This window comes from Actinomycetota bacterium, from assembly GCA_030684515.1.
Lineage (GTDB): Bacteria > Actinomycetota > Actinomycetes > S36-B12 > S36-B12 > UBA11398.
This window is the reverse complement of the sequence record JAUXVJ010000011.1, coordinates 1-57,251: the sequence shown is the minus strand read 5'-3', so window position 1 is coordinate 57,251 and position 57,251 is coordinate 1. Positions and strand designations below refer to the sequence as shown.

The window sequence follows — 57,251 nt, the reverse complement described above, 5'->3', positions numbered from 1 at the left end:
GAGTCATCTGCGCTTCCCATGTCGCGATATCCCGCACAGACTTCAAGCAACGAAAGACAACGCTTGAAGGAGATCGACATGAAGGTTCAACGATTCATCGCAACCACAGCCGGCCTCGCGCTTGTTGCTTCCGCACCACTGCTCGCATCTGCTGCCTCCGCGACCAACAACGGAGACAACCATGGAAAAGACAAGGGCAATGGTTCGCATAAATCACAGCGTGTGACCGTCAAGGTCGCCGTCACCCAGACTCAAGCCACCGCAATCATCGCCGCACGCAAGGCCTATTTCACCAGCATCGCGTCTGCGAATGCTGCCTTGCAGAGCGTTCTCATTCAGGTGCAGACGGATATCTCGAATGCGACGGCGCCTCAGCGATTGGCTCTTGTCATTGCAAAGGATGCCTACCAGTTCACAGTTGACGCAGGCTTGGACGCAACAGCTGCTCGCGCTGCGCTTGATCAGGCACAAGCTGCCTACAGCGCCGCGGTGTCAGCGGCCAAGAGCGCAGCCCAGGCAAAGGTGGACTCTTCCAAGAGCGCCTTCAAGACCGCAGTTGAGAACGCCAAGAACACCTATAAGGCAGCCGTGACCGCAGCCTTCCCAGCTGGCACAGCGATTCCCAATGACCTGTTGAACATCTCGAGCAAGAGCTTCGAGATGTTGCATGGCAAACAGAACTGGAACTCACTTGTGAAGATCCCGGGATCCCGCAGCTAGGCAGTTGACCCAGAGAGGTTCGAGTCCCGCGGACTCGGACCTCTCTGCTGTTCCAGAGCTACGAGCCTTCGGCGTTGGGGTCGCGCCAACTGCGTTCAAAGGGCAGACGCCAGGCCTTCGGAGCGATGAGCTGGTGAATGGCATTAGGGCCCCACGACCCAGGCGCGTAGGAACGCACTGGCGGCGGTGACTCCATGAGCGGCTGGGAAATCTCCCACAGTCGTTCAATGCCATCAGCAGTGGTGAAGAGGGTGCGGTCACCGCGCATGGCATCAAGGATCAGCCGCTCGTAGGCCTCGAAGAGATCACCTTGGAAGCCCGTGTCGTGCATTGCAAACTGCATGCTGAGTTTGTCCAGCCGCATTCCAGGACCGGGTCGCTTGCCGTAGAACGACAGCGACATACGAGCCGAGTCCGCCAAGTCAAAGGTCAGGTGATCTGGTCCGTGTGAACCGACACCGGACCCGGCCGGAAACATGCTTCGGGGTGGCTCGTGGAAAGCGATTGACACAATGCGCTGACCCTCAGCCATCCGCTTGCCGGTACGAAGGTAGAACGGCACTCCTGCCCAGCGCCAGTTGTCAATGCTGCAGCGCAGAGCCATGAATGTCTCGGTATCTGATTCTTCTGCGATGCCTGGCAGATCGCGATATCCCAAGTACTGACCACGTACAACATCAGTGGGCTCCAAGGGCAGCATGCTGCGGAAGACCTTGTTCTTTTCCTCTGTGATCGCTGCTGGTGTGAGCTGAGTCGGAGGTTCCATCGCGATGAAGGCCAGCACTTGGAACAAGTGCGTCACGATCATGTCGCGAAAGGCACCTGTCTGCTCATAGAACTCCGCGCGCTGATCAATGCCTAAGGCCTCAGGAACATCGATCTGAATGTGATCGATGAAATTGCGATTCCAAATTGGCTCAAACAATCCATTTGCAAATCGGAAGGCCAAAATATTCAGCGCTGGTTCCTTGCCGAGAAAATGATCTATGCGGAAGATCTGCTCCTCGTCCAGGATCTCGTGCAGTCGTGTGTTCAGTGCAACTGAACTCTGCAAGTCAATGCCAAACGGCTTTTCCATGATGACGCGTGAGTGCTCGATCAGATTGGCCTCGTCCAACAGCGCAACCGCTGACAGCGCCGCCTTGGGTGGTACCGAGAGGTAGTGGAGTCGATGTGCGATTCCATCGAGCTGCTTGTCTGCGATATCGACTGCTTGAGCCAACGCAGCTGGGCCTTGAACAGTCGAGACGTATTGCAAGTCGTTGAGAAATGCCGACAACTCGGCATCTGAGAACTTGCGTGAATAGAACTCCCGCAAGGACTGACCGGCAACCTCGCGGAATTCTTCGACGCTCATCTCATCTAGCGACACACCAATGATCCGAATGCCTGGTACCAGGCCAGAGACGGCTAGATGAAACAGACCTGGAATCAGTTTTCTCTTGGCGAGGTCACCGGTCGCACCAAACAGCACGACGACCTGAGGCTCCTTGGGCCCGGCACCCGGGTGAATTTTCGCCACGTCCCGAATCTGTCAGTGGCATATTTCGCATCCGTTACGAAATGCCTACCAATCTGATGAACATCCGACTTCCGCAATACCTTCGACAAGTGTTGGAGCCAGAACAGCATTGTGCTGACAGTTGATCTCAGACGAGCGTGAAGCCGCCATCTGCCACCAGAATCTGACCAGTCGTGAAAGCAGCATCTGCCGAGGCGAGCATGTACACAGTGTTGGCCATCTCGCGGGCACTTGGGATGCGGCCGTAGGGAGTCTTACGCGCGATGGCCTGCAGAAAAGCTTCGGGTGCTTGCAGGAGATTGGGAGTTCCGATGTAGGCGGCTGCCACCGCATTCACTGTGATCTCCCTTGGCGCCAATTCTGTTGCCAAATAGCGCACCGAGACTTCAAGCGCGCCCTTGGCAACGGCCATCGGAAAGTAGCCAAGGCCTTGGGTCGGGTGAAACAGACGAGTGGTGGCCACACTGCTCGTGGCAATGATGCGACCAGTCCCAGAAGGCAGTAAAGGAGCGGCCAACTGCGCAATTGACATCAGCGCGAGGGGGCCAACTTCCATCGCACGAAGCCACTGCGCGCGATCTGCCGACAGCGGATCGGCGTTGGTGAGATGAAAGGCGTTATGCACGACGACGTCGAGTCCCTCAGTGAGTTTGGCGAGATCGGCAAACAGCGACTGGATTCCCTCGTCGGTTCCCATGTCGGCTTGGATGACGTGCGCAATCGAACCCCGAGTGCGCGCATTGTCGGCGACGGCATCAGCAGCCGCACGATCGTGCGCAAAATTGATGAACACTTCACAGCCTTCATCGACAAAGCGGTCCACGATCGCCTCACCCCAGCCCTTGGAACCCCCGGTGACCAAGATCTTGCGCGGTGCTGACGTAGCCATGACTAACCTCCACCATTCGTTTTGGGCAGGCTAACCGAGTTCGATGGCTTATGAAGCAGGAATGTACGTCACCTGCGTTGCCCCGCTCGAATCCATCAATGTGAGCCGATTTGCGTCGCGCTTGTAGCTGGTCACTTTTGCGAGTGCCGCAAAATACTGCTGCTCTGTGGTCATGATTGACTCCGGTTCGCAGGCCATCATGGTTGAGGCGGCCGGGCCGATCTTCAATGCGTTCTTGCCCGAAGCAGTGAAGGTCGCGGTGTAGGTATTGCATCCGCCGCTGCCTGAGATTCTGCCTTCGGTGTCGAATTTGGCCGTCACCCTCGATGTGTTGGCATCGCTGACAACCGCGGCCTTGCCGTTGTTGATGCCGGTGGCCACCCATGACGATCCAGCCAGTCCGGTCATACCGGCCTCGTAGGTGAGGACCGTGGAACTCTCCATCTTGAGCTGCAGCCTGGCGCCGATGGTGAAGTTGTCCACCAACGCCAGATTCGCCAGCACAGCACTTTCTTGAGTCGCTGCAGCGCCGTTGCACGCCATCATCGTCATTGGTCCAACTTCAATGGTCAGCGATGAACCTGAGCGCTTGTACGTCCCGTTGAAGCTATTGCAGCCGGTGGATCCCGAGAGCTTGCCGTCTGCGGTGAATTCAAGAGTGCCTGCAGAGGGAGCTGTGGTCGCCTTTGTCATCGCACCCGTGGACGATGCAAATGCGGTGAGCTGCCAAGTCGCGCCCACGAGCGAGGGACTCTTTGGCGCTGGTGCGGCAACTGCGCTGCTCGTTGAGGGGGCAGCGCTCGCCGAGTATGGAGTGGCGATCGGTTCAGATGGGGAGCTGTCTGAGTTCGACGCATCCGAACTGCACCCGGAGGCAAGGAGCCCCACCATGGTCAATGGAACTGCAATCAACAGATACCGGCGCCTGCGCATCAACATCGGGTCAGCGTACGTCAGTGGGGGCGCAAATCAAGGGCTTGGCTGCACGCAAAGATGGGACTGAAACCAAGTTGTTACCGATGCCAAAGCGGCGCGCAATCCGGGATCGCTATCGAGTGCATTGTGATCGGCTCCCGCAACGACGATCCACTCCTTTGTCGCCGGTATCGACTCAAAGATCGGCTCGATGGTCTCAATTGGCGCAGTGTCATCCAACTCACCGCTGATGAACAGGCAGGGGCAGTTCACGATGCCGGTGGCCAGTGGCAACAAGCGCAAGCTCGCCATGCAGTCAACGCTGGCGAGATAGAAGGAGTCCTTGCCCAAGCCGTGAGTTCCCTGCAAGGCACTAGTGCCGCCCTGCGACTGCTTCAACTTTGCGTAGCCAGCCGCGAATGCCGGGCTGAACGGGAAGATCTGCTCGATTGGGACAATCGCGGGTGCCTCGCCTCGATCGATGCGCCCGCGTTCATCGAGGACTTGTCGCTTCAGGGCAACCCAATCCCATGCAGGCCGAGCCGCGCGCAGCATGTCCGTGCCTGATCCGGGACTCGAGATGGCAGCCAGCGCGCCAAGGTCTGGAACTGAGGCAGCAAGCTGCAACGCGACAGGGCCGCCGTAACTATGGCCATAGACGCCGATTCTGTTGGAATCGACTTCAGCTTGCGCCTGGAGCGCTGCCAGGGCAATTCGAGCATCATTGGCACGATCCAACGGGTTGATCCACCCGCGATCACCTTCGCTCTCACCAAAACCGCTGTAGTCGAATCGCAAAGTGGCGATGCCGGCATCAGCCAAGGCTTCAGCTACCTCAGGCATCACAAGGTTGCGGACTCCCGACAGGCCCTGACACAACAGAACTCCAGGACTGGGCACGGATGTGTGCGCCCACTGAAATGTTGCGGCCAGTTGTTCACCGCGTTCATTGCTGAAACGCAGCTCCCGCGACAGGGCTGACATCCAGATGCCTTTCTTACTCGCCGAGCAGTTTGGCTTTCTGAGCAGAGAATTCCTCTTCAGTCAGGATGCCCTGATTCTTGAGGTCAGCTAGTTGCTTGAGCTGACTGATGACCTCGTCGGTCATCTCTCCTGCAGTTGGGTCAGCCGGCGCAACCGGGGCAGGAGCGGCAGCGGCCTGTTGAGCCTGGGCTTTCTGGGCTTGCCGGCCGCGCATGCCACCTGACACCGCCGTGGCAGTGCCCGCAACGACGGCAGTGGTTGCGGCAACGCGAATAAGGCTTGGTCCGCGACGAATCATTGGTGTCTCCCTAGATCAGATGTGGCAGTGAGGACAGGGTCAGCTTGTGAGCGCGGCTGCGGCTTCCAGGACGAATTCACGAGGGATGCGTTCATGAGCCACCACGCGACCCTTGGCATTCTCAATTGCGCCAGCCAGTCGTGCAGCCCAGGTGTTTTCCCAAAGAATCAGTCCAGCTGAGGAATTGGGTGCTAGTTCGGCAGCAACGGTCGCGATGTCATCTTCATTCAACAGGCCCTGAAGCTGATCGAAGCTGTCCAGGAATCCCAGTGCAACTTCGCCTTGCATCGCGTCGGCTTCCAGCCACACGACGTCACCATTCTCATCTTTGGTGATGAATACCAGATCAAGAATGCGCACGATTCCGGCCTGTGCCAGGGCAGCAATCTCAGGGGCAATTTCGCCGTTGAATTCATTGCCGGGGAACTCAACGACGAGATACTCAACTGGGCCGATTTCCATACAGGTCTCCTCTAGATCGTGGCGGGCGCAAGCGTAGTGTGCGCTGGCTCGCGCCAGGCGGTCTCGGTAGGCGAAATGTCGGCTTGATGCAAAGGTTTCGCAACTGTCTGCTTCGTCGTAGACACCCGTTCACAGCGGAAGTTATGGTCCCCGCATGTCAGTTGCATTCCTCACGCGCCGCATGCATGTTGATCTCATGCGCGTGACTTCAATGCGCTGTTGCTAGTCGCCTCCCCTTTTCGGCGACCCACCCCCCCCTGCTGTTGCTGGTGTTCCAGCGCTGCGCATTCACTCCCCTAAAGGAATTCATGACCACCACGACCGGCACCACCCGCCCCGCCAAATCCAATGGCCAATGGGCGGTGGACGGTGATGCCCCATTGAATCCCAATGAGGTCATGAAGCAGGAGGCCGACGGACTCTCGGTGCGTCATCGCGTGGAGACCATCTACGCCCTTGAGGGCTTTGACTCCATCCCGAGCGATGACCTTCGCGGACGTCTTCGCTGGTGGGGTCTGTACACGCAGCGAAAGCCCGGTATCGATGGCGGCAAGACCGCTGCCCTTGAGCCAGAAGAGCTTGAAGACTCCCATTTCATGCTGCGCGTGCGCTCTGACGGGGGTCGCTTGACTCTGGAGCAATTGCGCACCATCGCTGGCATCTCCAATGACTTTGGTCAGGGCACTGCTGACGTCACCGATCGACAGAACATCCAACTCCACTGGATCCGCATCGAAGACGTGCCAGAGATCTGGCGTCGGCTTGAGGCAGTTGGCCTGTCCAGTGCCCAAGCTTGTGGTGACGTTCCCCGCGTCATCTTGGGCTCACCAGTGGCAGGCGTTGCGGTTGACGAGATCATCGATGGCACTCCAGCGATCGAGCAGATCATCAGCAAGTTCCTCCTTGACCCTGAGTTGGCCAACTTGCCCCGCAAGTTCAAGTCGGCGATCAGCGGTTCACCGCGCTTGGATGTCGCGCACGAAATCAATGACATTTCCTTCGTCGGGGTGGTTCACCCAGAGCATGGACCGGGATTTGACCTCTGGGTCGGTGGCGGACTTTCCACAAATCCGCATTTGGCAGTCCGTCTTGGCGCATGGGTACCGATCGAAGATGTGCCCGAGGTCTGGGTCAGCGTGGTCAAGATCTTCCGCGATTACGGCTACCGCCGCCTGCGCACCAAGGCCCGCCTGAAGTTCCTGGTCTCTGATTGGGGTGCCGAGAAATTCCGCCAGGTGCTTGAGGACGATTACCTGGGTCGCAAGCTCATCGACGGCCCGTCGATTGACGAAACCGGCCAGCGCGACCACGTTGGCGTGTATCCACAGAAGGACGGCCGCAACTACGTCGGAGCCGCTCCCACTGTTGGTCGACTGTCCGGGGAGCGACTTGCCGCACTCGCCGATATTGCCGAGGCCGCCGGCTCCGATCGCGTGCACTTGACTGCTGATCAGAAGATCGTCGTGCTCAATGTTGAGCCAGCAAATGTCGAGGCGCTTGTCACAGCTCTTCGCACAATCGGGCTTGAGGTCTTTCCGACCCAGTTCCGCCGCAGCACGATGGCATGCACAGGTGTTGAATTCTGCAAGCTGGCCATCACCAACACCAAGGATCGTGCAACTGCCCTGATCTCGGAGTTGGAAGAGCGGCTGCCTGAGTACAACCTGCCGCTGGCTGTGCACATCAACGGTTGCCCGAACTCCTGCGCGCGGATTCAGGTTGCTGACATCGGCTTGAAGGGCATGCGTGCCCTGGATGCTGATGGCAACGATGTTGAAGGCTTTCAGATTCACCTCGGTGGCCGACTTGGTCATGAGTCGGGCTTTGGACGGACTGTCAAGGGCTTGCGCCTCCCAGCCGATGAGCTTCCCAACTACATCGAACGAGTGGTGAATCGCTTCACCGAGGAGCGTGAAGATGACGAGTCGTTCAGCACCTGGGCCCTACGGGCAGATGATGAGGCGATCAGATGACCGTTGTGCAAAGAAGTGACGCTCGCGTCCTACAAGCCGTCGCTCGATATGCCACCGCAGGGCTTGAGGGCGCCGACGCCGCTGAGGTGATCCGTTGGGCCGCAGATTCCTTTGCCGGGCGCGTGGTCTCGACTCAAGCCATGGCGAACACCTCGATGTCGCACCTCATCTCCACCATCGCTCCCGAGATTCCTGTGGTGTTCCTTGACACCGGCTATCACTTCCCTGAGACCCTCGCCACCCGCGACGACCTGGTGGCCCGCACCAACATCAACCTGATCACGATCACCCCAGTGCAGTCGATCGCTGAGCAAGATGCGCAATATGGCAAGGATCTCTGGGCGCGCGATCCTGACCTTTGCTGCCAGCTGCGCAAAGTGCTTCCGATGGAGGAATCCCTTATCGGCTACGAGGCCTGGATCACCGGACTGCGCATCGCCTCATCGCCGACTCGCGAAGAGGTTCCCGTCGTGCAGTTCGATGAGAAGCGTGGAGTGCTGAAGATCTCCCCCATGCTGCATTGGTCGGACGACGATCTGCTGCGCTACACCCTTGAGAACGATGTGCCGGTGAATCCCTTGATGTACAACGGATACCCCTCTATCGGCTGTGGTCCATGCACCGCGCGTGTTGCTCCCGGTGCTGACCCTCGCTCTGGACGTTGGGCCGGCCAGGACAAGATCGAGTGCGGCCTGCACACATGAGCAGCTACCCCATCTCGCTGAACCTGGCGGGTAAGCGGGTGATCGTTGTGGGCGCGGGCGCTGTTGCTCGAAGAAGAATCCCCGCACTGCTTGCAGCTGGAGCTCGAGTACTCGTCATCGCGCCATCGGTCGCCGAATCGATCCTCACGCTTAGCCAACAGGGCTCGATTGAGTTGACCATTCGTGGCTTTGAATCCGGTGACACCGCGGGAGCCTGGCTTGTCCACGCACTCACTGATGTCGCGGGAGTCAATGAGGCCGTCGCAGCTGAAGCCCACGCGGCAGGAATCTGGTGCATACGCGCAGATCAGGCTTTGCTTTCTGAGGCCTGGACTCCTGCATCTACCAGCGTTGACGACATCACCATCGCCGTGACTGCAGGAGCCGACCCCAGAAGGGCTGCAGCAATTCGCGATGCGGTCGCAGATCAGCTCAAGGACGGATCCTTACCTGTGCGACGCGTGCGTCCGTCCGATGGACACGTGGTGCTCATTGGTGGTGGTCCTGGGGATCCAGATCTCATCACCATCCGTGGACGTCGCGCACTTGCGATGGCTGATGTCGTCGTGTTTGACCGCTTGGGCCCTGTCAGCCTGCTCGAAAGCCTCGATGACGATGTTGAGTTGATCGAAGCCGGCAAGAGTCCGGGCCATCAGTCACTGACTCAGGATGAGATCAACGCAGTGATTGTTGATCGAGCCAGGCTTGGCAAGCGCGTCGTCCGTCTGAAGGGCGGTGACCCGTTTGTTTTTGGGCGCGGTTCTGAAGAAGTGCAAGCGTGCGTCGCCGCAGGTGTCACAGTTGAAGTGATTCCAGGCATCAGTTCAGCTGTCGCTGCCCCGGGCGCTGCTGGCATTCCTGTCACGCATCGCGGTCTGGCCAACGGCTACGTCGTCATCACTGGGCATCCGCTCGCAGATCTCGCACCTCTTGCACAATTGCAACTCACCCTCGTTGTACTGATGGGTGTGGCAAGCCTTCCCAGACTTGTGAGCGGCTTGGTTTCAGCAGGCAAGCATGGGTCAACGCCAGTAGCGATCATTGAAGAGGCCAGCTCCAGCAAGCAACGCGTGACTGTGGGCACTCTGGAGTCGATCGTGGATCGCGCTGAAGAAGTTGGCGTCCGCAATCCCGCAGTCATAGTGATCGGCGACGTGGTGTCCGTGCCAAATATGCTCTCTGCGCAGACGTCTTTGCACCAGGTCTCGAGCTAGATCATGGGCGAACTTGTAGTTCTGTTGGCGCATGGCAGCCCCGACCCGCGCTCCAGCGAAGCCGCTGCCGCTATCGCAGCCGACTTCGAGCGACATCTCCAGGGACCAATGGTGCGCATCGCCTACCTTCAGCACAACTGGCCCACTTTGACCGCAGCGATAGGCCGCGAACTGGACTCAGGCACCATCACCAAGGTGCGCGTACTGCCACTGATCCTCACTGAGGCCACCCATGCCATTCGCGATATCCCAGATGCCATAGCGCGCGCAGAACGTGACCACCGCATGACTCTTGAAGTCGGCAAGACCATCGGCATGGATCCAAGCCTTGGGCTCGCCCTTGAATCACTTATCCCTGCCGGAGTGCCTGTCGTGCTGGCATGGGCAGGCGGACGAACTCCCGCCGCCTTAGCCTCCACTCAGGCACTTGCAGAAACCTGGGCAGCACAAAGTGGGCGCGAAGTCGTCCTGGCCATTGTCAGCGAATCAGGGGACGCAATTGTGGCTGGTGTGCAGGACTTGCAGCAGCGCACCGGTCTGGCTCCAGTCGTAGCAACATTCACGCTCTTCCCGGGAGTGCTGACCGACCAGATCTCAGCGGCTGCCACCCGAGCCGGAACCAGCGCCACGACCCCCCTATGCCAACTGCCAAAGCTGATTGACATTCTTGACCAACGCCTGCACATCTCATCGATCGACCGTGTGCAAACCGCTTGACGCGAGGCTACGCGCGTAGAACGCTTCACTTGACCCGGGAGGAACACGTTGGATCTGTATGAACTGCGCCGTCAGGACTACACCTTGGAGGAGATTGGCCAAGAAGTCCTCGTTGCCTTCGGCGATTTCTTTCGCGATCAATGCCCCACTTCAGTAGTGCGAGACGCTGAACCTCTTGGCTTCGATCAGAATCTCTGGGATCGCCTCGTTGAGATGGGCACCTGCACCATGGGCCTGCCAGAGTCGGCCGGTGGCGATGGGGCCGGGGTAGTGGAGCTTGCTCTTGTTGCCGAAGAATTCGGACGGGCAGTGGCCCCCGTGCCATACATCGAGCATGTGGTCACGTCGCGAGCCCTAGCCTCGGCGTCAAATGCAGCCATGGATCAGGTGCTGGCTGGTGCCGCTGATGGCTCACACATCCTCGCGCTGGCAAGTTTTCCCATTCAGCCCGGTTCCAAGCAGTTGGTCCCGGCCGGTGCGATTGCCAAGAGCGTGCTCGGCCTGACTGGCGATGACCTGGTCCTGTACACCTTGGAGAAGTCGCCTGCTCATGTGCGAAACCAAGGTCACACACCATTGGCTTGGTGGGACTTCGATGCGGTCTCAGATCGAATCGTCATTGCGAGCGGAGCCAGTGCGCACAAGATCTACACGCGCGCCCATGACGAGCGAATGGTGCTCATGGCCAGTGCCCTTGTCGGCATGACCGAGGCTGCTCTGGCTTTGACTGTGGAGTTCACCAAGACGCGCGAGACGATGGGCGTGCTCATCTCGACCCTGCAAGGTGTGGCATTCCCACTGACTGACATCGTCACCAATATTGCAGGCGCCCGCAATATCGCTCGCAAAGCCGCTTGGTTCTTGGACAACGAACCTGACGAGCGTCCTGAGCTGCCGGCCGTTGCCATGGTCTACAGCGCGCAGACCGCAACACACGGCACCACCAACGCTGCCCATTTCCAGGGCGGTCTTGGCTTTACCCTTGAAGCGGACGTGAGTTTGTACTTCCTGCGCAGCAAGGGTTGGAGCGCACTCGCGGGCGACCCGAGCGCACATCTCGCCGAAATTGGCGACCACGTTCTGGCATCGGCCAAGTAGTTCACGGAAAGGAAGAGGAGCCCCCATGGATTTCGCACTCGTTGACTTGGACGAAGAGCACCGCGCACTGCAGCAGGAGATTCGCGACTACCTCACCGAGTTGTTCACGCCCGACGTCTTCGCCCAGGAGCATGAGTTCGGCGACGGCTTCAACAAGAAGGTGTATGAGGGCCTAGGCGCACGTGGCTGGCTGTACCCCGAATTGCCGGCGATTCAAGGTGGCGCCGACTTCACTCCCCTGCAGCAGCGAATCATGGATCTGGAACTGGATCGCCAGGATGCCCGCATCATGATGATGCGCGGCACCTCAAGCCTGCCAATGACCGCAGTGCGCAAGTACATGGCTGCCGAGGTTGGCGAACCGATTCTCAAGGCCTGCGCTCAAGGACAGGCCGTGTTGTGTCTGGGCTACTCCGAACCTGATGGTGGTTCGGACATTGCCAATGCCAAGGTCCGCGCTGTTCAAGACGGCGACATGTGGACCATCAATGGCTCCAAGATGTGGACCACAGGCGCACATGTGTCGACTTACACCTTCCTGGTGACCCGTACCGATCCCGATGCGCCTAAGCACAAGGGCATCACGATGTTCCTGGTGCCGCTGGACACCCCAGGCGTCACTATTCAAGGCATTCGCACCTTCAGCGGCGAGCGCACCAACATCGTGTACTACGAAGATGTCCAGATCCATGATCGTTACCGCATCGGCGGGGTCAACGACGGCTGGAGTGTTCTGCACGGCCCACTGGATGCCGAACACAGCATCGGAGTGGATATGTCAGATGGGTTGACGGACCTTTCCATCGGCGCTGGCTTCTGCAAGGTACTTGCCGACTCGATCTTTGAAGTAGCTGAGTGGGCGAAGAAGACCACAGGTCCAGATGGTCGCAGCATGGCCGAGGATGCGCGCGTTCGCGAGCGTCTTGGCGCTGCATTGGTTGAATACGAAGCCGGCATCAGCACACCTGGTCCCATGGGTCGCGTTCGCGCTTCGGATGCACTCGTCAAGCAGTCGGCCATTCTGCAGGACCTGCTTGGCCCAGCTGGCTTGCTGCCGATGAGTGAAGAGGGCAGCGTCGGCAATGGCGAGGCCGAGTACGCACATCGATTTGCGCAGGGCACCGGCACCTACGGCGGTACCGTCGAGGTCTTCCGGACGATCATTGCCCAGCATGTGCTGGGACTTCCCAAGGCTTCCTACCCAGGCTCGAAGGTGTTCCTCGCGGGCAAGAAGAAGAGCTAACCGCGAGATTTCATACGCGCAGGCGGAAGCTCAGGGGCCAAGATTGGCTCCTGAGCTTCTCCATTTGGCCATCCGAAAATTGGGTGATCCGCGGGCTGTCTCGAGAGCGTTCGATTCTCCGCATTCCATTGCTGCTGAAACTGGACGATCTCCTCATGCGATCGACCGATGAAGTTCCACCACATGACGATGGATTCACCCAGCGGTTCACCTCCAATAACAACTACTCGCGAATCAGCATCTGCATGCAGGCGGATAGTCGATGAGCCAGGTCGCACGTATGCCAGATGATGAAGACCGACATCAACCCCCTCAACAGTCACGGCTCCCGAATCAATTAGGAAGCCGTGCTCATGGCGCGCATCGACTTCCAGTTCAAGCGTGGTGCCAGCCGTCAGCACGAGTTCTGCTCCAAGCAGGGACGTGTATGTCGTGACGGGCGAAGTGCTGCCGAGCAGTGATCCAAGAAACACCCAAGCCTGCACTCCGTTGTGTCTGACAAGCTCCGGTGCATAGTGCTCAAAGCCTGGTTCACGCCAACGATGTGCGTCTGGAAGCGCCACCCACAACTGGACTCCGTGCAATGGCCCACTGCCGGCTGATGGCGTTTCGGAATGACTGATACCCCGGCCAGCAGTCATCAGGTTCACTTCACTGGGACGCACCTTGGCCACCGTGCCGGCACTGTCACGATGGTCGATTGAGCCCGAGAAGAGCCAACTGACCGTTTGCAGACCAGTGTGCGGATGTGCACGAACCGACATGCCCGACGAATGCTCAGCATCAACTGGCCCGTAATGATCAAGAAAGCACCAGGCTCCGATGAGGCTGCGGGCGCGCGTCGGCAGCGTGCGACGCACGGGCAGTCCTTCATCAGAGCCAAGTGCGACTTCATGAGGTCCGATGACCTCGACAAGGGTCACGCGTCACCCGCGCGTTCTCAAAGCGAATTCTCAAACACGATGCGGCTGGATCGCATCGGCCGGGATGACTCCAAGCCTTCCGGCCTGGAAGTCCTCGAAGGCTTCGACAATCTCGGCTTGAGTGCTCATGACGAAGGGTCCGTAGGCCACAACGGGCTCGCGCAATGGCTCGCCACCGATGATGAAGAGTTCGAAGTTCGGCGAACGTGACTCCTGCTTCTGCGCAGCAGTGATCCGCAGTGCTGTTCCATATTGCATGAGGGCCGTCTGACCCGCTGACAATGGACGTTGCTCAATGCCAACTGAACCTGATCCGGCAAGTGCGTAGACGATCGAGTTGAAACTCGGACTCCACGGAATGTCGATCTGCGCACCAGGCGCCAGGGTCAGATGTGCGATCGACAAGGGCGTGTGGGAGATGCCCGGGCCCTTGTGTCCGTCGATTTCGCCGGCGAGCACCCGGAGCACTGCACCGCCGTCGGCACTGGTCAGCAGAGCCGAATCTGCGCCTTGCAGATCTTGGTATTGCGGGTCAATGCGCTTCTTGTTTCGAGGAAGGTTGATCCACAGCTGCAGCCCGTGGAACAAGCCGCCGGACTCCACGAGCTGAGCTGGTGGAGTTTCAATGTGCAAGATGCCATTGCCAGCCGTCATGTACTGCGTGCCGCCGTCCAGGATGAGCCCGCCGCCGCCATTGGAGTCCTGATGGATGAACTGACCGTCAATGAGATAGGTGAAGGTCTCAAAACCACGGTGTGGATGCCATGGCGTGCCCTTGGGCTCTCCCGGCGCGTACTCCACCTCTCCCATCTGGTCCATGTGGATGAAGGGGTCAAGGTCGGCCGAACTGATGCCGTAGAAGGCACGGCGGACAGGGAAACCCTCGCCCTCAAAGCCTCGGGGTGCAGTGGTGACGCTGGTTACCGTGCGTTGATCTGCAGCGGGATCCGCGCTCACGCGAGGCAGGGTCAGCGGGTCAGCAGAGATGGCAGCCATGGTGGCTCCTTTCGACAGAAAGTAGTTTATCATTCAACTACCTACGGCACAAGTGCCGGCCCGCCTCACAAGAAGCCCTCATAGCCCATACTTGGTCAGTGTCCACCGCAGCCGAAGATCCCGTGGAGAGTGCGGTTGACCGGGCCCTGAAGCCGCTGCGCGACGACGCCGTTCGAGATGTCGAGGCGATCTTGGACGCAGCCCTCATAGTTGCCGAGAAGTCCACGCCTGCTGCTCCTCGCGTGGCCGACATCGTGGCGGAGGCCGGGACCTCGAATCAGGCGTTCTACCGGTATTTCACCGGCAAGGAAGACCTCATGCAGGCAGTAATGGCCCGCGGCCTTCGTCGGGTGCGTGCCTACCTTGAATACCGAATGGCCAAGTCCAGCGATCCGCAGGCGCAGATCGAGCTGTGGATCCGCGGCCTTCTCACCCAGGCCACCAATCAAACCGCTGCCCGACAAGGCGCTGCAGTGCGCGAGATCCTCGCTGGCTCACATCGCAGTCCTGATACCCGAACTGCAGAAGCCACCAATGCGCTCTGGGATCTCCTCCTGGTGCCACTCAATGCACTTGGCAGTGCCAAGCCTGAACTCGACGCCTCTGTCATTCACGAGGCAACGATGGGCACTATGTCGCGCCATCTGCAGGCACAAACAGCGCCATCCGAAGACGAGTGCGACCACCTCGTCTCCTTCTGCCTGCACGGCTTGAATCTGCCGGCCTGACCCGCGTGGAACTTGATCGATCTGTTCTCGTTGACGGAGCGCATATTCGCTACAGCGTTACCGGGGCTGGCACCGAAACACTCGTGGTGATCCACGGAGCCGGAGCCCACCACATGTGGTTCTATCGCATGTTCCCCGAGCTGGAGCGCGGCTGGCGCTTGATCAGCATTGACTTCAGCGGGCATGGCGCCAGCGACCATCGCACTGCCTACTCAGTTGAGCTGTGGGCGCAGGAGATCGCAGCAATCATCACTGCCGAAGATGCAGCTCCTGCCGTCGTGGTGGGTCACAGCATGGGCGCACGCATTGGAGTTGCGCTGGCTGCGCAGCATCCTGAACTCGTCAGCCGTTTGGTGATGCTCGATGGCAATGTTCGCTCGCCTGCTGAATACCCAAGACCCGGGGAACGTCCTGGTCCTCGCGCGCATCGCGTCTTTGCCAACAGAGAAGAAGCCATCGCCCGTTTCCGCCTGGTACCAGGACAAGATGCCCCTGCCGAAGATCTCCTGACCCCGCTGGCCGAATACTCCTTGGGCCAGGTCGATGGTGGCTGGACGTGGCGGCACGACTGGAACAGTCCTACGACGCCCTACGACGAATACATCAATGGCTGCATCGCGAAACTGACGATGCCGGTCACCTTCGCTTACGGAACGGCAAGCCCGATCGTCACCGACGCCAAAGCTCAGTACTTCGTGTCATTGGCCAAGATCGACGTCACCATCGTGCCCATTGAAGAAGGGCAGCACCACCTGATGCTCGACAAGCCCGATGAATGCATCGCGGCAATCAGCGCCAGCTGACTACTGCATCCGAATGACAACCTTGCCTGTCGACTTGCGATCGGCAACGAACTGCAGCGCTTCTCTGGCTTGATCAAGTGAGAACACATCAGAGATGTGGGGCACTACGCCTTGGCTCACCATCGCGTTCAGGGCAGCGTCACCCTCGGCAACCTCATTGGGCAAGTGCTCACTGACCGTACGGATCTCAAATCCCTTGATGATTCCGCCCTTGAGCAACACCAGATTCAATGGGATGCGCGGGATGTCGCCCTGAGCAAAACCCACGACCACGAATACCCCGCCCCATGCAATGCCTCGGAAGGCTTCTTCGGCATACGGGCCGCCAACCGGATCGATGATGAGATCTGCACCGGAGCCAGTGATTGCCTTGATGCGCTCCTTGAGACTCTCCGTTGTGTAGTTGATCCCAGCCACTGCTCCGAGTTTGGCGCAAATCTCAAGTCGTTCATCACTGGCCGCAACCGCGATAACGCGAGCACCCAAGCGCGTGGCAAGGTCGACACAGGCTGTTCCCACTCCGCCGGCAGCACCAAGCACGACCACCCAGTCATCGGCCTTGAGTTCACCAACGGTCACCAATGCGTGATAAGCCGTCCGATAGGTCACGCTGAATGCGGCCGCCTGCTCGAGAGTCAATCCGACCGGGATCGGCTTCAGCGATGAAGCAGCAACGCACACCTGTTCGGCGAAAGACCCGACAAAGGATCCACCCATCACCTGGTCCCCAACACGAACATTGGTGACATTGGCTCCAATGGAGATCACCTCGCCGGCAAACTCGCTGCCAGGCGTGAATGGTGTTGGGATGGACACTTGATAGAGGTTCTCCATGATCAGCAGATCAGGAAAATTGATTGCCGCAGCACGAACAGCCACTACTGCATCATCGGGACCAGCGACAGGATCAGGCAGTTCGAGGATCGAAAGACTCGAAGGCGGACCGTAACTTTCACACACAACTGCCCGCACTTCGTCTCCTTGATCTTCGGTCTCGATGCAATGCAGAGTGAAGGCCTAGGGCATTCCTCCGTCGACACGAATCGTGGCACACGAGGTATAACTGGAGGCATCCGAAGCCAGATAGATGACTGCTCCGACGATCTCCGGCGGATCGCCGATGCGCTTCATCGCAATACGCTGCATGCCCGGCTTCATCGCTTCAAGATCCCACGCCTTTGAGATGTCAGACATCATCGTGCCCGACATCACCGTGTTGACTCTGACTGCTGGCCCGAAGGCAGTCGCAAAACCTTCGGTCATGGTGTTCAACGCAGACTTCGCACCTGCGTAGGGAATGATCGTGGCGCTTGGCCGAATAGATCCTGACGAACTGATGTTGATGATCGAGCCGGTGCCCGCTTCGAACATCCGCTCCCCCATCAGCGCAGTCAGTCGGTAGGGACCCTTGAAGTTCAGGTTCATCACGCTGTCGAACATCTGCTCAGTGACTTCTGAGTTCTTCTCATAGATCGGTGACATGCCGGCGTTGTTCACCAGAACATCGACCTTGCCAAAACGCTCGTACACAGCGTCGACGAATGGCTCGATCTCATCCCAACGCCCTACGTGCAATCCATATGGCATTGCCTGTCGCCCGGTCGTCTTCTCAATGTCCTCAGCAACCGCAACGCAGTTCTCAAGTTTGCGGCTGGCGATCACGACGTCAGCCCCGGCCTGAGCGCAGCCATAGGCCATCTCCTTGCCAAGACCGCGGCTGCCTCCGGTGATCACCACCACCTTGCCCGTCAGGTCAAAGAGCCCATCGAGGTAGCTCATTTGATTCCGTTCGGCATGGTTGCTGCGAGGCCGGCAGCCTGGCTCATGAGTTCGAGCACCAGCGGTCCGAAGCCAGCAAGTGAAGGATTGTCGAGATTCTCCTTCACGACTCTCGCGTATGACATTTCAAGCACAATCGCGAGCTTCCAACGAGCAAGCACCAAGTAGTAGTTGAAGTCCGCAGTGCTGCGTCCACTCAGCTTCTCGTAGTAGGCGAGCAGCTCTTCCAGTGACGCTTGGCCTTCAGTGGTCTTCTTGATGTTGGTGTCGTCTGCATCACCGGTAGGACCCCAGTCGCGCAGCGCCCAAGCCAGATCAAGGAGCGGATCACCAATGGTGGTCATCTCCCAGTCGACAACAGCAGCCAGCCCAGCTGGCACGTCGTTGGTGAACATGATGTTTGCGAACTGGTAGTCGCCATGCATGATGCCTGGCTCCCAAGAACGCGGCTTGTTGTTGTCAAGCCACGCTGTTGCTTCATCAAGGCCTGGAATCTCACGGAACTTGTAGCCATCCAAGAACGAAGTCCAACGACCGACCTGTCGTTCGTGGAAGTTGTCCGGACGACCAAAGCCCTCAAGGCCCTGCGCCTTCCAGTCAACCGCTGCGAGCTTCGCTGCGCCTTCGACGAGGGCATACCCAAGACAGGGACGCAGGCTTGGATCGGATGCGTATGGCTCTGGCCACTCGCCTGTCATTGACCAACCGATGATCTGCTTCATCAAGTAGAAGGGAATGCCCAGTACTTCTGCATCCTGACAACCCACAACGAGTTCACCGCGCGGCACATCAGTGCCATCGAGTGCGCCAAGGAAGCGCATCTCACGCAGGATGCCGTCAGCGCGCGCGGCTCCCATCGTGCGCGGAGGAATGCGCATCACCGTGCGTTCGCCACCACGGTCAACGAGGTACAACTCGTTCTGCGAGCCACCGGAGATCTTTTGCAGTTCGGGAGTCTCGCCCTTGCCCGGACGATCAACTGAATCCATCCAGCGCGTCAGACGCTCGAGTTCAGCAGGAGTAAATGGGTGTGTCTGTGTGTCGGCCATGGCGCGAGAATATCATTCTTCCAGACAGGAATCTTATTCTTTGCATGAATGCGCGAGTGATGCCGCGACTTCTGCCTCGCTGGACAGGCTATAGCGATATGCAGGCGTAGAGCAATGGATTCTGGGCTCCGTGCCCATGGCTCGACAAGGCAAATCCCTTCTATTTTCAAGACCCAGTGGCTACAGTCGCAATTACTCATGGCGATCGATTGCAATTGCGCAATCGGCTTTCCCTCAACACGAACCGTTGCTATTGGAGGCGAGGACCGTATGAATGTGAATGACATGATCTTGCTCAGCACTGACGACCACATGATCGAGCCACCCGACATGTTCGAGGGCCACTGGCCCGAAAGTTCCAAGGACCAGGCGCCAAAACTCGTTCTCAACAAGGACACCGGTCTTGACGAGTGGATCTTCCAGGGCGTGGCCGTCGGGACCAATGGGCTTGGAGCCGTGGTGTCCTGGCCCAAGCAGGAGTGGGGCTTTGACCCTGTCGGCTATTCCGAAATGCGCCCTGGGGTCTACAACCTTCACGAGAAGGTGCGTGACATGAATGTCAATGGCGTGCTTGCTGCCACCACATTCCCAACTTTCCCTGGTTTCGCCGGAACGCACATGGCCTCATTGCCTGACCGGAAGTTGAGCCTGATGGGAATTCAGGCAGTCAACGATTACATCCTTGATGAAATCACTGGCGCATACCCTGGACGCTTCATGCCGCTGTGCATTCTGCCGTACTACGACATTGAAGCCTCAGTTCAGGAAATCCATCGGATCGCCAAGAAGGGCTGCGTCACGGTGAGCATCCCGGAGACTCCTTACGGCTTGGGATTGCCCGACTTCGCCTCCGGCCATTGGGATCCGATCTTCAAGGCCATCAATGAGCACGGAATCGTTGCCAGTTTGCACATCGCCGGCGGATTCTCTCTGCTCCAACGTCCAGCGAACGCGCGTCCGGACGACACGATTACCCTCGCTCCCCTGATCTCGGCGATCACCGGCACCGACTTGATGCTCAGCGGCGTCTTCCGTCGCTTCCCAGATACCAAGATTGCGATGTCCGAAGGTGGGCTGGCCTGGATCATTGGGTGGCTGGACCGCATGGACCGACACATCACCAATCAGGCCTGGACCGGCCTGGACACCCTTCCTCCCGGAATGATGCCCACGGACGTATGGCGCAAGAACTTCCTTGCCTGCTTCATCACGGACAAGTCCGCACTGAAGCTCAAGGATCGCATCGGCGTGGACACCATCTCGTGGGAGTGCGACTACCCACACTCGGACTCCACATGGCCATACTCGCCAGAGGTCCTGCTCGAAGAACTCAATGGTGCCAACTGCACCGATGAGGAAATTCACAAGATCACCTGGGAAAACACCGCCAGGTTCTTCAACTGGGATCCTTTCAAGCACACCCCACGCGAACAGGCCACCGTTGGCGCCCTTCGCGCGCTAGCTAAGGATGTGGACACCTCAGAGACGTCGAAGGCGGAATACCGCAGACGCTATGAAGCCGAGACCGCTTCGGCATAGTCACGTGCAAGAAGGGACCGCGGGGCAGCGTCATCAGCTCCGCGGTCCCTTCTTGCCCGGTACATGGAGAATTTTGCATTGGCGGTGATTTTTCGGGCGAGCCTGAAGCGGAATGATTCGCGAAAGGACAACGCTGGTAGTACGTCACCAACGAAAGGGCGCAGATGAATCGAAAGCCAAGAACTCTGCTCCTAGCCGGAGTAGCCGCCAGCGGTCTGTTTCTCTTCAGCGCCTGCTCGTCGGGCGAGGAACCAGGCGCTGCCCCCTCCTCTTCGGCGCCAGCGAGCCCAAGTTCGACCATCGTCCAGATCCCTTCGCTGAGCAGTGCCTGCGCCAGCGTCTATGAGCTTGATCTGCTCGTCACTGACTACAAGGCAGGCGCAGTTGCCAATGGCGATTTCACTGAGAAAGAGGCATTAGCCGACTACGCGCGATTGACCAAGGCCATCAATACCAGTTCCAAGACTGTCGCCGGTGATGGCAAAGCCAAGGCAGCGGTGCTCACCACGAGCAGTAAGCGCAGCCTTCGCATCATCAATGGGCTGAACAACAGCGCGACTCTCGCGACGATGTCTTCGGTGAAAGCCAATAAGTTGTCAGCCCAGCGCATCCGCATGATGGGCGTGTGTCGAGCGGCCGGCTACCCACTGCCTTCGGTCAACGCACAAGCACAGTTGGACGTCACACCAAGTCCCGCAGCCAGCTGACCTCAGTTCATGCCGCTGGCTCTTGAGTTTCTCCTTGCCATTTTCGCGGGAGTACTCGCGGGCGCTGTTGGCGGCGGCGGCGGCATGCTCTTCGTTCCGATCCTGGTGTTCAGCGGTCTCACACCTGTAGCCGCCGTCGCCACGAGCAATCTGGGAATATTGGTGACTGCAGCAGCAGCAACCATCAGCAACGCCCGCGCGCGCCTAGTGCCATGGCGTCGAGTGTTCATGATCGGCATACCGGCTGTGATCATTGCTCCTCTTGGCGCTTTCGTCGCGCATCACCTGCCTGGCACTGCACTGTTGCTGGGATTCGCTGCCCTCAACCTTGTCAATGTCGTACTGACAAACCAACGCATCGATGCCGAAGAGGCCGAGCACGCACATCACACCAACCCGGCTACCCGGACGCAGATCACTCTCACTGGCGGATCGGGCGGGTTTCTCGGCGGCCTCTTTGGCATTGGCGGTGGGCTCATCACCATTCCGCTGCAAATCCTGTGGCTCAGCACGCCAATCAAGGTGGCAGCACGCGTGTCACTTGCCGTCATCGTGATGTCGAGTGCGGCGGCGCTGCTTGGGCACGTGGCCAGCGGCGCCGACATCGATTGGCGCGCGGGAGCCTTTCTGGGGCTTGGAGGCTTGATCGGCGCACCCATCGGAGCTCACCTCTTGCGGCGAATGACCCCGCGCATGGCAACTCGGCTTCTGCAAACGGTGTTGATCGGTGTTGCAGTCCTCGTGACGATCAAAGCCCTCACGGACTGATCAATTCGTGAGCAGGCCCTCTTCTCGCGCGACCGTCACTGCATCCGTGCGTGAATTCACGCCCAATGCTTGATAGATCCGGAGAGTCTCCTGCCGAATCGTCGATTCACTGAAGCCGAGGTCCTCTGCGATGGCCCGGTTCGTCTTACCGTTGCGAATGCCTTGGAGCACCAACATCTGACGATCGGAAAGTCCGCCTTCCTCTTCACCTTGGCCGTCGGTGCCACGACGCATGTCGGTGCTGCCCATCATCGCTATCCTCAGTTCCAGAAGACTGACGACAGCAGAGACAAACGGCATACTTGCCGGGTTATCTGGGAGCGGCTGAGCGAATGTCAGGACGAGCACCTGCTCGGGAATCGTGACGCGATTGAGCGGGGCGATAATGACTGCACCTGGCACGCTGGGATGCAGGCTCTTAGGAATGAGGCGCCCCAGGCGAGTTCCACTCTCTCCCCAAGAGATGCCGCCTTTGGACAGCACATTCGAGAGAGCCGAATAGTCGCTCAGCACGATTTCATTGACGACGTCAGCGTCCGCAACGCCGTAGCACGAAGTCAGGGTCAGCGACCCGTGCGCCTTGACTGTAAAGAGCATCACCGTCTCGCACGACCACGAATCAAAGATTCGCAAGGCAAGCAACCGCGTGAGTTCATCCCATTTCGGGGTGCGCACAAGAGACTGAGCCAACAGTGTCAGCCGCTCGACGCGATCAGGAACATCCTTGGAAATCGGAACTATCCTGTCCCTTGTTAAGGCCATTGCGACCTCTGACTAGCGCGCTCCACGGGCACGAACATAGTCGCTCACGACATAGTCGCCAAGGCGATCACTTGATGCTGCGAGCACTCGTCCACCATTGCGTCGAGCCATTTGGTCCAAGAAGCGTTCAAGGCTTGGATCATTGCCAAGGCGAAACCATGAGATCGGAACCTTTCGACGGGTCATGAGATCGATCTGCGCGACTGTCAACGCGATGGTTTCATCACTTGGCGGCCAGCTGAAGCAGGAGTAGCCCTCGCTGTCTATATAGGCAGTTGGCTCACCATCGGTCACCACCATCACCACTCGCTGCGCTGAGTGGTGCTTGTCCAAGAATCGGCCGGCGAGCATCAGAGCATGATGCAAGTTCGTTCCCTGGATGTAACTGGCTTCAAGCTCTGGCAACTCATGTGGCTTCACTACCTGCGCAATATTGGCGAAAGAAATGATCTCCAAGGCATCAAGCGGATAGGCACTGGCGGCGAGCGAATGCAAGGCCAAGGCCATGGTTTTGGCAGCACCCCAGGTGTCGCTCATGACCATCGAGAAGGACTGGTCGATAAGTAGGCACACCGCGGCGCGCGTGCGCGTCTCGGTTTCATGCACTTCAAAATCCTCGGCACGCAGTTTCAGTTCAGCTTCGCCACTCATGATCTTGCGATTCACTGCATTGCGCACAGTGCGAACCACGTCGATGGGCTGCTCGTCACCGAACTCCCAAGGTCGCGTCAGCCCAGTGATCTCACCAGCCGCGCCCGTGCGATGAACGCTGTGATCACCCTGTTTGCTGACATCCAGCGAGGAGAAGACCTCCTTCAAGGCTGACCGACCAATGCGCCGCACAGCTTTCGGCGTGAGTTCGAGTCGATCACCATCGCGCTCGAGGTAGCCCTCTTCTTCAAGCTGGCGTTGAATATCTCGCATTGCCCGCAGATCATCGACGGCCTGCCGACCAAGTGCTCGAGCCACTGCCTGTTCATCAATATTGTCCAGATTGGCTCGCGCATCACTGTCACTGAGTTGATCCATCAGGGCTTCAAGATCTGCCAATTCAGCCAAGGCCTGCGTGGCATCGGGGAGCCCGAGCGGTTGTTCGCCGCTCATGCTCTGCTGGCCTGACCACGAGAACTCCGGACGCATTGTCTGCAGGTTCTGCTGGAGCCGGGACATCTCATCCTGCAGACCCATGTCCGACAAGGCCTGCTGCATCGCCTCTGCCAGTTCAGCGCGCTGTTCTGGACTGAGTGAGTCCATCATGCGTTGCATTGCAGCGGCTTGGCGGGCGAGTTCGTCGATGAACTCCTGCAATGTCTCTGGGGCATCGGGAAAGAACTCGGCGTGCTTTTCCTTGAAGTCTTCGTAGTCCTGCGAGGCGTCCTCACCGCGTTGATGCTTTTCCAGCATCTGGTTGAGGTCTTGCATCATCTCTTTCATTGCAGCGCGTGACTCGGGAGAATCCATCTGCTTCATGCCCTGTGTCATGTTCTTGAACTGCTGGTCAATGACGTCGCGTTGAAGACGATCCTTCAACTCCTGAAACTTCTGGCCAGCCTCAGGGGACTGCCAGTCATAATCCGCAAGTTGCTGCACAGCGCGACCGATCTCATCGGGAACGGTGTCGAGCATTGCCTCGCGAAAGCGAGCATCATCTGAGGGATCAGGGAACAAGGCAGTGCGCTCAGTTGTCAGTGCCTGGTCAAGCAGTTCACGCAGGTCAGAGAGCAGCCCATCCATGCGACCGGACTTCTCGAGTTCGCGGCGCCGTTTTTGCGCCTCACGGAACATGTCACGAAGGCCATCGCGCTTTGACAGGCCCTCTCGGAACATGTCACGGAAGGCGTCCTTCAGCGACTGCCCCTCGAGCAGCCTGCGCCCGATCTCATCCATGCCACCGCCGGCATCAATCGGAGCGGCAAGGGGGTCGGGTCCGTCATGGAAGGACCCATACCGGAATCGACTCATGCGGCCCCGTATCGAATGACGCCGTCGACCTCGTCCTTATCGATGCGACGAGTCAGCCATAGGCCTTCAATTGCAAATTCAACACAAGAAGCAGCAAGACCAGGCGACTCCGCCAGATCTGGCTCGACGGCCTGAAGCAACTTGCCAAGTCCTTCGAACTTGCCGAGCTCACCGATCAGCGACTCTCCTGCCGTCTCGTCACCGGTCTGCAAGGTGTTGCCCTCGTCGAACCACTCGACGAGGGACGTGAGCACCGGGCGAATGTCATTGCCGCCCAGCAGCAAGCGCCACGATTCAGCAGTTGCACGACGGGCCAAATGCAGCAGCAGTTCCTGCTCACGCCCTTCTTCACTGACGTCGAACTCAACCTTGCCGCGAAGTGTTGGCACCACGCCCATGAGATCGCCGACGCGAGCAACAGGCTCACGCTCTCCGGTGATTGCCGAGCGGCGAAGAGCCGCGCCGGACAGTGCTTCTGTGCAGGCGATCGCGAAACGGGCTGAGACACCACTTCGCTGATCTATCGATGAGGAGCCACGGACCTCGGTTGTGAAACGCGCCACGATGTCCAGCAAGTGATCGGGCACCACTGCCTGGATGTGCGCCTCCTGGCGGATGAGGTCGATCTCGTCATCGATGTCGAGCGGATAGTGGGTGCGAATCTCAGCACCGAAGCGGTCCTTGAGCGGCGTGATGATGCGCCCGCGGTTGGTGTAGTCCTCGGGGTTGGCGCTGGCAACTACGAGCAGGTCAAGCGGTAGTCGCAAGTTGTAGCCGCGGACCTGGATATCGCGCTCTTCGAGGACGTTGAGCAGTGCCACCTGAATGCGCTCAGACAGGTCAGGAAGCTCGTTCATGGCGAAGATGCCGCGGTTGGTGCGCGGGACAAGTCCGTAGTGAATCGTCTCGGGGTCTCCCAAACTGCGGCCTTCAGCGACCTTCACCGGATCAACGTCACCGATGAGGTCAGCAACTGAGGTGTCCGGCGTGGCGAGCTTCTCACCGAAACGTTCGCTGCGATGGCGCCAGGCAACCGGAAGGTCGTCGCCGAGGTCAGCGAACTTGCGACGGCAGCCGGCGCAGATTGGCGCAGCCGGGTCGTCATTGATTTCGCAGCCTTGGACGACAGGAATCCACTCGTCCAGCAGTGCGGTGAGTGTTCTGATCAAGCGGGTCTTTCCCTGACCGCGCTCACCCAGCAGCACAATGTCGTGGCCGGCCAGGAGCGAGCGCTCAACCTGTGGGATGACTGTGTCCTGGAAACCGACGATTCCTGGGAGGCTCGGCTCGCCCGCGCGCAGACGAGCCAGCAGGTTGGCCTGCATCTCCTGCTTGACGGTGCGTGATTGGTAGCCGGAGGAGACCAGAGCGCCCAAGGTGGCAGGCAGGTCAACGGGGACAGAAGGGGCGAAGTGAGTCACGTGCTGACCGTACGTGCCAGCGCGGGTTTATGCCAGAAAACGCCCTTCAAACGCTGCCTGTGCTACTTACGTGCGAGGCAGGTTCGCCGAGGGTGAACAGTCAGTCTGAATCCTCGTCGGCAGCAGCGCCAGACGATTGCCTGCGCGCCTGCCTTGCCTGCTCCGGCGTGAGCGCTGTTCCCCCTAGCCGGGCCGGAACCCACCACAGCTCCTGTCCAGCAGGCTTGGGGTAGCGCGCGATGGTGTCATCAAGCAACTGCCCCATGATTGTGCGCAGACGATCTGTTTCGGCATGAGCATCCGCACGCTTCTCAATCATCATCGGCTCACCCATGGTGATGGCGATGATGGTGCCTCGCGACAAGTCGCGATGTCCGTAGCCAAGGATTCGCTGACCACCGAATGTGATCATCGGAATGATCGGAACCTGAGCCATTGCAGCCATGCGAACTGCGCCGCTCTTGAAGGGCAGCAGTTCAAAGGAACGGCTCATCGTGCCTTCCGGAAACACGCCCAGAAGCTCGCCCTCTTTGAGCATGCGCACGCCAGCACGGAATGCTTCCGAACCCGCATCCCGATCAACACTGATGTGCTTCATCCCGCGCATCACTGGCCCAGCGAGGGAGTGTTTGAAGATTCCGTCCTTGGCCATGAAGCGAACAAGGCGATGTCCGGCCCGATCAGGGGGCAGCCCGGCGAAGATGTAGTCAAGGAAGCTCACATGGTTGATCGCCAGCACCGCTCCGCCCGTGGCGGGTAGATATTCCTGCCCCACCACATCAAATCTGATTCCAAGAGCACGGATGAGAGTTTTTGCACCAAACACGAGGGGTCGGTACACCGCATCTGCCATACGCAGAGGCTAGTCACGCGGCAAGATCAGGCCTATGGACCCCAGTTCGGAGTTCAGGACTGTTCGCGCAGACAATGGCGGACGAGCATTCTTGATTTGTGGAGGTAGGCAGCATGTGGAGCAACCGTGTCGTTGTTGGATTTGATGGCAGCGAAACATCGCTCCTGACTGCCAAATGGGCGGCCGGCGAAGCTGAGCTTCGCGGACTCGGACTGACCTTGGTCAATGCCCTCATCCCGCCAACCTCGGGTGGAACCTTTGGTCCGGGCATGGCAGTTGGACTGGACACTCTCGAGGACATTCGCAAAGCTGCCCAGACCACACTTGACGAAGTGGCTGGCACCTTGAGCGGTCCCGACATTCAGTCCATCGTGCAGATCGGCTCCCCAACCGGCGTGCTCCTGGAGGCCAGCGAAACAGCTGCCATGATCGTTGTGGGATCTCGCGGACATGGCGGCTTCAAGGAACTACTGCTGGGCTCAGTGAGTTCACAGCTCGCTGCGCACGCCGACTGCCCGGTCATTGTCATGCGCCATGAGGCCGACACCGCCAATGACCAAATCGTGGTTGGAGTGGACGGCAGCGCTTCATCCTCCGAGGCCGTCAATTTCGCCTTCGCTACGGCCAGCCTGCACAAATGGAAGCTGGTGGCAGTACACGCATGGGAGGTACCTTCCTTCGATCTCGTCATTCTTCCCGATACCCCTGTGCCCATGGACTACGAGAGCATCGGCGACTCTGAGGTGCGCTTGGCCGCTGAGGTGCTCGCCGGCTTTGAAGCCGAATACCCCGATGTCGAGGTAGAGCAGATCGTCACGCGAGGCAATGCAGTCAAGGCCCTGCTCGAGGCTTCGCCGTCGGCAGCAATGATCGTGGTCGGTACTCGTGGACATGGCCAGGTCATGAGTTCAATCCTGGGCTCAGTCAGCCACGGCATCCTGCACAAGTCCAAGGTGCCGGTCGCTATCGTCGGGGAGCCAGTCGCGAAGTCCTGATCAAGCAGTCATCAGCGCCGTCGCACCCCCTCACTAGCCTGAGCCCATGGCCAATGGCGATCGACTTGTGTGGGTGGACTGCGAAATGACGGGATTGCTGCCGGAGTCCGACGAGATCGTCGAGATTGCCTGCATCGTCACAGACGCAGAACTGAACGAACTCGACTCAGGCATCAGCCTGGTCGTCAAGTGCAATGACGCTCCCCTTGCTGCAATGGACGAGTTCGTCGTCAACATGCACACCGAATCCGGCCTGCTCAATGAGATTCCTCTCGGCATCTCCCTTGAGGATGCCCAAGCGCAAGTGCTGGCATACGTCAAGACGCATGTGCCCGAAGCCGGCAAGGCCCAGCTTGCTGGTTCCAGCATCTACGTCGATCGTGGATTCCTTGCCAAGTACATGCCTGAACTGGACTCCTACCTGCACTATCGACTCGTTGATGTGTCCAGCATCAAGGAGCTTGTGCGTCGTTGGTATCCCCGCACCTACTACGGCTTGCCAGAAAAGCACGGCAACCACCGAGCCCTCGGCGATATTCGCGAATCAATTGCCGAACTGCGCTACTACCGAGAAGCAGTGTTCGTTGCACAGCCCGGACCGGACTCAGCAATAGCCAAGGAACTGGGCATGCGTCACGTGGTCGACCACTCCGCAGGGAGCGAGATCACGCCGTAGGGCATCCGCTACGATTCCAGTTCCGCGAGAGCGGGTGACCAGGGTTCTCAACTGAGTCATGGTGGGTGTAGCTCAGCTGGTAGAGCACCTGGTTGTGGTCCAGGACGCCGCGGGTTCAAGTCCCGTCACTCACCCCACGAAAAGTTGTTGCAGCGCAACAACTTTTAGCGATTCGCTCCTCCCCATGTCAGCAGTGTGTCAGCATAAATGACACAGGGAGGGGCAATTTCATGGCCTGGATCAGGCGCAGGACACGCAGCGATGGTCTCGTTTCGATAGCCGTTCAATGGCGGGACATACGCGGAAAGCTCCAGTCGGAAACGTTCCGGGAAACTGACGAGGCCGCTGCCAACGAATTCCTGCGACTCGTTGAGGGCAGTGGCGGTGACTGGCCTCCTCGTTGGGTCAAGGGGGAAGGGTTCCCTGCGGCTGTGTCGAGTGTGACGGTCCGAGACGCCGCCCTGGCGTGGGTGGCGTCGAACACCCAGGCATCCGACCGGACCCGAGCTGAGTACCGGCGCACGCTGGATCGGTACCTGCCCGAAGGCGACCCGTTTGGAGAATGGCCCGCTGGGCTTGTGAAGCACTCTGATGTTCGCAAGTGGATAAGGCGGCTTCAAGACCGGCAAGTGGTAACGAAAAGGGGGGATTCTGCTGACACGCTGTCAGCAAAAACGATCCGAAACGTCCATTCGGTCGTGTCAGCCGGCTTCGATCTGCTGCTCCGAGACGGAGACATTTCCTCGAATCCTGCACTTGGCGCTGCACCGAGCCTTGGGGACAAACCAAACGATCACGTTCTCACCGTCGCCGAGTATCGAGCCCTCCTGTCCTACATTCCCCTTCACTACCGCCCATTGATCGAGACGCTCGTGCGAACTGGCTCTCGATGGGGCGAGGCCACCGCGCTTCTGGTCGGCGACGTCAACCCAGACGCAGACAACCCGCGTATCCGAATAGATAAGGCCTGGACTGAGGGCGACAAACGCGGCGAATACAGGGAGGGCACCCCCAAGACACAACGGGGCTACCGAAGCGCCGCTATCGATGAGGCGCTGGTTGCCACGCTCGCGCCTCTCATGGTCGGTCGAGGCCGCGACGAGTTCCTGTTCACGACCGCCACCGGGCGGGTGGTCCGTCACAACAACTTCTACGCCCGCATTTGGGCTCCTGCTGCGACTACTGCATTCCAATCCGGGGAGCTCACGTTCAAGCCCCGCATCCATGACCTTCGGCACGCGCAGGCAACATGGCTCCTGGAATCCGGGGTACCTGTGGGCGAGGTTGCACGTCGCCTCGGACACGATCCCATCACCCTCATGCGGGTCTACTCGCACGTGTTGAATCCCGATACGCGGGCAAGCGCCAACGTCATCACACGGCTGCTGGGTTCGACTGAAGGTGTGGAAGTGAACACGGCGATCGCCGCGCCTCGCAAGAGTCGGGCGAAAGCCCAAGACGTCAAGAAGACCGACCGCGACGAGAAGGATTCGTCCGAAAACCCGAGGTGATCCCGGAGACCGACCCACTGGAGGGAATATTCGGCGGCTTTACTTCCGCCGCGCTCATCCACGCATCAAGGTCGGTAAGCTTGAACCGCAGCGTCCGGCGACCATGCCGGTAGCCGGGAAGGTCACCATTACGGAACGCTGCCTTGATGTAGTCAGCAGTCAGCGACGTATAAGCGGCAGCGCCACCTGCGGTCAGCCATGCAGGCGAGATAGCCAGAGTCAAGGTCGTCTCGACCGTCGTGACCTGCGCTCTGGCCATGCTGTGTCACCTCCTCTCGTGATCGGTCGCTCGTCCCTCTGCCTGGTCAACAGCGCAACCCGTCCGGTGCCTCGCATGTAGTCCAGGCCGTCACCTCTTTAACGGTGTGACCCCTTCATTACCTCGCAAGTTGCGACGCCCACGGATGTAGCGAGGCAAGTGGAGTGCGTCGAGCTAGTCGTCGAACCAGTACAGCTCGAACCACGCGACCCACTGAGTGGCGACGATGTAGGCCTCCGCGCTCGCGGCTGTGCCAAGGGCGCAGACGACCAAGTCCATGCATTCGAGTGCTCCTGAGTCGTTGACACCCAACCAGTTGTGGGCGTCGAGGCCCAGGCAATCCGGTAAGCACGGCTGCACTGGTGACTCCAGGGCGATGCTGGCAGCCCAGCGGGCGACGTTGCTCAAAACTGCAGAGGCGATGTATGGCGGGATCTCGGGCATGAGCGCTTCTTCCGAGTGTGCACCAGTGTCATCCAGTCGCTGGATCACAACATCGGTTCGGTTCAATCCCACCGCGATCATGTCGCGGCGGTTGACAGGGGTGTCTTCACACAGCGCAGCCGCGACGTCGTAGAGCAATTGCATCGCGTAGCGAAGCCGGTTGAGTCCCGGCTCCCATTCGTCGGCCGGAGACATTGCCTCGTCAAGCCATTCAATGACATCCATGACGGTCCTTTCGCAGAGTGCTCGTCGAAGAGAAGTGCTGTCACCTCTACAACGGTGTTACCCCCTCGGTACCTCGCATTCAGCGCATCAAAGCGACATCCCCGAACCCAGGAAGCCCGTGCCACTGCCGTATGACAGGCTCGCCGTTCCCCAGGCGGGTCCCAGGGCGCGGCGCGGTGAATCGAGGTGTTCCTCACGGCCGGCCAGAACCGCGTGGACTCGTTCGAGGACTTCGTCGTCAAGGTCACCGGGGTCCCACTGCGCGGCTGCTCGCATCTCTTTGTCCGTGAGGTAGTCCCGGGCATCGGCAACGAACAAGGTTCGTCCACGGGCACGACTCGCGCTGACATACAGGCTGGCGGCGTCCTTGGTGGGGGCAAGCGAGGCGATGTGGACCTCACTGGTCTGGCCCTGCAACGTGTGCGTGGTTCCGACGTAGCCGTAGTCCAGATGCCTGAGCAGAGCATTGGGCTTCAGGCGGCGCTGCTTCCCATCGTCGAAACGGACGCAGACTTCGTCCCGGCCCGCGTGGACAACTACCGCGCGGTCACCTCGGACAAGCCTGCGCGCGGGATCCCGATGGCTCAATGGAGTGCGAACGCGCAAGACCGTGCCAGGGCCCAACACTTGTTGGCCCGAGCGTCCTTGATAGATGACCGCCGCAGCCGGGTCGATGGTGTGTGCTGCGAGGAGCTGCGCATGGATACGGTCGTTGAGGTCATCAACCTCAGCATTGGTGACCGCATCGCACGTGACGTTGTCAGCGCCATGGGCGCTGATCTCGCGGACCACCGTGGTAGCGACCAGATCAAGCTTGTGATCACGATTGCGGGCCACCACAACGGCACCATCAGCGATGATGTACTCCCACGCGGTGTCGAGATCTCGGGCATGCAAAGCGGCCGCGACCGCCTGGCCCAATGCAGTGCGCTGTCGCTGGTTGCCCTCGAGTCGAATCACTGAGTCCGGATGTGCTGAGCACAGGACGTTGAAGGCGTCGCCGGCTCCCACTGCTCGCAACTGGGCATGGTCGCCCTGCAGGACCAGCCGCTTGCCCTTCTGCACGCAGAAGTCGGCGACTCGCGCGAGGGTGGCAACGTCTGCCATCGATGCTTCGTCGATCACGATGACCCGAGCGGGAACAGCCTGCCCGCTGGTGATTCGATGGACCAATGCGGTGAGGTTCATCCACGGTGCACCGGACTCGTGACCTGCTGCGGAAGCGGCGCGCGTCGCTGTGGAAGTCACCAGCAGTCCGTACCGCTCGCCGTTGAATCCCATGTGAGCCGCGGCCAGCACACTGGTCTTGCCTGAACCGCCGACGCCTGAGATCAACGTGACCTGTGCGGTGCCGTCCACAATTGCCTGCACTGCGCGCTGCTGTTCGTCGGATAACTGCCAGCCGCGGTCGGCCTCGAAACGGCTGATGCCTGTTCCCGTTCGCCAGGTCAGCCCTGGATTCTGGTGAGCGCTCGTAGACATGCGCTCCAGCAGGCGGGCCTCGGCATCGAGTGCGGATTTGGAGATCCATTGCTGCCCGCCGCTGCGCATCCCTCGGTCGCGTGATTGGTGCGCACGGACGAAACCATTCTGGACAACCAAGCCGGTGATGCGCGAACGTTCGGCTTCGGGCATGCCAGCAGTCGCCAGATCGACGATGGATCGGATCTTGGCCAAGCTGGTGACAGACTCGTGCTGGCAAGCGACATGCGACACCCAGTCGACCCAATCACTGTCTGACCACATCGATGGTGATGCGAACCGCTCCCCCGTCGCGTCGCGTTCCGCTGCGAGGTCCACTCCAAGTTCGTTGGCACGCGCGACTATCCGTTGGTGCAATTGCACCCAGGTCAGTTGCTCATCAGCCTTCGCCCCAGTGGCCCGCTTCTTCGCTGCGCGATTGCGAACACTACGACCCGATGCGGAGATGGGTTGCCCATCGTCAGCTTCGGCTTCTTCCGCCAACACGGCCTGCCGGCCGCGGGAGAAGGCCCACAAAGTGTCGTCAGTGAATCCACCCGCCTCCCATTGCGCCGTCTGCGGGCTGAACCACACCTCCCCCAGCAGACCGCGCGCCTGGGCCTCGGCGATGACGAACTCCTGACCCCACGCAGCGAATCGCGGTGCGTTGACATGCAACTCCCGGCCACCGTCGGCCATCGTGCGGACGATCCCGTCTTGTCCGACGAGCACGTTCGGCAATGTGCAGTGCACGTGCAGGTGCGGGTCGCCGGCACGGGAGGACAACTCAGTCGCGATGAACCCCGCCCAACCATCCGCTGGCATCAGCATGACGTTCTGGCCTTCGCCGCGGTGGCCGGTCGAGCAGAACCCCGCCTCAGCCATCAACCGTTCCAGCGCGCGCGTTGCCGCAGTCTCCATCACGTCGAGCCATTCCTCCGCCACGGCAGGATCTCCGGTCAGGGCATAGAGGCTGATCGACTTCGGCAGTGTCAACGTCAACTCATACCCGGCATTGCCGACCGGCTCGCGGCGCGACGACGCTGCCTCAGCCGCTCGCCACACCCGCTCCCCAAGTTCCTCGTCGCTCAACGTCGCCACCTCAAGTGCGTCCAGATCCAACTGCTGAACCGCGTCGGTATCCCGGCGCGCGGCGACCGGGCCGGCTAGGCGGGCGCGAGTCGAGCGACCAAGCGCGGAATACAACTCCGACTCCTCGACACTCGCGCCCGCACGCGCTGCGGCGCGAAGCAGCCCGCCCGCAGTCAGGAACGACACTGACCTGTCTCGCTCCGCAGCACGGGAAACCGCGCGCCACCAGTTGCCCGCATCCCGCGACGCAAAGACGCTCGCAGGGTCGAGGCCAGCCCGAACCATGGCGGCGACAATGACATCATGGATCGGGCCGGCAGGAACCCGCGCCAGTTGCGACCGCTGCATCTTCACCCCGCGCGTCAGATACTTGCCCGAGAAGGCCAGTACGATGAGCAGGTAGTCCACGGGGTCCGCGACGAATTCGCCCGGTCGAAAGCCGATGAGTTCTGCGGTGGCACCAGCCCCGACGAATCGCACGCGTCGCGCATCCTCGGCGCCCACACCGACCCGATAGGCGACCTGCACGTTTCCAACGCCGATGGTGCCCGTGACGCGGTACCAGACCTGGCCCATGCCCCCAGCCGTGTGACCGATGATCGTCACCTTCGCGTGAGCCGTCATCGCGACACCGGCGAATCCGGATTCCAAGCCGGATATTGATCGTTGCCGTTGCTTGACCTGTGGATTGGGTTCATGTCGTGTCCTTTGTGGTTCTCGTTGTTCATGTCGTTCTCGTGCTCTGGGTGTTCTGGATCGGTTGTCGTTCCATGCTGTTCTTCGTGCGTTCTTGGTCCTGCTGACGGCTCGGCGCAGGTCCCTGCCCTATCAACGGTGCGACCCCCTCGGTACCTCGCATTTGCGACGAGGGCCCCTCAACTGTTGGGCTCAGCCGGAGGAGTCGACACCCGCCTGCAAGGGATGGATGCCCGCTCTTTGCAGACCGCATTCGTCGCCTACGGCTCGACATTGCGGGCAGAGGAAGGCCGATCCACGGCTGGTCTTGACGGCCAAGTCGCGCCCCGTGAACTCGACCGCGGTACCCCAGCCGATACGCATGGAAGGGAAGCGCGGATAGCGAGTACCGAAAGAGAACTGACACAACAGGGGGCCAGATCAACGTGACAGGAATGCGACTGCCGCCCGATGACCTGCCCAAGAGCCGCACAGGGCGCATCCCTCAATGGGTCGTCGACGAGGCCATGGGTCGCCCCGTCGAGGCCCCCGGTTTTCGCTCGCACGGCACACCGGATCCCCTAAAGAACACTCCCGATGGCCAGCACGGGCGTGTCCGTCGATGGCTCACAACGATGGCCGTGTTTGCCGTTCTGGCGGCTCTCGTCTTTGGTGCTCAGCGGCTCGGGATAAGCCCGCTGGCTGCGCCTGGAGCGGCCATCGCCAAGCCCGTCAATGGGCCAATGCCCGGTCTGGATGAGGCATCGGTGCCACTTGGTTCACCACCCCCGCTGTCCGGCGTTCCCTCGGCCAGTTTCCGGTTCGAGGGCACCCAGACTGACGGAGGAAACCCTGTGGCCTGGTCACCCTGCCGCCCCATCCACTTCGTGGTGCGAGCACTCCACAGCCCGACCGGCGGACGACGGGCATTGGACCAGGCCATCGCGAAAGTCTCGGCCGCCACCGGGCTGACCTTTGTCGACGACGGCTCCACCGACGAGGCCCCAAGCAGTCAACGCGAGCCCTACCAGCCAGAGCGATACGGAGACCGCTGGGCTCCTGTGCTCATCGCGTGGGCCACACCAAAAGAGGTACCAGACTTCGGCGTCGACATCGCCGGGGAAGCGGGAGCGACCCGAGTCACGACACCCAGTGGCGACTCCACTTACATCGGCGGAGTCGTGTACCTCGATCCCACGAAATACACCGAGATCACGACCCGATCAGGCCAAGCCGTCGCCGACTCCGTCATCCTCCACGAGCTCGGGCATCTCGTGGGCCTGGCCCACGTCAACGACGCTGCCCAGATCATGTGGCCACGGGGAAACTCGGCCGGCCTGACCGGATACCAAGACGGTGATGCCGCCGGGCTCAGAGCCTTGGGGCTGGGAAACTGCCAGCCTGATGCTTGATCATGTCAATCACCCGCTCAAGTCCCATCCGATTCGTGGCGAGGTGAGGGCGCACCAAATTGAACACCAGCATGTTGGCTCATGTGTTCGCAAAGGGCCGGGCCATGAACTTCCGAGCCACTCGCAAGGGCCGTGTTTCGAGCCACGAACAAGTTTCGCCGCGCCTCAGTCCAAGAAGAAGTTCTCGTCCATGAGGCTGTTTGGAGCAAACCTCGGCCAACCGCTCAGAGTCAGGTTGCTCCTCTGCGCCCGATGAGTTTCGATGAGGTCCCGAGCTCCGTTGACCCTTTCGCACTGCTCCGCGCTGAGATAGAAGGCAAGCGCCTCGATGTGATCGTGCCGTCTGAAGAAGTTCTCGAAGTCAGGGTCTTCAGTGACGGTCTCTTCGAGATGGATTACTGCATCCTCGACCTCAACCCGAGTCACTCTGCGAGGCAGGTCGGGTAGGAGATCGATCATCCCGTCTTCACTGACGACGACGATGAGGGCGCCAGATCCATGCCCCGCGTGATAGCGAACCGCTGAGTTAAAGCGCGCACCTCGACTCGCCAAACCCTCGCCAGTTGCTTCGCCGTCGAGGATGACGCCGACTGCGTGACACATACTGTCGGGTCCGAGCAGGACTGCGCCATCAATGCTCGTAGCCGCCTGGAATGTTTCATCATCGAGGTCGACTGGCTCAATGAGCTGAGCTTGCGGGAGGAAACGCAGCGCCTCAGTTTCGGCGTTGGGATGCACCACGAGCATGCTTCCGTGCTTGGCCCCTGCAGCAAGCAGCGTCAGGCGCCACAATCTGCCAAGCGCGACTGGTGTCGCGGAAGATAGAACTCGCTCCGCAGTATCTAGAAACTTCGATTCATCGATCCGGGGCGTAGGAAGACTAGGACGAGTGTTCGTAACTCGAAGGAGAGGAACATCTAGGTGCCGGAGTTCCCACGCACCTCGGCCCACTACATCGAGAGTGAATACCGACTCATCGGCAGGGTCGTAACCACTATTCACACGCGCCATTCCGTGGATCTTGCCTTCCCGGCAAAGGAGGTACTGTCCGTCGCCAGACATCTCAAGCGACTTCCGCAGCGAACGGGTGTCTGGAAGGCCGATTGTCTTGCTGAACTTCATCGACAAGAGGACGTTAGGGCCGTCGGGATCGGCAATCACGAACCCACCGGCACTAGCGCGGCCTTCGTAAGGCTGAGCGGACACCTCGTCGAGCGCAATGACGATCTCGTGGGAGAAGTCGTCGCCACTCAGACGACATGCGGATCCCACAAGCGCTCGGGCGGCTCGGCGTATCAGTTCGGAGCGGTCAGACCACTGCGCTGAGAACTCCTCAGGCGGATCCTGCTGGCTGAGGTCAGCCGTGGCCTGGCGGAGTAGTTCGCGGATCAGGGAGTGCTGAAGTGACGGGACGATCTCAAAGCGATCCCCCGGGATCTCTCTTCGACTCAACGCTGGCTTTGAATCCCACCGTCGGCGAGGAACAGCGATGACGGGGTGAACCGCAAAACCGTTGACGAGACCTGGCTCGCCGACGAAGAAGTACTGCTGTCCTCCCGGCTCGGACGCTTCCAGCCCATCGCGAATCACCTCACCACGCATACGGTTTAGCAGGTAGCGATGCATCTGATCGTGGTGTCGTGGGCTGCTGATCCGGAAGTCCGACCACGGATTCGCTTCGTAGCGTTCCTGCCCCACCCGATCCACAAGACTCAATTCGACAGCTGCAAGCGCATCGGTCTCTGGTTCGAAGCAGATTGGGAATGGGGCGTCCGCGTTCGCTGTGAATCCGACCAAGTACGCACGAGCACCAAGGCCGAAGCCAATCTGCTCAAACACGCTCCTTGCCACCCGCTCGAGACCGTTCCTGAAGTGTGGCTAAAAGCCCCACATGAACTGGGCGATTGTGTCTCTCACGGTTCACACCTCCCCTCTCTGGAACGCGACCAGGCCTGAGCTGCAGAATCCGTCACTTCCGGCGTCCCTTCTTGGAGGATGGGATCATGAGTTGACCGTCGCTGATTAGGCGCTCGTAGGAAGCGAACAGCGCCGCAAGCCGGTCAGCCTCGGTGAGGCTCTCTTTCTGTCCAAACACAGCATCGACGGTCCTGTCGAGTTGGGCGTGCGCCTTGAGGAGTGTCGGGTCCATCGCGAGCGGGTTGTAATGCTGCGCGAGGGAGCGCTCCGGGCGAAGTGCTCGTGCGTCCAGCACAGCCTCTCCACCCGCGATGATCGAGTCACGCTGGTCGTCGCTCAACTTCGGCAGCGGGAAGGTGTTCCAGACCGGCAGCTTCCCGAAACGAAGGTCGGACTTGATTCGTCCTCCGACGGTGCGCTGCCACGCGATGAACATGGAACTCGAGATGATCGAGAACGCAAGCCCAGAAGCGTCTTCCGCCGTGAAGTTGGCGTCTCCAGAGATGACCTCAGGGTTAGCGAGCGCAGCAGTGAAGAATGCACGAGTCTCCGATACGTGGCGTGGAATCACTACATGTGGAACGTCACGGTGGGAGACGTACCAGAAGCGGTATGGGGTTGCGGCGGAATCTCGTGTCGCCTTCAGAGTGGACGCGAGGCGGAACTCCTTGACGGCATCGAATCGGGCTTTAAGAATAGGAGAAGCCGCGATGTCCGCAGGTGCCGCGACCGGCATCCACAGACACCATCGTGGGGCACCTTGGACGAGTTCGCGGGCACCGACGAAAGGCCTTACATACTTGGCAGCCACAGGATCGGCGGTGACTGCCGAATGATCGGCCTGCTCGACGAGTAGGTGACCTCCATCTGCTGGCTTGTTGCCGTTGATGATCTCCGGCAGGTCGGGTGCGATTGGTCTCTGAACCGCATCCACCAAGACGTTCGGACCATCCACCAGGTACGCATTGATCTGCCACAACACTGGTATGACGACTGGATCGCCCCTGTGGTCGCGGTAGTCGAAGAGTCGTGGCGGCGAAGTTCGCTTATCGAAGCCGACGATCACACAGTGGACCTGGGCGGAGTTCGCTGCCTCGCTCGTCCAGATGAAGGTCCGGTGAGCGAAGCCAATGCGCCAGCCAGCAGCGAAGATCGGGCGGAAGGTCGGGGCGACAGGCTCGCCTTGGGTTATCGAGTTAGTGGACACGAATGCGAACTGGCCTTGGTAGCCGAATGCCGAAAACAGATCGAGGCACTTCTTGTGCCACCCCGTGACGTAATCCTGCGAGCCATGTCGCTGTTCGCCCCACACAGAATCCAGGTCAGCCACCTGATCCACGGACCGTGAAATCATCCCAAGGAATGGCGGGTTGCCCATCACGTACAGGTGTTCCGACTGCTCGACGATCTCGGTCCAGTCGGTGCGTAGCGCGTTAGCAACGGTGATCGTGCGGACCTTGTTCAGTGGAAGGGTGTCGGGACCATCGCCGAGGGCATTCCGCATGTCGTTGTTAGCCTGGTGCTCGACGAGATGGAGCGCAGTCTCAGCGATACGGGCGGGCCACTCCTCGATCTCGATGCCGTGGAAGTGGCTGAGTTTCACCGGCAGTTCCTCGGCGAGGAAGAACATCGATTGCTTGTACTTCGCAGGGTCGAGGTCTTGAAGGCGAAGGAGGACCCTCAGATCAAGAGCACGTAATTCCCGGTAGGCGACGACGAGGAAGTTGCCGCAGCCGCAAGCCGGGTCGAGGAAACGCATCTGACCCATGTCCTTACGGAGGCGTTCCAGCTTCTTTACGTCGCTCCATCCGATGGTCAAGCGCTCGTTGATGTCGTCTAGAAACATCGGGCCGATCAACTTCAGGATGTTGGTCTCAGTCGTGTAGTGCTCGCCGAATTCGCGGCGGGCCTCCTTGGATTTAACCGACTGGAACAGGCTGCCGAACACGGCCGGGCTTATGGCCGACCAGTTGAAGTCGCAGGCTTCGAGTAGCTTCGTGCGCATCGTCGGCGTAAACGCAGGAAGCGGGAGCGGTTCGTCGAAGATGCTGCCATTGACATACGGGAACCGGGTGAGGAGATCGTCAAGGTTCTTCTGACGCTTGCTTTCCGGCTGGCCAAGCACCTGGAAGAGCATCGTGAGTTGTGCGCCCAAGTCGGTACCGTCGGGAGCCGTGCGCGTTCGGATGTACTCGGCGAAAAGGTCTTTCGGGAACATGCCGGCGTCGTCAGCAAATAGCGCGAACAACGTGCGCACGAGGAACACGCTGGCGGAGTGATCGTCGTACCCGGAGCCCTCAAGCTCCTCGTACAGACTGCCCATGATCTTGGCGGCCGTGATTGAGGCTGCCTCCTGCTCCGCCGAGCCGAATGTGCGCACCCCGTATCCGGCGAGGAAAGCTAAACGCTCTGCATTCTCGATGAACTCCGCCAGCGACCATTCGATCACGGATCCGTCGCGTAGGTCCTTGAGTCGGAACCGCTGGAAGTCGCTGGTCAGCATGAATACGGGCGCCACGGCCTCGGGAAGTGCGTAGTCGAGCGCCTGTGCCTCGGCGTTCTCCAGGTTTTGGCCCGCAGACTTCATCTCGATTCCGAGTTGGCCGGGTATCAGGGCATCGATCCACCCGTCACGACCCTTGGAGAATCGATGGGCCTGGTACTGCCACTGTGCGATGCGGTCGACCAACCCATAGACCTTGAGCAGATCGCGCATGAAGTCCTGATCCTGCTGCTTTTCCTTGCCGCTTTCACCGGCCCAATCGCGTGCAAACTTCGCAGCGTTCGCGCGAATCTCATTCAACGACAGTGGCTTGGGCACCCGTGAAGGCTACTGGCGGCAGCTGACACGGTCCTTGACTTGGCCCTCCCGGCCCGGCGCTTGCCCGTCGGAACGCCGACCAGACGACGAACGGACGAAATCTGATCGTAGTTGACATGCCACCGATGTGCCCTTGCCCGCACTTCTGTCCCACTCGCATGGGGGAATCTGCGCCAGACCCGTGCCCCAAAGTTGCCAAGGAAACCTATCGCGCCCCAGTGGCCACATCGCATCGCTCTGCGGAGTACATCAGTCTAATTTCGGTTTACTCAGCCCGAAATATGTCCGTTCTGTCTGGAGCCGCCTCGGGGATTTGAACCCCGGGCCTGCCCATTAAGAGGGGTCTGAATCGGCGACGACCCAGACCCCCCTCCCCTACGCTGCGGACTTCCCGTACACCTCATCCGGGTCGAAGCGCTCGTCGACGAAGCGCTTGAAGGCCGCGATCAGGTCCTGCTCGTCACTCAAGGCTTTCATCGTGATTCGCAGGTTTGTCGCTCGGCCTCGTCCAAGGCCTGGCTGGTCCCTGAGGCGGTCTTTTGGCGTCGTCAGAAGCTTTCCGTCTGCTGCGCGTACCGCTTGTTCCAACTGCGCGAAGGAGAGCACTGCGGTCTCGTAGTAGCGGCCTGCCGACATGAGGAGACTTGGGCGAGCCCACCCCTTGGGCACGAGAAGAAGCGGCCTTCCTCCGGACACAGGCAGCGAGACGGTCGCCTCGCTCCATCCGCACTTAGCGGGATCCCATACCTGACGACGGAAAGTCTCTACTCGGTGGCCTCCGACACTGAACTCCGGATAGTCCGCGATTACCGCTGCCGTGAAACGCGCGAGCGGCTCGAAGATGATTCGCGTCGTCACATCGGAGGTGATGTCCCTGTCGACGCCGTCAACGAACAGCGGAAGGTCCTCGAGCTGCCGAAGAACTCCAATGCGCACAAGCGCACGCACGTCATCGGTCAGGGCGGTCCAGATCCGAGTGCCCACGACCTCGGCGCCGCCGTGACCTCGGAATCCTTCGACTGCCATTCCTAGACGGGTCTCCCAAGGCTCGACGAAATGCTGGAGGAGGTCCTCGCCGCGTGCCATTTCGGTAGGTGTCCCGTCGATAACGCACCTGGTGACCTCACGGAGGAAGGTGTCGGCGCACTCGATCGCTGCGGCCGCATACGGCTGTGGTTCTCGGCGGAGCCGGATGGCACGCGGGTCGACGTATAGGCGGTTGTCAGCCGCGATATCGACGTTCACGAACGGCACGGACCTATCGATCCCGTAATAGTCGGTAACAGTAGGCATTGCGTCTTCCTTTCGGTTTGTGACCCGAAGAGGAAGCGAGGCAACATGCCTCAGGTTTCTTCGATACGCTGGGGAGGACTACCAAGTCATCACCGCGCCTTCGGGCCGGTCCTGGCCTGACTCCGTTCCACCGGGGTCAGGCCAGAGTTTTAGGGGCTACTCGCCATCGGGCACCTCATGCTTTGTCCGGTTTCCGCGAACTTCAACGCTTGGTCCACTTAGATCTACACAGAGCATCCCGTCCTGCTCATACGGCTTATAGCGTCGGCTAATGCTCGTATCGATGTCGAAGTACTGAGTGAACGCTGTCGCTGACAGAATCATTTGACCCGAATCTCGCGATGACTGAGGCCGAACCACATAGGCGTGAGCTTCACTGGACGGCCTCATCGCGATGATCTTGGCCTCATCGTCGAATAACAATTCCACAGAGTCGGCTTCGTGGATCAACTTGTGGGCCGTCTTGTTGATCGAGAATATCCCGCGCTTCTGAATGGTGATACTGGGAGCCTTAGCAAGCGGCGCTAGGCGCTTGTCAAAAACCTGGAATCCCATGAGGCGACCTCCTTCTAGTATGCGCTCCCAGCGTACCACATGCTCCCGGTTCTAATGTTTCTATGTTGTCTAACGTCCCCGTAGGCGACGAAGGCCCACTGAAGGCATTCGGCGCATTCATGGCAGGCGCAATACTTGGGGTTGTCCCATCAACAAAGAAGTCAGGATTCCGATCTGACCTCCAACCCCCTTCCCAAGTTGTCTGTCCACTGGCGAGACAGCTGCCGATCCCTCTCCCGCCCATCTCTATCGTCCTGCCCCCGCTTTTAGGATCTACCCGAGGACAGACGGAGCCTCCCTAGGAGAGACTGTGCCTCCAGTGGTAAATCACCACCAGCGACGGCGCGCGGTAGACGCCGAAGCGTCTGCATCAGACTCCGTATCCGGTCGGCCGTCGGGGAAGGCCCGCGATCTCACCCGAACGGGCCTAGTCTCACGAGCTCGGTCTCACGTCCCAAACGCGTAGACAGAGAGTCCGTCCGCGAATGTGGTCGTCGTCAGCATGCCTTCTGCGTGCCGTTGCCCGCATTCCGGACGTGATCTCGTGAGGAATTTCGTGCCATCGGCGTGCCACTGCGGGGAGCAAAATCAGCCCCATTGAGCAATGCCTGGAAGTCTTCTAGAAGACATAAACCCCTTGATTTACAAGGGGTTTATGCAGAGTGGGGCGGGCGGGGCTCGAACCCGCGACGACCAGATTATGAGTCCGTTTGTAGCGCGCCGTCAGGTACCCAGACTGTCGCCTTGAAACCTAAGACGTGTGTAACAGGGCTTTCGGTGTCGCTGCCGCCTCCGCCAAAAAGTTCGGCAACCCGGCTTCAGAGACCACGAAACAGCGCGTGAAGGTGGGCGAAGAGTTAAGGCGCACAAGAATCTCGGCGCGTTCAATCTCCTCAACTTCAAGGTTGCTACCTGAGACAAGAAAAGCCCGAAAGAGGCGTCCGCTCGTAACTACGACGGGAAAGACGGCAATGCGCACGATGTCGAAACTGCCTGCCCGGTTGACAGTCAAATCTGCGCCAACACCATGAGCAGCTGAAACGGCTGCCTGCACTGCCTCCCAGGCGGGATCTGTTGCACCTGCTCGACGATCACCCTCACCGGACATCGCGGAAACTATCCCAGTCGAGATGCGGCTCATCCTGAACAGCGTCTGCTCTTTATCGGCGTAGGTATCCAGGTTGGGCACGCCGTCATCAATTCGATCCCCGTACTGATCATGCCGCTCGGTCGCCTTGTAGAGCGACCATTCCAGGCGTCTATACGCGTCGTTATCGACAACGTTGCTATCGAATGCGACCCATGGAAGTGGCTTCGACTTGCACTCAATCACCACTGCGATATTCGCGAAAGCCCCTCTGGTCTGCCCAACCCATTGGACGACGACGTCTGCCTCCCTAATCTTTCCTGTGGTCGGGTCTGTGTAGTACCGCGATTGATCAACCCAGTGCGGAGCGTGCTCCCTGGCGGCCTCTGCAACTCGGAACTCCAGCGGAAATCCAGTTCCCTCCAGCCACGCTCGCACTCTCCCGCGCAAGTCATCATTGACAGCGTTGGGTGAGTCATCAGACTGGTCAGGCATCGATCCCCCGAACTCTTGCTTGTCGCATACATTCGCGCGCTAAGTGGGAAGTATGTTCCCATCCTGCTGCCAACTAGAGGTGGGCTGACGCCTTCTCAATCGTGGCTAAGCAGGTTTCGAAGGTTGGCGGCTCCGTATAGATGAGGCCGAGCGCAGCTTCGTAGGAGACTCGGCCCTGGTCGACGGCCCGTCCATCACGTGCAAAGGCGGGACTGGACGCGAACCCGGCCAGAGGCCGCGGGTGGAATGCCCAGCCGTTACGTTGGGATACGTCAGCGATATCGACCATCAGTTCCTCGATCGACACTTCGCTCAGCCGATCGATCAATCCTTCCGAAGCGAGGAGAGCCTGTACGTCGTAGTAGTGACGGCCGACACGCGCCATTGACGACGAGTCCCCCGCCTCCGCGTCGATTGCTGCAGCGTGCAGCGCGGAGAGCTTCTCGAACAGGGTCCTGATCGGATCAAGGAGCAAGGCCTGTACAGGCTGTTCCTCTTCGAAGGTTCCGGCCTGTCCGGAACTCAGCAGAAACTGACTGATGTAACTGGTCACAGGTCGTACCTGCAGTCCCGGCAGAGTTCCACCCCGCGTGCCCATCTCAAGATAGAGACCTTCGGTTGCCTGGGTTGCCGGGTAACTCGCCGGGTAGAAGAACCGTGCGTTGCGCTTGACGCCTGTGGTCGAGGGCCCGACCTTCACCTGGGAGTCGTCGAGACCAAGGTCCGCCGCTCCTCGACTGATGATCGCCTTCAGCTCTCGATCGATGCGACTGGAGCCGATGGCCTCAGCGGGAACTACGAGGATGTCAACGTCCTCGGAGAATCGCTGAGTGAGACCGAACCCTTTGGACAGGCTCGTCCCACCCTTGAAGACAATCGTGACGTCGGCACTGAAGTTTGTCGGCAGGAACAGTGATCGCAGGAGTTCCACGACCCAGAAGTCCTTCTCCACAAACTCAGCCGGGATCGCGAGCGCGTCCGCAGTTGCGGCGGTGAGGGCCAGAAGATCGTCCGGTCGCTGGCGCAGTCGCACCAGTGACTCCTTCACAGCAACACCCTCTCAGATGCCCACCGGCGGCGGACCGTGCTCGTCTCATGCGCAGCAACTTTGTCGAGCGAATCCAGTCGAATCTGTCCGTCAGTTGTCAGACGCCGGAGGGCTTCAATGAGGGCTTCATCGCCGCCATCGATTCGATCGATCCAGTCCTCGCGGAGGACCTCGAGAACGGCAACTTCGGCAGTGTTCAACAGGACGCGTAGGACATTGCTCCTCTTGGAGACCTGCGCATTGCGAAGGGCAGGTTGGCGCCCCGGTACGGCCACATGCGGAAAAGCCGGAAGCTGAGTTGTAAGCCCAAGGAAGCGCAAGGCGCTCCAGCCAGCCGGACCGGCACCCGGGCCTGCCACTTCCAGAGCGGCGTCGAGGGCGGGCGGGGCCCCGGTGCCGTACCTGCTGTCGACGCCTTTCCAATAGACACCGCGTCCCACGCGCACCAGGGGTCCAGGCTCTGATGCCAGCCTGGACAGGGCCATGTCCACGGCAGAGCTCGATCCGGGGAAGTCGGCGGAACGCACGAAGGAGCCGCGAGGAGCGCTGACGACCCGGTCCCTCACGAGAGCGGCTGTGCTCACGATTCACCTCCGGTGTTAGATTTATGTATAGGCAATCTAACACAAGTCTGACTCCCTCCCGAAAGCCGACTACGCGGAGGGTCTGGAGAAAGGAGGTGGTCTGCTGACGGCGTTAGCACAAGCCAACATTCATAGAGGCACACAAGCACGCATGGGAGCGGGGTTTCCCTCATAGAAGTGGGCAATGTGGGTGGTCAAGTCCCGTCACTTACCCCACGAAAAGTTGTTGCAGCGCAACAATTTTTCGCAATTCGCTCCTCCCCATGTCAGCATAAATGACACAGGGAGGGGCAATTTCATGGCTCGGATAAGGCGCAGGACACGCGGCAATGGTCTCGCTTCGATAGCCGTTCAATGGCAGGACATTCGCGGAAAGCTCCAGTCGGCAATGTTCCAGAAAACGGCCGAGCCGCTGTCCAAAGCCGAACTTCAGATCTTCACTGTGCGCCTTCTTGAGGGACGGGTAGCGGACACCAAGAAACTTGCCTGGCATCTTGAGGCGCTTAGGACGTCTGGAAGCATTCCTGCATAGCCATCAGCTGATCGAGCGGGATCCCTTCTGATGGCTACGCGATCTGGATGCGCTCGTCCCCGTACTCAACCTCGACGTGCAACGTGCCGCCAAGCGCTTCGACGTACTTTCGGAGCGTGTCGACTTGTGAATGTTCGATCTCTCCGTGCTCAATACGAGAGACGCGGTTCTGACTGACATGGAGTAGCGAGGCAAGTTCAACCTGGGTCAGGTTCGATGCCTCGCGCAATTCGCGAAGCCGATAGGCACGCACCTCATCCAGCAAGCGCTTCTTGTGCGCGTCAACTGCAGCGCGATCAACAGGGCGCTCGCGCAACAGATCCTCAAGGCGCTTAGCCATGATGCCCTTCCTTCCGTCGTTCCAGGTGCTCGGTCAAGCGTTCGTCAGCGAGCGGGATATTCGTCCGGTACCACTTCTGCCAGTTCCCAGCCTTGTCTCCGGCCACGAGCAGAATCGCATGGCGATCAGGATCGAAGGCAAACAGCACCCTCAGCTCGGATCGACCGCTGGATCCCGGCCGTAGCTCCTTCATGTTCTTGTGTTGCGAGCCGACCACTGAGTCCACCAGAGGCCTTCCCAGTCCCGGTCCGCGTTCGGCCAGTAACTCCAGAGCAGCGATGACCTGTTCGTAGGACTTCTGGTCCAGTGAAACTAGCCAGTCCTCGACCAGGTCAACTTCCACTTCCCAACGAGCGGTCACGCTACACCCTCTAGGCTATATAGCGCAAGTGTTGTATTCATCCGGAAGACCGCTGCAGTCGCGGAGGTCTGGGCCAGATAGTCGTCCGGTCGCTGGCGCGGTCGCGCCAATGCCTCGTTCACAGCGACACCCTCTCATCTGCCCACCGGCGGCGGGCCAGGCTCGTCTGGCGCGCAGCAACCTCGTCGAGCGAATCCAGTCGAATCTGTCCTTCGGTGTTCAGACGCCGCAGGGCTTCAACGAGAGCTTCGTAGCCGCCATCCGAGAGACGACTAGGCAGATGGCCGGGATAGAGGAGATACTCTGCTGACGGCGTCAGCACGATCAAACATTCATAGAGGCACACAAGCACGCATGGGAGCGGAGTTTCCCTCATAGAAGAGGGCAAAGTGGGTGGTTCAAGTCCCGTCACTCACCCCATTGCACCATCGAATACGCCCCGACGCGCCTGCCCATCAAAGGCGTTTGGATCTCCTTGGCTATCTCGCCGTGTAGGAGCGCTGCAGCCGGAATGACTGCCAGGCATTGGGCACCGCAGGTGCCTGGGCCACCACAGTGCACTCGCCCGCACGCTGGAGTTCCACATTGACGGCCCCGTTGCTCGGGAACCGTAGCCGGCACCGATTGGACCCGGCCGTGATGCGCCAGTTGATGTTCTGGCTGGCACTGGTCACACCCTCGGTCGGGTTCTGCAGTCGGATGGTCCTACCGACCGGGAATCGGCCCGAAGGCGGCGCCGCAAGGGTTGCCTGTTGCTGCCCTGGCACCATCAAGACCGTGTATCCCTGCTGCACAGGGGCATAGCCGGGACCGCCGGTGGTCTTGGCAACCAGGTTGCACTGGCCCGTTCCCGTGTCGATGGTCAGCGTGAGGCCGGTGTTGTTGCACAGACCAGTGTTCACCAGGGTCACCGGTGCACCTGAGAGCGTGGATGCCTGAAAGGTGAAAGTCGTGCCATTGCCACGGGTATAGATGCCATTGGGCGCCCACGGGCCAAATCCTGGCTCGACGAGCGTGATCACGTCCACGGCGGCTGGTCCGGACACGATTTTCACCTGATCAGACGTCGACCCTGAGCGACCGTTGTTGGTCATGTAGTTGACCCCCAGCGTTGCCGAGCCCGCGACGGTGGGCGTCCACAAGAAGGTGGCCGAGCCGTTGACGAAGGGGACCGAGGCCGAGATCGGCGCGCCGTTGAGCGTGAAGCCGGCCGAGCCCTGGGTGTTGGCGGGAACAACGGTTCCCGTGAGCAGAACGGGCACGCCGACAGTCATCGTGCCCGGAGCCGCAAGGGAGATCGTGTTGCCGCTGGGCGTGCCGATGATCACATCAACTGGCGACGTGGATGCCCCGGCTATGCCATCACCGGCATAGCTGGCCTGGAAGGTGAACGTCCCGGCAGACGGCGGTGTCCAGCGCCAGTAGGCGAAGGACTGGCCCTGCACGCTGGTCCACGAAGGGGTCAGTCCCATCGTTGTGATGACTGCGCCATTGACATCGCGCACGACGACCTGCCCGGTCGGTGCATATCCGCTCGGGCTCTGCGACTGGACATTGACCGTGATCAGAGTGGGAACGCCGATCTGGGCGGTATTCGGAGCCGAGATTGCCGTCGTCGTGGGCACGCCACTCACCTGAAGCGCGATGGCGCTGGTCTGACCCAGGCTGCTGCCGTCGGCCGCCGAGAACCAGACCGAGATGCTCATCTGCTGGGGATTGCGCGGGGTGGTCAGCGTCAGGCTCGCCTGTCCACCGACCACGACCACCGGTGTTCCCACCTGAGTTGTGCCGTTCATCAGCGTCCCCGTCACAGTGCCACCGATCAGCGATGGCGCACCGGCGACCTGGAAGCTGACCAACTGTGCGACAAACGCCGTGGAAGGTCCTGAGATCGACCCGGTAGCCGCAGCGGCAGGTCCAGCGACGCCCACTCCAAGCCCCATCAGGACGAGCGCGGAAATGATCAGAGCACGGACGGACAGTCCAAGTGTGCGAGCCGCGCTGTGCATGGCTTGATCCCTTCGATCAGAGTACGTCGATAGTAGCCCGCACTTGCCTCAGCGGCGTGGTGCGATTGGCATGAGCCGGCAGCGTTTCCTGAGCACCATCACGAACAACTGGTTCGTCGTCTCCATAGCGGGCTTGCTGGGCCTGCTGTGTGGTCCATACTTGGCTGATCGATCAGTGTCACGTTTCGCGCCCACCCGATGAGGAGGACGACATGACCATCATTCGCGCCGCTTTGGTCCAGACAAGTTGGACTGGCGACAAAGAGTCAATGATCCGCGCGCACGAGGTCTACGCCCGCGATGCTGCTGCACAGGGCGCGCAGGTCATCTGCTTCCAGGAACTCTTCTACGGGCCCTATTTCTGCCAGGTCCAGGACGCGCAGTACTACGAGTACGCCGAGTCGATCCCGGGGCCAACAACCGAGCGCTTCCAGGCACTTGCCAGAGAACTGGGCCTGGTCATGATCCTGCCGATGTACGAGCAGGAGCAGCCAGGCGTTCTGTACAACACCGCCGCAGTCGTCGATGCCGATGGCACCTACCTCGGCAAATACCGCAAGCACCACATCCCACAGGTCGCCGGATTTCTGGAGAAGTTCTACTTCCGCCCGGGTACCGGCGGCTATCCGGTGTTCGACACTGCAGTCGGCAAGATTGGTGTGTACATCTGCTACGACCGTCACTTCCCCGAAGGATGGCGCGCGCTGGGGCTCAATGGCGCGCAGATCGTCTTCAACCCCTCTGCCACATCTCGTGGCCTATCGCAATACCTCTGGAGCATCGAGCAACCCGCCGCGGCAGTGGCCAACGAGTACTACGTCGGTGCCATTAATCGAGTCGGCATCGAACCCCTCGGTGACGATGACTTCTACGGCCAGTCCTACTTCGTGGATCCTGAAGGCAACTACGTAGGCGACAAGGGCGATCCGTACCAGCCCGAGCTTCTCGTACGTGAACTCGATATGGACCTGCTCGCCGAGGTCCGAAATCGGTGGGCGTTCTACCGCGACCGTCGACCAGATTCCTACGGCGACATAGTCCGGCCATAATCGAAGGGACGCAACGATGACCATCCTCATCAAGAACGGAAGCGTCGTGTCAGCCACCGGCACGAGTGCGGCTGACGTATTGATCGATGGAGAGCGCATCGCCGCGCTCATCCTTCCCGGCGACACTTCGCTGGGAGCAAACCTGGAAGCCGAAGCCGAGCGCGTTATCGATGCTTCCGGCAAGTACGTGATCCCAGGCGGCGTTGACGCACACACCCACATGGAGTTGCCCTTTGGCGGAACCTTCGCCTCGGACACCTTCGAGACCGGGACGCGGGCCGCAGCATGGGGCGGAACCACCACCATCCTCGACTTTGCAGTGCAAAGACAGGGCGAGCGTGTGCAAGACGGATTAGCTGCCTGGCATGCAAAGGCCGCCGGAAACTGCCACATCGACTACGGCTTTCATCAGATCATCGGTGGAGTCGACGACGAGTCGTTGAAGGCCATGGACGAATTGGTCGACGAGGGCATCACGAGCTTCAAGCTCTTCATGGCCTACCCAGGTGTCTTCTACAGCGACGATGGTCAGATCCTGCGAGCAATGCAGTCAGCGGCGCAGAGCGGATCGATGATCATGATGCACGCCGAGAACGGCACTGCCATTGACGTACTCGTCGCCCAGGCACTGGCCGAGGGAAAGACCGATCCCAAGTACCACTCGCTGACGCGACCTTGGGAGACCGAGGCCGAGGCCACCAATCGGGCGATCATGCTCGCGCGTCTGACAGGCGCACCCCTGTACATCGTCCATATGTCTGCCAAGCAAGCCGTGTCTGTTCTTCAGTCAGCCAAGGATGACGCTTGGAATGTGTACGGGGAAACATGCCCGCAGTATTTGTATCTCTCACTTGAGGACCAGCTGGCACAGCCCGGATTCGAAGGTGCCAAGTGGGTGTGCTCGACTCCACTGCGCTCCAAGGCCGAGGAGCATCAGAAGGAGTTGTGGCGCTACTTGCGCACCAACGATCTGTCGATCGTCAGCACAGACCACTGCCCATTCTGCTTCAAGGAACAAAAAGAGCTCGGACTCGGGGACTTCTCAAAGATCCCCAACGGAATCGGTTCGGTCGAGCACCGGATGGACCTGATCTACCAGGGCGTTGTCGACGGGCAGATCAGCATCGAACGCTGGGTGGAAATCACATCGACGACTCCCGCACGCATGTTCGGGCTGTATCCGCAGAAGGGCGTCATCGCGCCAGGATCGGACGCGGACATCGTGATCTACAACCCCACAGGTCGAACCGAGATCGGCTTTCACAAGACCCACCACATGAATATGGACCACTCGGCATGGGAGGGCGTGAACATCGACGGCCATGTCGACACGGTCATCGCTCGAGGTCTGGTGGTCGTTGACGATGATCAGTACTTCGGCGTGAAGGGCCGCGGGAAGTACCTCAAGCGTGGACTCTCGCAGTACCTCATCTGACAATGGACCTTGCAACTGAGAGCGGAGTAACCCACGTGCGAACCATCGATCATTGGATCAACGGCTCACTTGTCACTTCAACTTCTGGCCGCGTGAGTCCGGTGTACAACCCGGCCTTGGGAGTGCAACAGGCCGAAGTAGGGCTGGCCTCCACTGCCGAACTTGACGCCGCAGTCGCGGCAGCCAGCGCCGCGTTCCCTGCGTGGCGGGCAACTTCGCTGTCTCGCCGTGCTGAAGTCATGTTCAAATTCCGCGAGCTCGTGGTCGGTCGTCGCGATGAGATCGCGGAGTTGCTGTCGCTCGAGCATGGCAAGGTTCCCAGCGATGCGGCCGGTGAGCTTGCGCGCGGCATCGAAAACATCGAATTCGCCTGTGGCATCCCGGCGATGTTGAAGGGCGGCTACTCAGAGGGCGTTTCTGGCGGAGTCGATGTGTACTCAATAAAGCAGCCGCTCGGCGTGGTCGCCGGCATCACTCCCTTCAACTTTCCTGCCATGGTCCCGATGTGGATGTTCGCCAATGCAATCGCCACAGGTAACACCTTCGTACTGAAGCCAAGCGAGAAAGATCCCTCGGTCTCCTTGCTGCTCGCAGAGCTGTTGAAGGCAGCGGGGCTTCCCGATGGTGTGTTCAATGTCGTTCAAGGCGACAAGGTCGCAGTTGATCGCATCCTTGAGCATCCAGATATCCAGGCGGTGAGCTTCGTGGGTTCAACGCCTATTGCCAAGTACATCTATGCCACCGGCACCGCGAACGGCAAGAGGGTGCAGGCTTTGGGCGGGGCGAAGAACCACATGGTGGTCCTGCCCGATGCCGACATCAACATGGCAGCCGACGCTGCTGTCAGCGCCGCATATGGCTCTGCCGGCGAGCGGTGCATGGCCATCTCCGTCGTCGTCGCCGTCGGTGGTGTCGGCGACAGGCTCATTGACGCAATCACTGAGCGGCTGCCGAAGCTGAAGGTCGGACCGGGTAGCGATCCCACCTCAGAGATGGGCCCGCTCATCACTGGTGAGCATCGCGACAAGGTCGCGTCCTACCTTGCGAACGCTCCTGAGCAGGGAGCCACGCTCGTGGTCGATGGGCGCGAGGCCGAGTTGCCGGAGAACGGCTTCTTCCTGGGAGTCTCGCTCATCGACCATGTCAGGCCGGGCATGTCCGCCTACGACGACGAGATCTTCGGTCCGGTCCTGGCAATCGTCCGAGTCGACACCTACGACGAAGCCGTGAACCTCATCAACACCCACCAATACGGCAACGGCACAGCAATCTTCACCCGCGATGGCGGGGCCGCTCACGCCTTCCAATATGAGATCAATGTTGGGATGGTCGGCATCAATGTGCCGATCCCGGTGCCAGTCGCGTACTACAGCTTCGGCGGCTGGAAGGCCTCGATCTTCGGGGACAGCAACATCTACGGACCCGCAGGAGTCGAGTTCTACACCCGAACCAAGACCGTCACTTCACGGTGGCCAGATCCCGCGACCTCCACGGTCGACCTCGGCTTCCCGCGCACGCGCTAGTCCACCGGCAAGACCCCGCGAAGGAAAGGCGAATCATGGATATCGGAGTCGTACTGCAGTGCACTCCCCCTGCTGCCCGCGTCATCGACCTTGCCAAGCGTGCAGAGGCATATGGCTTCGGCTACGTCTGGACCTTCGACTCGCACATCCTGTGGGAGGAGCCCAACGTCATCTACAGCAAGATCCTGGACGAGACACGCAAAGTGTTCGTCGGGCCGATGGTGACCAATCCAGCAACCCGCGATATCACCGTGACGGCATCAGTATTCGCAACTCTCAACGAGATGTATGGCAATCGGACAGTGATAGGTATCGGCCGGGGCGATTCCGCGGTGCGGGTGACCAACGGCAAACCGGTCACAGTCGACCACCTCCGGCAGGCCGTCTTGGGCATCAAAGGACTGGTAAATGGGGAGACCATTGAATACAAGGGCAACAGCCTTCGCCTGCCCTGGGCGCATACCAGCCGGGCTGAGATATGGGTGGCGGCCTACGGTCCACGGATGCTGGCTCTGGCTGGCGAGGTCGGCGACGGGTTCATCCTGCAACTCGCTGATCCTTCGATTGCCGAATGGACAATCAAAGCCGTTCGCGACGCCGCCGCGGCCGCAGGCAGGGACCCTGATTCGATCTATATCTGCGTGGCCGCACCGGCATACGTCACCGAGGACATCGAACACGCTCGTGACCAACTGCGCTGGTTCGGCGGGATGGTCGGCAACCACGTAGCAGATATCGTCGAACGATACGGCGAGGACGGAGGTGCAGTTCCTCAAGCTTTGACGGACTACATCAAGGCGCGGCGCGGGTATGACTACAACCAGCATGGCCAGGCAGGCAACGAGCACGCCAACTTCGTCCCCGACGAGATCGTTGACCGCTTCTGCATCATTGGCCCACCTGCCGAGCACATTCGCCGACTCAAAGAGCTGCAAGCCCTCGGCGTCGATCAGTTCGCCGTGTATCTCCAGCACGACGACAACGACCACACCCTCGCGGCGTACGGAGAGAAGATCATCCCTGCCGTGCAGGAACACCTGCACGCGATTGATTGACTGCTTCCCTCATTGCAACAACATCCGTGGCAACGAGGGAAGCAGAGCCATCACATTTTCAGGGAACCAGCTTCGCCTTCGCTGACGCGGTTCATCGAGTGATGGTCGGTGTGCGGGAAGGGCTCTGCGAACTCCTTCATGTTCAACCAGGTTGTCTGGTCGTAGCCGAAGGTGCCATCTCCGACGGTGATGGTCACTTCATACGACGTGCTGCTGGCGTTAGCTGCAAGGTAGGTGTTCTCACCGATCGCATACTTCGGGTCGTCGAGTGAAGCCTTCAACGTGAAGACCTTGGCATCTGCGGTAGTGAACCCGCCAGCCAACACCACAATGCCGCGCGGCACGACGAAGCCCTTCATGACCTCACCGGTGGCCGCATCCCAGAGCCAGTAACCGACCTCGGTATGGAAAGGATTCTCTTCATCGTCACGCCACATGGCTGACTTGTAGTCCAAGCCATACAGCGACTGCGTTCCGTTGTCGACTGGACCAAATGGCTTCATAGTGCACTTCTCACGGTAGGTCGTATCGAAGACAACCTCCGCGCTGTGCTTGAAGGCATGGTCTACGCCACCTTCGCCCTCCCATTCGCCGATGAGTCCGGCTAGTGGTCCCCACTCTTCGTTCATGATCGCTCCCTGATCGGTTGTCGAAGCTTTGCAACAGTTTGCCGAGTACGTGTGCCAGTCATTTTATAGAAGCCAGAGCCGCACATTTCCGCGACTCCACCTAACTAATGGACCGACCTTAGAGGTACTTGATTGCGATCATGCCCCCAATGATGGCAATGACCAGAATCACGATGTAGTGATCGATCCAGGCATCCAGCATTCGCGTCAGGCGCGCGTGGGTCCGCTCGCTGAATCCAAATGTGTTGCGGTAGATATTCACCCGCGTCATCGAGGCGAAGACCATGGTCGTGGTGACTGTCACCAGCAGACACCATGGGCACAGAGCCCCAATGTGGAAGTACGACTCGTAGAGCAACCAGTAGGCGAACACCAGGCCAACGGTGTACATCAACTGCGCAGCGTTCATGAACCAACGCGGGAAGGCCACGCCAGCGATCGAGGCAATGGCCACCGTGATCACTACGGGTTCAGCAATCAGGCCCAGGAAGGCATTCGGAAATCCAAATAGCGAGGCCTGCCATGTCTGCGCCACGACGCTGCAGGAGATGTTCGCGTTGATATCGCAGGAGAAGACCGCATTGGGGTTTGCTGCCAGAGTTATGGCCTCTGCAGAGAGCACCAACGAGGCGATGAGCGAGAGCAAGGATGAGACCAGCATCTCGCTGAATGCCCCGATATGACGCTGAGCTCGCGGCAGTGGGGTGAAGGCATAGGCAGTCGACATTGAGCAAGTATCCCTTGGCAGCAGGAGTCCGGCGGCTACCGGCCTCCTGCATAATCAATGGCATGGCTGCTGCCTCACGACCGCTCACCCAGCCACATGAGGATCGGCTCTCGCCAGCTCATCCTTACTACAGCGAAATCATCCGGCGCCACGCCGCCGCGATGGATCAAGGCCAGGCCGGATATCTGGATCCGGTGTCCGGTCTGTTCGTGATTGCCGCGGCAACCCATCTTCGGCGAGGCAATTGCTGCACCAACGGCTGCCGGCACTGCCCCTATGTCTAGGCGACTAGCTGCCTTCGCGGGCAGTGCAGCTCTCTTCTCGCTTGTGGCGCTGATGCCAGCCACGGCTAGTCCGTCACCAGTGGTGGCCAAGGCCTCCTGGTCGATGGTGGACTTGAGCAAGGACACCAATGGCGATGGCTTCATCGACGGCGACGGCGGCGTGCCGAAGTCGGGCGCACTGACCATGACCCCTTCGGTCGCGATGGTTGGCAGCGGCAATCACATTGCCCAGCCAAATGAGCGACTGATCAATGGCTCACTGTCCTGGTACCTCTCGCCCCAAGGTTTTCCCGTCACTCTCAACGCCTGCAACTCCAAGGCAACGCGCTTCACGTGGTCAGTCACGAATACTGCAAGCGGTGCCGTTCAACAACTCCCAGCTAGGGCTCTGACAGCCAAGGCATGCAAGACGCGCATTACGCTGCCTGAAGGCAATTACCGCTTCGAATTGAAGGTGAGCAACGGGTCGGCTTCAGCCGTCAATGCGATTGACGGCCAGGTGAAGAACATCCTGATGCTGGCACTGGGCGATTCATACGCATCTGGCGAGGGCAACCCGCGCAATGTGGATGCGTGGGTTCAACAAGGCGGCTTGTTCTCAAGTTTCCGACCCTATTGGGATGACACCGACTGCCGGCGCAGCGTTCGCAGCTCACCAGCGCAAGCCGCCCTCGCTCTTGAAAGGGCGTCGGACCAGACTTCGGTCACATTCGTGGACGTCACCTGCAGCGGGGCGACCGTCTCGCAAGGCATCCTCGGACAGCAGACCGGTCAACTGCCATCGCAACTGGCGCAGGCTCGAAGCATCATTGGCGACAGTCCGGTTGACCTGGTCACGCTGTCCATAGGGGGCAACGATGTGGGCTTCGGTTCAATCATCAGCTCATGCCTTATCAACAGCAACTGCCCGCTGGTTCCAGCAAATGCAGGCCCCCTGCGTGCGTTTCCAAGTTTGAACGCAGGCGTCAGCGCCCAAACTGCCAAACTGCCCGGCGCTTACGCATCTATTGCCAAATGCTTCAATGGCAGCAGTTGCGCCAATCCCATCACTCTCGCGCCAAATGCCGCAGTGCTGCCAACCCTGTATCCAGATATCACGAGAAACGCGGCAGGTGGGCCTTGCTCCTATCTCACAATGACGTCGCCGGACTTCGCATGGTCGCGCGACGCCTTGTTGAATCCGACCCCACCACCTGCTGTCAATTACCAGACGACCAACCAGGGAGTGAAGTCGATTCCACTGCCAGCCGGCAACTTGAATCAGCAGATTCAGGCCACGGCGGGCCTCGGTTGGCGCCCAGTCACAGGCACCTGGGCTCGATCCGGGGAGTCGGCAAGCGGCCATGGAATCTGTGCTGGGCAAGGCTCGTGGGTGTTCCCTGCGCAGCTCGGCGTAATGTCCAGCGGCTCCTTTCATCCCAATCCCGAAGGACTGCGACAGATGGCCTCAGCCATCACCGAGGCCGCCAAGGTCGCCCTTGGCTGACTGTTACACTTTCCGCTCCACTACGCACCGCTAGCTCAACTGGCAGAGCAGCTGACTCTTAATCAGCGGGTTGGGGGTTCAAGTCCCTCGCGGTGTACTTTGTGTGATGTCTCGGGACATCGAGGTCAGATGTCTTGAGACATCGTGGACGCTCTCACCTGTTGGTGGGGGCGTTTTTCATTGTTGTTGGTAGTTTTTTGTGGCGTCCAGGGTGAGTTCTTTGATCAGTTCTCCGTCTGTGG

54 protein-coding genes and 2 tRNA genes are annotated in these 57,251 nt (G+C 59.9%); 26 read left to right on the top strand and 30 right to left on the bottom strand.

The window, feature by feature from the left end; translation table 11 throughout:
- Positions 1-78 precede the first annotated feature (78 nt).
- Positions 79-720, top strand: a complete 642-nt coding sequence (locus Q8M73_06025) for a hypothetical protein (GenBank protein ID MDP2288107.1) — start codon at positions 79-81, stop codon at positions 718-720.
- A 58-nt stretch (positions 721-778) separates the two neighbouring features.
- Here the strand turns inward: Q8M73_06025 and zwf are convergent, their stop codons facing one another.
- The 6 genes from zwf to Q8M73_05995 form a co-directional block, all read right to left on the bottom strand.
- A complete protein-coding gene (gene zwf / locus Q8M73_06020; GenBank protein MDP2288106.1) occupies positions 779-2,242 on the bottom strand; it encodes a glucose-6-phosphate dehydrogenase in 1,464 nt (487 codons plus the stop codon).
- 127 nt (positions 2,243-2,369) lie between these two features.
- Complete coding sequence (locus Q8M73_06015) at positions 2,370-3,131, bottom strand: SDR family oxidoreductase (protein MDP2288105.1); 762 nt, start codon at positions 3,129-3,131, stop codon at positions 2,370-2,372.
- Between the two features lie 48 nt (positions 3,132-3,179).
- Complete coding sequence (locus Q8M73_06010) at positions 3,180-4,070, bottom strand: META domain-containing protein (protein ID MDP2288104.1); 891 nt, start codon at positions 4,068-4,070, stop codon at positions 3,180-3,182.
- Between the two features lie 30 nt (positions 4,071-4,100).
- Positions 4,101-5,030, bottom strand: a complete 930-nt coding sequence (locus Q8M73_06005) for an alpha/beta hydrolase (protein ID MDP2288103.1) — start codon at positions 5,028-5,030, stop codon at positions 4,101-4,103.
- 13 nt (positions 5,031-5,043) lie between these two features.
- Positions 5,044-5,328 carry an SHOCT domain-containing protein gene (locus Q8M73_06000; protein MDP2288102.1) on the bottom strand — a complete coding sequence of 95 codons (285 nt, stop codon included), beginning with the start codon at positions 5,326-5,328 and terminating at the stop codon, positions 5,044-5,046.
- A 39-nt stretch (positions 5,329-5,367) separates the two neighbouring features.
- A complete protein-coding gene (locus Q8M73_05995; protein ID MDP2288101.1) occupies positions 5,368-5,790 on the bottom strand; it encodes a DUF6325 family protein in 423 nt (140 codons plus the stop codon).
- Positions 5,791-6,098: 308 nt separating this feature from the next.
- Between Q8M73_05995 and Q8M73_05990 the strand changes: the two genes are divergently transcribed.
- From Q8M73_05990 to Q8M73_05965, 6 genes are read left to right on the top strand one after another with little or no spacing between them, the layout of a single operon-like run.
- Positions 6,099-7,763 (top strand): nitrite/sulfite reductase, encoded by a 1,665-nt coding sequence (locus tag Q8M73_05990; GenBank protein MDP2288100.1) that lies wholly within the window; start codon positions 6,099-6,101, stop codon positions 7,761-7,763.
- Positions 7,760-8,467, top strand: a complete 708-nt coding sequence (locus Q8M73_05985) for a phosphoadenylyl-sulfate reductase (GenBank protein ID MDP2288099.1) — start codon at positions 7,760-7,762, stop codon at positions 8,465-8,467. The genes Q8M73_05990 and Q8M73_05985 overlap by 4 nt, the downstream gene beginning before the upstream one ends.
- Positions 8,464-9,681 (top strand): uroporphyrinogen-III C-methyltransferase, encoded by a 1,218-nt coding sequence (gene cobA, locus Q8M73_05980; GenBank protein MDP2288098.1) that lies wholly within the window; start codon positions 8,464-8,466, stop codon positions 9,679-9,681. Before Q8M73_05985 ends, cobA begins: the two co-directional genes overlap by 4 nt.
- A 3-nt stretch (positions 9,682-9,684) precedes the next feature.
- Positions 9,685-10,398: a CbiX/SirB N-terminal domain-containing protein gene (locus Q8M73_05975; GenBank protein ID MDP2288097.1), complete on the top strand. Its 714-nt coding sequence runs from the start codon at positions 9,685-9,687 to the stop codon at positions 10,396-10,398.
- A gap of 48 nt (positions 10,399-10,446) precedes the next feature.
- On the top strand, positions 10,447-11,496 hold the full coding sequence (locus Q8M73_05970) for an acyl-CoA dehydrogenase family protein (GenBank protein ID MDP2288096.1): 1,050 nt from the start codon (positions 10,447-10,449) through the stop codon (positions 11,494-11,496).
- 25 nt (positions 11,497-11,521) lie between these two features.
- Positions 11,522-12,739, top strand: coding sequence for an acyl-CoA dehydrogenase family protein (locus Q8M73_05965; protein MDP2288095.1), 1,218 nt, complete (start codon positions 11,522-11,524; stop codon positions 12,737-12,739).
- Here the strand turns inward: Q8M73_05965 and Q8M73_05960 are convergent.
- Together Q8M73_05960 and Q8M73_05955 are read right to left on the bottom strand one after the other, a co-directional pair.
- Positions 12,736-13,662: a pirin family protein gene (locus Q8M73_05960; GenBank protein ID MDP2288094.1), complete on the bottom strand. Its 927-nt coding sequence runs from the start codon at positions 13,660-13,662 to the stop codon at positions 12,736-12,738. The genes Q8M73_05965 and Q8M73_05960 overlap by 4 nt on opposite strands.
- A 30-nt stretch (positions 13,663-13,692) precedes the next feature.
- Positions 13,693-14,658, bottom strand: a complete 966-nt coding sequence (locus tag Q8M73_05955; GenBank protein MDP2288093.1) for a pirin-like C-terminal cupin domain-containing protein — start codon at positions 14,656-14,658, stop codon at positions 13,693-13,695.
- Positions 14,659-14,756: 98 nt separating this feature from the next.
- On the opposite strand from Q8M73_05955, the gene Q8M73_05950 reads away from it, so the two are divergent.
- The gene (locus tag Q8M73_05950; protein ID MDP2288092.1) at positions 14,757-15,386 is read left to right on the top strand and encodes a helix-turn-helix domain-containing protein; all 630 of its coding nucleotides are present in this window, start codon (positions 14,757-14,759) and stop codon (positions 15,384-15,386) included.
- Positions 15,387-15,391: 5 nt separating this feature from the next.
- Complete coding sequence (locus tag Q8M73_05945; GenBank protein ID MDP2288091.1) at positions 15,392-16,189, top strand: alpha/beta hydrolase; 798 nt, start codon at positions 15,392-15,394, stop codon at positions 16,187-16,189.
- On the opposite strand, the gene Q8M73_05940 is transcribed toward Q8M73_05945, so the two are convergent.
- From Q8M73_05940 to Q8M73_05930, 3 genes are read right to left on the bottom strand one after another with little or no spacing between them, the layout of a single operon-like run.
- Positions 16,190-17,161: an NADPH:quinone oxidoreductase family protein gene (locus tag Q8M73_05940; GenBank protein MDP2288090.1), complete on the bottom strand. Its 972-nt coding sequence runs from the start codon at positions 17,159-17,161 to the stop codon at positions 16,190-16,192.
- A gap of 45 nt (positions 17,162-17,206) precedes the next feature.
- Positions 17,207-17,968, bottom strand: a complete 762-nt coding sequence (locus tag Q8M73_05935) for an SDR family oxidoreductase (GenBank protein ID MDP2288089.1) — start codon at positions 17,966-17,968, stop codon at positions 17,207-17,209.
- Positions 17,965-19,017, bottom strand: coding sequence for a phosphotransferase family protein (locus Q8M73_05930; GenBank protein ID MDP2288088.1), 1,053 nt, complete (start codon positions 19,015-19,017; stop codon positions 17,965-17,967). Before Q8M73_05930 ends, Q8M73_05935 begins: the two co-directional genes overlap by 4 nt.
- Before the next feature lie 270 nt (positions 19,018-19,287).
- Here Q8M73_05930 and Q8M73_05925 point away from each other — a divergent pair, with 270 nt between their 5' ends.
- The 3 genes from Q8M73_05925 (at position 19,288) to Q8M73_05915 (ending at position 22,031) form a co-directional block, all read left to right on the top strand.
- Entirely contained in the window at positions 19,288-20,556 is a 1,269-nt protein-coding gene (locus tag Q8M73_05925) for an amidohydrolase family protein (protein ID MDP2288087.1), read from the top strand.
- Positions 20,557-20,720: 164 nt separating this feature from the next.
- Complete coding sequence (locus tag Q8M73_05920; GenBank protein ID MDP2288086.1) at positions 20,721-21,263, top strand: hypothetical protein; 543 nt, start codon at positions 20,721-20,723, stop codon at positions 21,261-21,263.
- Positions 21,264-21,272: 9 nt separating this feature from the next.
- Positions 21,273-22,031 (top strand): sulfite exporter TauE/SafE family protein, encoded by a 759-nt coding sequence (locus Q8M73_05915; protein ID MDP2288085.1) that lies wholly within the window; start codon positions 21,273-21,275, stop codon positions 22,029-22,031.
- Here Q8M73_05915 and Q8M73_05910 read toward each other — a convergent pair whose 3' ends face one another.
- The 4 genes from Q8M73_05910 to Q8M73_05895 all read right to left on the bottom strand — a co-directional run bounded on the left by Q8M73_05910 (position 22,032) and on the right by Q8M73_05895 (position 27,029).
- Positions 22,032-22,793, bottom strand: a complete 762-nt coding sequence (locus Q8M73_05910; GenBank protein ID MDP2288084.1) for a LuxR C-terminal-related transcriptional regulator — start codon at positions 22,791-22,793, stop codon at positions 22,032-22,034.
- A 12-nt stretch (positions 22,794-22,805) separates the two neighbouring features.
- On the bottom strand, positions 22,806-24,755 hold the full coding sequence (locus Q8M73_05905) for a hypothetical protein (protein MDP2288083.1): 1,950 nt from the start codon (positions 24,753-24,755) through the stop codon (positions 22,806-22,808).
- On the bottom strand, positions 24,752-26,176 hold the full coding sequence (locus tag Q8M73_05900) for a sigma 54-interacting transcriptional regulator (GenBank protein MDP2288082.1): 1,425 nt from the start codon (positions 26,174-26,176) through the stop codon (positions 24,752-24,754). The genes Q8M73_05905 and Q8M73_05900 overlap by 4 nt, the downstream gene beginning before the upstream one ends.
- A 100-nt stretch (positions 26,177-26,276) precedes the next feature.
- Entirely contained in the window at positions 26,277-27,029 is a 753-nt protein-coding gene (locus tag Q8M73_05895) for a lysophospholipid acyltransferase family protein (GenBank protein ID MDP2288081.1), read from the bottom strand.
- A gap of 113 nt (positions 27,030-27,142) precedes the next feature.
- Here Q8M73_05895 and Q8M73_05890 point away from each other — a divergent pair, with 113 nt between their 5' ends.
- The 4 genes from Q8M73_05890 to Q8M73_05875 all read left to right on the top strand — a co-directional run bounded on the left by Q8M73_05890 (position 27,143) and on the right by Q8M73_05875 (position 30,211).
- Positions 27,143-28,024: a universal stress protein gene (locus Q8M73_05890; GenBank protein MDP2288080.1), complete on the top strand. Its 882-nt coding sequence runs from the start codon at positions 27,143-27,145 to the stop codon at positions 28,022-28,024.
- Between the two features lie 46 nt (positions 28,025-28,070).
- Entirely contained in the window at positions 28,071-28,700 is a 630-nt protein-coding gene (gene orn, locus Q8M73_05885) for an oligoribonuclease (GenBank protein MDP2288079.1), read from the top strand.
- 61 nt (positions 28,701-28,761) lie between these two features.
- Positions 28,762-28,837, top strand: a tRNA-His gene (locus Q8M73_05880).
- A 561-nt stretch (positions 28,838-29,398) separates the two neighbouring features.
- Entirely contained in the window at positions 29,399-30,211 is an 813-nt protein-coding gene (locus Q8M73_05875; protein ID MDP2288078.1) for a site-specific integrase, read from the top strand.
- A 433-nt stretch (positions 30,212-30,644) separates the two neighbouring features.
- On the opposite strand, the gene Q8M73_05870 is transcribed toward Q8M73_05875, so the two are convergent.
- Both Q8M73_05870 and Q8M73_05865 read right to left on the bottom strand, forming a co-directional pair.
- The gene (locus tag Q8M73_05870) at positions 30,645-31,139 is read right to left on the bottom strand and encodes a hypothetical protein (protein MDP2288077.1); all 495 of its coding nucleotides are present in this window, start codon (positions 31,137-31,139) and stop codon (positions 30,645-30,647) included.
- Between the two features lie 87 nt (positions 31,140-31,226).
- A complete protein-coding gene (locus tag Q8M73_05865) occupies positions 31,227-34,316 on the bottom strand; it encodes an AAA family ATPase (GenBank protein ID MDP2288076.1) in 3,090 nt (1,029 codons plus the stop codon).
- Positions 34,317-34,822: 506 nt separating this feature from the next.
- Here Q8M73_05865 and Q8M73_05860 point away from each other — a divergent pair.
- Entirely contained in the window at positions 34,823-35,779 is a 957-nt protein-coding gene (locus Q8M73_05860; GenBank protein ID MDP2288075.1) for a peptidase, read from the top strand.
- Positions 35,780-35,944: 165 nt separating this feature from the next.
- Here Q8M73_05860 and Q8M73_05855 read toward each other — a convergent pair whose 3' ends face one another.
- The 7 genes from Q8M73_05855 to Q8M73_05825 form a co-directional block, all read right to left on the bottom strand.
- Positions 35,945-37,618: a diadenylate cyclase gene (locus Q8M73_05855; protein ID MDP2288074.1), complete on the bottom strand. Its 1,674-nt coding sequence runs from the start codon at positions 37,616-37,618 to the stop codon at positions 35,945-35,947.
- A gap of 130 nt (positions 37,619-37,748) precedes the next feature.
- Positions 37,749-40,517: a class I SAM-dependent DNA methyltransferase gene (locus Q8M73_05850; protein ID MDP2288073.1), complete on the bottom strand. Its 2,769-nt coding sequence runs from the start codon at positions 40,515-40,517 to the stop codon at positions 37,749-37,751.
- A 375-nt stretch (positions 40,518-40,892) separates the two neighbouring features.
- The gene (locus Q8M73_05845) at positions 40,893-41,810 is read right to left on the bottom strand and encodes a hypothetical protein (GenBank protein MDP2288072.1); all 918 of its coding nucleotides are present in this window, start codon (positions 41,808-41,810) and stop codon (positions 40,893-40,895) included.
- Positions 41,811-41,966: 156 nt separating this feature from the next.
- Positions 41,967-42,365: a hypothetical protein gene (locus tag Q8M73_05840; GenBank protein ID MDP2288071.1), complete on the bottom strand. Its 399-nt coding sequence runs from the start codon at positions 42,363-42,365 to the stop codon at positions 41,967-41,969.
- A gap of 751 nt (positions 42,366-43,116) precedes the next feature.
- Positions 43,117-43,947: a hypothetical protein gene (locus tag Q8M73_05835; GenBank protein MDP2288070.1), complete on the bottom strand. Its 831-nt coding sequence runs from the start codon at positions 43,945-43,947 to the stop codon at positions 43,117-43,119.
- Between the two features lie 73 nt (positions 43,948-44,020).
- Entirely contained in the window at positions 44,021-44,980 is a 960-nt protein-coding gene (locus tag Q8M73_05830; protein ID MDP2288069.1) for a nucleotidyl transferase AbiEii/AbiGii toxin family protein, read from the bottom strand.
- 11 nt (positions 44,981-44,991) lie between these two features.
- Positions 44,992-45,579, bottom strand: coding sequence for a hypothetical protein (locus Q8M73_05825; protein ID MDP2288068.1), 588 nt, complete (start codon positions 45,577-45,579; stop codon positions 44,992-44,994).
- A gap of 298 nt (positions 45,580-45,877) precedes the next feature.
- On the opposite strand from Q8M73_05825, the gene Q8M73_05820 reads away from it, so the two are divergent.
- Positions 45,878-46,111 (top strand): hypothetical protein, encoded by a 234-nt coding sequence (locus tag Q8M73_05820; protein MDP2288067.1) that lies wholly within the window; start codon positions 45,878-45,880, stop codon positions 46,109-46,111.
- Positions 46,112-46,145: 34 nt separating this feature from the next.
- Here Q8M73_05820 and Q8M73_05815 read toward each other — a convergent pair whose 3' ends face one another.
- From Q8M73_05815 to Q8M73_05800, 4 genes are all read right to left on the bottom strand, one after another.
- Positions 46,146-46,451 (bottom strand): helix-turn-helix transcriptional regulator, encoded by a 306-nt coding sequence (locus Q8M73_05815; GenBank protein MDP2288066.1) that lies wholly within the window; start codon positions 46,449-46,451, stop codon positions 46,146-46,148.
- On the bottom strand, positions 46,444-46,812 hold the full coding sequence (locus Q8M73_05810; GenBank protein ID MDP2288065.1) for a type II toxin-antitoxin system RelE/ParE family toxin: 369 nt from the start codon (positions 46,810-46,812) through the stop codon (positions 46,444-46,446). Before Q8M73_05810 ends, Q8M73_05815 begins: the two co-directional genes overlap by 8 nt.
- A 118-nt stretch (positions 46,813-46,930) precedes the next feature.
- Positions 46,931-47,134 carry a hypothetical protein gene (locus tag Q8M73_05805; GenBank protein ID MDP2288064.1) on the bottom strand — a complete coding sequence of 68 codons (204 nt, stop codon included), beginning with the start codon at positions 47,132-47,134 and terminating at the stop codon, positions 46,931-46,933.
- Positions 47,135-47,291: 157 nt separating this feature from the next.
- On the bottom strand, positions 47,292-48,821 hold the full coding sequence (locus Q8M73_05800) for a hypothetical protein (protein ID MDP2288063.1): 1,530 nt from the start codon (positions 48,819-48,821) through the stop codon (positions 47,292-47,294).
- Positions 48,822-48,891: 70 nt separating this feature from the next.
- On the opposite strand from Q8M73_05800, the gene Q8M73_05795 reads away from it, so the two are divergent.
- Genes Q8M73_05795 through Q8M73_05775 form a run of 5 tightly spaced genes read left to right on the top strand, consistent with a single transcriptional unit; the run spans position 48,892 to position 53,883 of the window.
- Positions 48,892-49,023, top strand: coding sequence for a hypothetical protein (locus Q8M73_05795; protein ID MDP2288062.1), 132 nt, complete (start codon positions 48,892-48,894; stop codon positions 49,021-49,023).
- A gap of 10 nt (positions 49,024-49,033) precedes the next feature.
- Positions 49,034-49,870 (top strand): nitrilase-related carbon-nitrogen hydrolase, encoded by an 837-nt coding sequence (locus Q8M73_05790; GenBank protein ID MDP2288061.1) that lies wholly within the window; start codon positions 49,034-49,036, stop codon positions 49,868-49,870.
- 16 nt (positions 49,871-49,886) lie between these two features.
- Complete coding sequence (gene hydA, locus Q8M73_05785) at positions 49,887-51,305, top strand: dihydropyrimidinase (protein ID MDP2288060.1); 1,419 nt, start codon at positions 49,887-49,889, stop codon at positions 51,303-51,305.
- Positions 51,306-51,307: 2 nt separating this feature from the next.
- Positions 51,308-52,828 (top strand): CoA-acylating methylmalonate-semialdehyde dehydrogenase, encoded by a 1,521-nt coding sequence (locus Q8M73_05780; GenBank protein ID MDP2288059.1) that lies wholly within the window; start codon positions 51,308-51,310, stop codon positions 52,826-52,828.
- A 35-nt stretch (positions 52,829-52,863) separates the two neighbouring features.
- Positions 52,864-53,883 (top strand): TIGR03842 family LLM class F420-dependent oxidoreductase, encoded by a 1,020-nt coding sequence (locus Q8M73_05775; GenBank protein ID MDP2288058.1) that lies wholly within the window; start codon positions 52,864-52,866, stop codon positions 53,881-53,883.
- Between the two features lie 50 nt (positions 53,884-53,933).
- On the opposite strand, the gene Q8M73_05770 is transcribed toward Q8M73_05775, so the two are convergent.
- Together Q8M73_05770 and Q8M73_05765 are read right to left on the bottom strand one after the other, a co-directional pair.
- Positions 53,934-54,512 (bottom strand): heme-binding beta-barrel domain-containing protein, encoded by a 579-nt coding sequence (locus tag Q8M73_05770; protein MDP2288057.1) that lies wholly within the window; start codon positions 54,510-54,512, stop codon positions 53,934-53,936.
- 118 nt (positions 54,513-54,630) lie between these two features.
- Positions 54,631-55,239: a vitamin K epoxide reductase family protein gene (locus Q8M73_05765; protein MDP2288056.1), complete on the bottom strand. Its 609-nt coding sequence runs from the start codon at positions 55,237-55,239 to the stop codon at positions 54,631-54,633.
- A gap of 62 nt (positions 55,240-55,301) precedes the next feature.
- Between Q8M73_05765 and Q8M73_05760 the strand changes: the two genes are divergently transcribed.
- The 3 genes from Q8M73_05760 to Q8M73_05750 all read left to right on the top strand — a co-directional run bounded on the left by Q8M73_05760 (position 55,302) and on the right by Q8M73_05750 (position 57,106).
- Positions 55,302-55,523 carry a DUF5522 domain-containing protein gene (locus tag Q8M73_05760; protein MDP2288055.1) on the top strand — a complete coding sequence of 74 codons (222 nt, stop codon included), beginning with the start codon at positions 55,302-55,304 and terminating at the stop codon, positions 55,521-55,523.
- Positions 55,516-57,009 (top strand): SGNH/GDSL hydrolase family protein, encoded by a 1,494-nt coding sequence (locus Q8M73_05755; GenBank protein MDP2288054.1) that lies wholly within the window; start codon positions 55,516-55,518, stop codon positions 57,007-57,009. Before Q8M73_05760 ends, Q8M73_05755 begins: the two co-directional genes overlap by 8 nt.
- A gap of 24 nt (positions 57,010-57,033) precedes the next feature.
- Positions 57,034-57,106, top strand: a tRNA-Lys gene (locus tag Q8M73_05750).
- Positions 57,107-57,251 lie beyond the last annotated feature (145 nt).

What these genes read in the sequence shown, in the direction of transcription:
- Q8M73_06025 (MDP2288107.1), top strand. Translation starts at nt 79, where the DNA reads ATGAAGGTTCAACGATTCATCGCAACCACAGCCGGCCTCGCGCTTGTT.
- Q8M73_06015 (MDP2288105.1), bottom strand. Translation starts at nt 3,131, where the DNA reads ATGGCTACGTCAGCACCGCGCAAGATCTTGGTCACCGGGGGTTCCAAG.
- Q8M73_06010 (MDP2288104.1), bottom strand. Translation starts at nt 4,070, where the DNA reads ATGTTGATGCGCAGGCGCCGGTATCTGTTGATTGCAGTTCCATTGACC.
- Q8M73_06005 (MDP2288103.1), bottom strand. Translation starts at nt 5,030, where the DNA reads ATGTCAGCCCTGTCGCGGGAGCTGCGTTTCAGCAATGAACGCGGTGAA.
- Q8M73_06000 (MDP2288102.1), bottom strand. Translation starts at nt 5,328, where the DNA reads ATGATTCGTCGCGGACCAAGCCTTATTCGCGTTGCCGCAACCACTGCC.
- Q8M73_05995 (MDP2288101.1), bottom strand. Translation starts at nt 5,790, where the DNA reads ATGGAAATCGGCCCAGTTGAGTATCTCGTCGTTGAGTTCCCCGGCAAT.
- Q8M73_05990 (MDP2288100.1), top strand. Translation starts at nt 6,099, where the DNA reads ATGACCACCACGACCGGCACCACCCGCCCCGCCAAATCCAATGGCCAA.
- Q8M73_05985 (MDP2288099.1), top strand. Translation starts at nt 7,760, where the DNA reads ATGACCGTTGTGCAAAGAAGTGACGCTCGCGTCCTACAAGCCGTCGCT.
- cobA (MDP2288098.1), top strand. Translation starts at nt 8,464, where the DNA reads ATGAGCAGCTACCCCATCTCGCTGAACCTGGCGGGTAAGCGGGTGATC.
- Q8M73_05975 (MDP2288097.1), top strand. Translation starts at nt 9,685, where the DNA reads ATGGGCGAACTTGTAGTTCTGTTGGCGCATGGCAGCCCCGACCCGCGC.
- Q8M73_05965 (MDP2288095.1), top strand. Translation starts at nt 11,522, where the DNA reads ATGGATTTCGCACTCGTTGACTTGGACGAAGAGCACCGCGCACTGCAG.
- Q8M73_05955 (MDP2288093.1), bottom strand. Translation starts at nt 14,658, where the DNA reads ATGGCTGCCATCTCTGCTGACCCGCTGACCCTGCCTCGCGTGAGCGCG.
- Q8M73_05935 (MDP2288089.1), bottom strand. Translation starts at nt 17,968, where the DNA reads ATGAGCTACCTCGATGGGCTCTTTGACCTGACGGGCAAGGTGGTGGTG.
- Q8M73_05930 (MDP2288088.1), bottom strand. Translation starts at nt 19,017, where the DNA reads ATGGCCGACACACAGACACACCCATTTACTCCTGCTGAACTCGAGCGT.
- Q8M73_05925 (MDP2288087.1), top strand. Translation starts at nt 19,288, where the DNA reads ATGAATGTGAATGACATGATCTTGCTCAGCACTGACGACCACATGATC.
- Q8M73_05920 (MDP2288086.1), top strand. Translation starts at nt 20,721, where the DNA reads ATGAATCGAAAGCCAAGAACTCTGCTCCTAGCCGGAGTAGCCGCCAGC.
- Q8M73_05915 (MDP2288085.1), top strand. Translation starts at nt 21,273, where the DNA reads ATGCCGCTGGCTCTTGAGTTTCTCCTTGCCATTTTCGCGGGAGTACTC.
- Q8M73_05910 (MDP2288084.1), bottom strand. Translation starts at nt 22,793, where the DNA reads ATGGCCTTAACAAGGGACAGGATAGTTCCGATTTCCAAGGATGTTCCT.
- Q8M73_05905 (MDP2288083.1), bottom strand. Translation starts at nt 24,755, where the DNA reads ATGAGTCGATTCCGGTATGGGTCCTTCCATGACGGACCCGACCCCCTT.
- Q8M73_05895 (MDP2288081.1), bottom strand. Translation starts at nt 27,029, where the DNA reads ATGGCAGATGCGGTGTACCGACCCCTCGTGTTTGGTGCAAAAACTCTC.
- Q8M73_05890 (MDP2288080.1), top strand. Translation starts at nt 27,143, where the DNA reads ATGTGGAGCAACCGTGTCGTTGTTGGATTTGATGGCAGCGAAACATCG.
- orn (MDP2288079.1), top strand. Translation starts at nt 28,071, where the DNA reads ATGGCCAATGGCGATCGACTTGTGTGGGTGGACTGCGAAATGACGGGA.
- Q8M73_05870 (MDP2288077.1), bottom strand. Translation starts at nt 31,139, where the DNA reads ATGGATGTCATTGAATGGCTTGACGAGGCAATGTCTCCGGCCGACGAA.
- Q8M73_05865 (MDP2288076.1), bottom strand. Translation starts at nt 34,316, where the DNA reads ATGACGGCTCACGCGAAGGTGACGATCATCGGTCACACGGCTGGGGGC.
- Q8M73_05860 (MDP2288075.1), top strand. Translation starts at nt 34,823, where the DNA reads ATGCGACTGCCGCCCGATGACCTGCCCAAGAGCCGCACAGGGCGCATC.
- Q8M73_05845 (MDP2288072.1), bottom strand. Translation starts at nt 41,810, where the DNA reads ATGCCTACTGTTACCGACTATTACGGGATCGATAGGTCCGTGCCGTTC.
- Q8M73_05840 (MDP2288071.1), bottom strand. Translation starts at nt 42,365, where the DNA reads ATGGGATTCCAGGTTTTTGACAAGCGCCTAGCGCCGCTTGCTAAGGCT.
- Q8M73_05835 (MDP2288070.1), bottom strand. Translation starts at nt 43,947, where the DNA reads ATGCCTGACCAGTCTGATGACTCACCCAACGCTGTCAATGATGACTTG.
- Q8M73_05820 (MDP2288067.1), top strand. Translation starts at nt 45,878, where the DNA reads ATGGCTCGGATAAGGCGCAGGACACGCGGCAATGGTCTCGCTTCGATA.
- Q8M73_05815 (MDP2288066.1), bottom strand. Translation starts at nt 46,451, where the DNA reads ATGGCTAAGCGCCTTGAGGATCTGTTGCGCGAGCGCCCTGTTGATCGC.
- Q8M73_05800 (MDP2288063.1), bottom strand. Translation starts at nt 48,821, where the DNA reads ATGCACAGCGCGGCTCGCACACTTGGACTGTCCGTCCGTGCTCTGATC.
- Q8M73_05795 (MDP2288062.1), top strand. Translation starts at nt 48,892, where the DNA reads ATGAGCCGGCAGCGTTTCCTGAGCACCATCACGAACAACTGGTTCGTC.
- Q8M73_05790 (MDP2288061.1), top strand. Translation starts at nt 49,034, where the DNA reads ATGACCATCATTCGCGCCGCTTTGGTCCAGACAAGTTGGACTGGCGAC.
- hydA (MDP2288060.1), top strand. Translation starts at nt 49,887, where the DNA reads ATGACCATCCTCATCAAGAACGGAAGCGTCGTGTCAGCCACCGGCACG.
- Q8M73_05780 (MDP2288059.1), top strand. Translation starts at nt 51,308, where the DNA reads ATGGACCTTGCAACTGAGAGCGGAGTAACCCACGTGCGAACCATCGAT.
- Q8M73_05775 (MDP2288058.1), top strand. Translation starts at nt 52,864, where the DNA reads ATGGATATCGGAGTCGTACTGCAGTGCACTCCCCCTGCTGCCCGCGTC.
- Q8M73_05770 (MDP2288057.1), bottom strand. Translation starts at nt 54,512, where the DNA reads ATGAACGAAGAGTGGGGACCACTAGCCGGACTCATCGGCGAATGGGAG.
- Q8M73_05765 (MDP2288056.1), bottom strand. Translation starts at nt 55,239, where the DNA reads ATGTCGACTGCCTATGCCTTCACCCCACTGCCGCGAGCTCAGCGTCAT.
- Q8M73_05760 (MDP2288055.1), top strand. Translation starts at nt 55,302, where the DNA reads ATGGCTGCTGCCTCACGACCGCTCACCCAGCCACATGAGGATCGGCTC.
- Q8M73_05755 (MDP2288054.1), top strand. Translation starts at nt 55,516, where the DNA reads ATGTCTAGGCGACTAGCTGCCTTCGCGGGCAGTGCAGCTCTCTTCTCG.